Here is a 44,786-nt window from a genome sequence, read left to right as displayed (position 1 = left end):
GCGCATGTTCTGTCGCTTCAAAGACTGGCGACGCATCGCCACCCGCTTCGATCGCAACCTCAAAAACTTCATGGGAGCCATCTGCATCGCCGCTGCCGTCATCTGGTGGCTGTAGTGAGTCCGGACCCTAGACCGCGCCGACTCGCGCATCGATCGGCGATACATCGACCGAATTGAACGTCTTCTGCGACGCGCCACCGACGAACACGCCGTCGATCGGCGAAATATCCGAATAATCCCGGCCGATCGCGACCACGAGATGATCGGCATTGGCGAGAACGCCGTTGGTCGGATCGATGCCGACCCAGCCGCGCAGCGGCCCGCACCAGAGTGCGACCCAGGCATGCATGGCATCGGCGCCCACCAGCCGCGGCTGGCCCGGCGGCGGATAGGTCCGCAGATAGCCGCTCACATAGGCCGCCGGCAGCCCGACCGAGCGCAGCGCGACGATGAGCAGATGCGCGAAGTCCTGGCAGACGCCCTTGCGGATCGCGAACATCTCGGCCACCGGCGTGTCGGCCTGCGTCGCCTTGGTATCGTAAGCGAACGTCGCCTTGATCGCCTTTGCCAGTGCCAGTGCCGCCGCGAGGCAGTCGCCATCGGCGGGCAGTTGCGGCCGCGCCCAGTCCATGATCTCCGGCACCAGCGGCAGGAGCCGCGAGGGGAACAGATATTGCGCCGGCGACATCGGCCCGAAGTCCCGCGCGGCCACGGCAGCCCTGGCGACATCGGCGATGCTCATCGTCGAGGTGGCCAGGTCGAGCTCCGCTTCGGCGACGGTTGCGATGAAGGTCGAGCGGACCTCGAGCGTCGCGATCGGCTTCATGATCTCGGTGCGCGTCAGATTGAACGGATAGGCGCCGATGCGCTCCTCGCGCAGGTCCGGCCCCGGCTCGATCGCGAGCTCATAATCCTCGATGCGCTGGCCCGGCCATTCGATCGGCGCGAGGCGCAGGTTGAAATGCGCCAGCCGCACCGGCGGCTGATAATCGACCCGAATGATGTGGCTGACCTTGTACCTCATGCCAGCCGCGTCATGCCCGAGGCGCGCGGCGCGTCCTCGCCCTTGAGGAAGAAGCGGTCGTTGATCCGGTCGGAGAGGTCGAGCAGCCACGCCTCGATGGCATCGAGATCATCCGACGTCAGCGTCTCGGCTGTCGCCGCGCGCAGCCGCGCCGTGATGGCGAGGGCGAGCTGCACCGGCGGTTCGGGCATGCCATCGTCGCGCAGGGTCGGCAGATCGCGCAGATGCCCGAGGATCGCATCGGCCTGGAACGCCAGAGAGCGCGGATTGCCCGGCTCCAGCACCAGCATGTCGCGCACCGGCGCGAGCGCGACCCCGGTCAGGTAGCGCGTCCGATAGCTGATCTGGCAATCGCACAGGTCGAGCAACAGGTTGAGGTCATGCGCGCTCGCCTGATCGCCCGCGAAGGTCTTGACCAGCCGGCACAGGTGGATCGCCCGCTCCAGGCGTCGCCCCATGTCGAGGAAGCGCCAGCCGGCGCCGCGCACCATGTTCTCGGCTGCCAGACCCGAGAGCGCGGCGCACCGATCGAGCAGGCGCGCGACATGCGCCATGAGCTGTGATCGCCGATCGTCGGTAACGGCATCGATCTGACGATTGAGCAGGCGCCAGAAATCGATGGCGAGGCGCTCGCGCAAGCCCCGGCCGATCGACTCTGCCGCGGCGAACAGCGATTGCACGCTGCCCGGCCGTGTCGGATCGCGCAGGGCATCGACACACAGCGTGTTGATCCCTTCCACTAGCGCATCCTTGCGTGCCGAACCCCACGCGACCAGCGTGTCCGCCACGCGATGCAAGGTCGTCTGGTCGAGGTTGGACGCCGCCTCCGCCTCGATGCTGCCACCGATCAGCACGCGCACCATGCGCAGCACCATCTCACCGCGCTCGAGATAACGCGCCAACCAGAAGAAATTGTCCGCCGCCTTGCTCGGCAAGGTACCAACGACACGCCGGATCGACACCGGCGGGCCACTTTCGAGCAGGCCCGGCGAATGCTGCGATTCCTCCGCGACGATGCAGACGTCGGTGGACATGTCACCTTCGCCCATCAGCACGGCTCGCATGTCGTCATGGGCGGCGAGACGCGCAAAACCGCCGGGCATGGCCTGCCAGCGGCCCTCGGCATCGCGGGCGAGGAAGGCGCGCAGGATGAACGGCCGTGGCAGCAGTTCGCCATTGACGAGCGCGGGCGTGGTCGAGAGCTGCACCAGCTCCTGACCGATATAGTCCATCGCGCGCTGATCAAGTTCGGCGAGAAACGCGGCGCGCTCCATCGTGCTGAGCCGGGCGGCGAGACGCGCGCGGCCATGCGGGATGGCGGGCACGGGCAGCATGAAAGCCGACCCGACCGCCAGCGTATCGACATGCTCGCGCACATAGGCACGCTCGCTCTCCTGCCCGCACCACCAGGTCGCGACATTGGGGATGAGCAGCGGTTCGCCGAGCAGTTTTTTGGCGAGGCGTGGCAGGAACGCCGAGAGCGCGGGCGTCTCCACGACGCCAGCGCCCGGCCAATTGGCCATGGCCAGAGTGCCACGCCGGATCGCCTCGAACAGATCCGGCACGCCGATCGTCGAGCGCGCATCGAAGGCGAGCGGGTCGAGCAGATCAGTGCCCATGCGCCGCCACAATCCATCGACGCGCTTCACACCCTCGATCGTGCGCACGTAAAGCTGCCCGTCCCGGACGGTCAGATCCTCACCTTCGACCAGCAGGATACCGAGATAGCGCGCCAGATGGGCCTGCTCGGGATAGCTCTGGTTGAAACGCCCCTGCGTGAGCAGGGCAATGCGCGGGTCCGTGCGCTTGCAGATCGCCGCCATGCCTTGACGGAAATCGGCGAAGAAAGGCGCCAGTCGCGCAAAGTTGAGCGCGCCGAGCGCATCATCCGTCGCGCGGGTCATCGCCAGCCGGTTTTCCAGCGCATAGCCCGAACCGACCGGCGCGCGCACATAATCGGCCAGGATGCGCCAGTCGCCGTCCGGGCCGCGCGCCAGATCGGCCGCATAGAATTGCAGTCGATGCCCGCCGGGTGGCTCGACATTGTTCATTTGCCGCCAGTAATCGGGACTGCCGGTCACGATCGCTGCGGGAAGCTCACCCTGCGCCACAAGAGTCGCCGGGCCATAGATATCGGCCAGCAGCCGTTCCATCAGCTCCGCGCGCTGCGTGAGGCCCTGCTCGATCGTGCGCCATTGATTGGCGTGCAGCAGCATCGGGATCGGGCTGAGCGGCCAGACGCGCTCCTCCACCTCGCCCGTGAGGCGGAACGCCATGCCGAGATCGAGCACCTGCTGCGCTGCCCGCTCGGCGAGTCCGCCAAGGCCGCCACGCTCCGGCGCAGCAAGCGCCGAGAGCATCGAAGACCAGCGCTGGGCCATGCCGGGCTCTCCGCCTGCGCTCAACATGAGGTCGCTATGGCTTGCCTCGCGGCCGTAGCGCCGCAGAGCGAGGTCGAGCTTGTCCGTCGCCACCGTCGAGTCGGGGCGGCTGCTCACAAGGTGGCGGGCCTGCGCAGATCGAGCGTCAACGGAAACTCCCCGCTTTTCTCCTCGGGGGGTAGCGCCATCGATCCGGGTGTGTGGCCATGATCCTGGAACCTCGCCTTGCGCCGCGCCTCCGCTTCATAGGCATTGACCGGCACGTCATCATAGTTCCGGCCACCGGGATGCGCCACATGATAGACGCAGCCGCCCAACGAACGCCCGCTCCACACGTCGAACACGTCGAACGTGAGCGGGGCGTTCACGGGGAGTCGGGGATGCAGGCAGTCGGCCGGCGCCCAGGCCTTGTAACGCACACCGCCGACCGCCTCGCCCACCACACCGGTGGGCATGAGCGGAATGCGCCGTCCGTTGCAGGCGGCGACATGACGCCCCTCGACCAGGCCGGAAACACACACCTGCAGCCGCTCCGTGGAGCTATCGACATAGCGCACCGTCCCGCCGATCGCGCCGGTTTCGCCCAGCACATGCCAGGGCTCGAGCGCGTGGCTGATTTCCAGATTCACACCACCCGCGCGCACTTCGCCATGCACCGGGAAGCGGAACTGCCGCTGCGCCTCGAACCAGCTGGGGTCGAAATCATAGCCCGCGCGCCGCAAGTCGCCGAGCACGTCGAGGAAATCCTCCCAGACGAAATGCGGTAGCATGAAGCGATCGTGGAGGCGCGTGCCCCAGCGCACCAGGGCGCCGTCCTGCGGCTCGCGCCAGAACCAGGCGGTGAGTGCGCGCAGCAGCAATTGCTGGGCAAGGCTCATCCGCGCTTCCGGCGGCATCTCGAACCCGCGAAACTCGACCAGCCCGAGACGCCCCGTCGGGCCATCCGGCGAGAAGAGTTTGTCGATGCAGATCTCGGTCCGGTGGGTATTGCCCGTCACATCGACCAGCAGATTGCGGAACAGTCGATCGACCAGCCAGGGCGGCGGCGCTTCGCCCTCACCCGGCTTGGGCACTTGCGCCAGCGCCACTTCCAGCTCGTAGAGCCCGTCATGCCGCGCCTCGTCGATGCGCGGCGCCTGGCTCGTCGGGCCGATGAACATGCCGGAAAACAGGTAGCTCAGCGCCGGATGCCGCTGCCAGTAGAGAACGAAGCTCTTGAGCAGGTCCGGCCTCCGGATGAACGGACTGTCGCCGATGCTGGCGCCGCCAAGCACGAGGTGATTGCCGCCACCCGTGCCGACCGCGCGCCCGTCCACCATGAACTTGTCGGCGGTCAGCTTCTGCTGACGCGCAATATCGTAGAGCGATTCGGTCAGATCCACCGTCTCCGCCCAGGTCGAGACAGGCTGGACGTTGACTTCGATGACACCAGGGTCGGGCGTGATCTTGAGCACTTGCAGGCGCGGGTCCGGCGGCGGCGCATAGCCCTCGATCCGCACCTCGACCTGCAGGGCGGCGGCGGCGGCTTCGACCTCGGCGACCAGCTCCAGATAATCCTCAAGCGCCTCGACCGGCGGCAGGAAGACCGAGAGATAATGCGCCTTGGGCTCCACCGTGATCGCCGTGCGCACCGCGCCTTCGATGATCTCCTGCTCAACACGCTCCTGTCGGACTGACTGATCCGCTTCGCCGCGCGCTAAAATCCGCTGCTCATGCGGCTCGGCCGGCGCGCGCTCCTCCCGCTGCACGGCGAAATCCGCCAGCGGCTCGCGCGACTCGCTGGTATCGCGCGGATGGATATAGGGGAAGGCGGCGGGGGGCACGAACGGCAAGGCGCCGAGCGGCAAGCGATAGCCGATCGAGCTGTCGCCTGGCACGGCATGGAGCCGGCCGCGCCGCACTTGCCAGACTTCGCTCATCCAGCGCGGCCTCGCCTGCGCCGCCTGCCAGCGCTGGATCGGCAGGGCAAAGCCGATGGGATCGACGAGGCCATGCTCGAAGGCCTTCTTCATCCGCTCGCGCGCCTCGATATCGGCCAGCTTGCTGTCTTCGGGCGTCACATTGACCGGGAGATCATTCTCCTTGCGCGCCCATTCGATATCGTCCTCGTACACCGGAGCGATATAGCTCGGCCCGACCCCCAGGCCGGACGCCAGCGCCGCAAGGAAGCGTTCGGCCATCGCACCGGTCGCGGGCGGCTTGCCCTCGCCATCTTCCTTCGCGATCAACCCGGCATCGCGCCAGACCGGCACGCCATCCTTGCGCCAGTAGATCGCATAGGCCCAGCGCGGCAGGCTCTCGCCGGGATACCATTTGCCCTGACCATGATGCAGCATCCCGCCAGGCGCGAATTTCTCACGCAGGGCGCGGGTCAGCTTGTCGGCATAGCCCTGTTTGGTCGGTCCGACGGCGCCGCCGTTCCACTCATCCTCCTGGCCGCCATTCTCCGCCACGAAGGTCGGCTCGCCGCCAGTGGTCAGCCGCACGTCCTGCGCGCGCAGATCGGCATCCACCTTCTCGCCCAGCGCCTGCACCGCATCCCAGCGCTCGTCCGTGAATGGCTTGGTGATGCGCACCGCCTCGGCTATGCGCGAGACCCGCATCTCGAACTGGAAATCCACTTCCGCCGGCTCGGCCATGCCCTCGATCGGAGAGGCGGAGCGGAAATGCGGCGTCGCGCAGAGCGGGATATGCCCCTCACCCGCAAACATGCCCGATGTCGCATCGAGTGCGATCCAGCCGGCGCCGGGCACATAGACCTCGGCCCAGGCATGGAGATCGACCACGTCCTGCGTGACGCCCTTTGGCCCGTCGACGGGCTCCACGTCCGCGACGAGCTGGATCGAGTAACCCGAAACGAAGCGCGCCGCGAAGCCGAGCCGACGCACCAGCTGGACCAGCAGCCAGGCGCTGTCACGGCAAGAGCCGATACCGACCTGCAGCGTTTCCTCGGGCGTCTGCACGCCCGTCTCCATGCGGATCACATAGCCGATGCGCTGCTGGAGCTGCCGATTCACCTCGACCAGAAAGTCGATCGTGCGCCCCTCATGGCTGATATGCTGCGCCACCAGCGCGTCGAAGAGCGGGCCTTGCAGCTCGGTTTCGAAATAGGCGGCGAGGTCGCGCGCCAGTGTCTCGTCATAAGTGAACGGATAGGTCTCGGCATAAGGCTCGACGAAGAAGTCGAACGGATTGATGACGTCGAGATCGGCCAGCAGATCGACCTCGACCACGAAGCGATCGACCGGATCGGGAAAGACCAGCCGCGCCTGCCAATTGCCGTGCGGGTCCTGCTGCCAGTTGATGAAATGCCCCTCCGGCTCGATGCGCAGGGCATAATTGGGGATCTTCGTCCGGCTATGCGGCGCGGGGCGGAGGCGCACGACCTGCGGGCCGAGGCGCACTGGCCGGCTGTAATGATAGGCGGTGCGGTGGTAGACAGCGGCCTTCAACATCGGGCCAGTCAACGGGAATATTGTGCAATGCGCAATAGCCAATCCGGCGATTTCCGCGCCGTCATCGCCTTTTGCGCCGGAAACCATGGCGGCGCGATGCGTGACCGGACTATCGCTGCGCAGGAGAATCTTGAGCCTTGTCATGAAATTAAGGAAAATACGGCACAGAAGGCGCCGAACAGGGCCCAAATTGGGGGAAGGCATGGCTGAAGAGCAGACGGCCCGCGGGTCGAGACTCTCAGGTGCATTGATTGGCTGGGAGCGGCGGCGTTCGCGTCACGGCGTCGTTATGACGCTGCAGATCGTCGAAAATGCCGTGCAATATCAGGATCACCGCTATCATCATGTGACGATGGCGCTCAATGATCGCCAGCTCCGCTCGCTGGCCCGCGACCTCGCTCGTGCCGCGCGCTCGCGCGGCCTCGACCTGCGCGCCCGCCCGCCGATCCACAAGCGACTCTGGCAGGGACTCAAGTCGCTGGTGAAGTGAGCGCGCCTCAGCGCACGAGATTGTCACGCCCGATGTCCGCGATCCTCGCGGCCCCGCCCAAAGTCATGGACGCGCATGTCCGCATCGATCAGCTTCAGGGGGATGTTGGCGGAGACGGAGGGATTCGAACCCTCGGTAACCCCTTAAAGGCTACGACGGTTTAGCAAACCGCTGGTTTCAGCCACTCACCCACGTCTCCGCGCTTCACCGTGGGGCAAGTGGCGGCCCCTTCGGCTGAACTCGGCCTATAACCGGGCAATGGGACCGTGGCAACGCTCGCGTTGACGCCATTTCCCGTGCCCCCGATCACGCACTCCCGCACAGTGTGCGGCGGCACCGAGGGAGCAAAACAGGCACAAAAGCTGGCGAAAACCCTATGGCGCGCACCGCCGGGCGGCCGCGACTCGGACTCGCGGCGCTTTACGGCGAGTCGCGTGAACCAAGGCGGAACATCCGTTCGTCCGCCAGAGCACATATTCGATTCGTCGTGAGTTGCGTTCGACTCATCGCTGCGTCCGGCCGCGCGATTCGCGTGCTCCTCCCCCCTCTGATAGCGCCGCGACCTTAAACAAACATAATAGAACAGAGCATTCGGGTGGCATCAAACAAGACAACTCCCGGAGGGGTCATCGCATATCTGCTGTCTCTCGCGCCTGAGCGGGAGATTTTCCTCCGCACCGGCGGGCAGGTTCGATTCCTTCGTATTTCCACACGCTTCCAGCTGACCGTCGCCGCGATCATCGCAGCGGTCGTGTTGCTGTGGGCGGCCGGCACGCTCGCCATGGCCTGGAGCCAGGCCAGCCTCCTCCTCGAACGCAGCCACGTTGCCCAGGATCGCGCGGCGGTCACATCGCGCGAGGCGCAGGTGAATGCCTATAAGCGCACCGTCGATGACATTGCCCGCGATATCGAGCAACGCCAGAAGGCGCTCGAAGAGATTGTGCGCGCCAGCGGCGGGGTCCCTGTGACGCAGGATGCGGGCAAGAGGGATACCACGGGCAAACCGCTCAGCGCCGCCTCGCCCGAGGCCCTGCGCCTCGACACGCTGCGCCGACATCAGCTTGCCCTTGAGACCCAACTCGCCACGGTCGCGCAAAGCCGCCTTGCCCGCGTCGAAAAGGCGATCCGCAGCTTCGGGCTCAATCCCGCGACGCTCGCGGGTGGCGCGAATGGACAGGGCGGTCCCTTCATCCCCGTGCGCAGCGCGATCGCTGTCGAGCCGGAACTGCGCGATCTCGCGGTCCTGCTGACGCGCCTCAACGCAATGGAGACCGCGCTTGCCGCCATTCCCTCCGCGCGTCCGACGACCGCGCCGATGGAGACCAGTTCCTACGGCTATCGGCGTGACCCGTTCAACGGCGCGCTGGCTTTCCACAGCGGCGTCGATTTTCCGGGCGGCTACGGCCAGCCGATCCTCGCCGCTGCGCCGGGCACGGTGAGCTATGTCGGCCCGCGTCAGGGCTATGGCAATGTGGTCGAAGTGGATCATGGCAAGGGCCTGATGACGCGCTATGCGCATCTGTCCGGCTATGGTGTGCGTGCGGGGCAGGGGGTCAAGCGCGGCGAGGCGATCGCACGCATGGGATCGACCGGCCGCTCGACAGGCACGCATCTGCATTTCGAAGTGCGGGTCAACGGCGCGGCAGTCAATCCGCGCCCCTTTCTGGAGGCACGGCAGGATGTTCTCGAAGTCCAGCAACTCGCCAAAAGGCGCATCGCCGGTGGCCGCAACCGGGGCTAGGCACACACCGTTCTCGATCATCGGCGGCGATGTCGTCATATCGGGCAATGTCGAGGCCAGCGTCGATCTCCATGTCGACGGCAAGGTGGATGGCGACATCAGCTGCGCCGCGCTGGTGCAGGGGCCGGACAGCCGCATCAAGGGTCATGTAAGCGCGAAAAGCGCGCGCATCGGCGGGCTCATCGAGGGCTCGATCAGTGCCGATGAACTCATCATCGAAAGCACTGCGCGCATCACCGGCGATGTCAGCTATGACGTCGTCAGCATCGCCACCGGTGGCCAGATCGACGGCCGCATGAGCCATATGAGCAGCGCCCGCGCCGCGGAACTGAAGCTTGTGAAGAACGACGCCAGCTAGACGTTGGGGCGCGCGGAGGCGCAGTCCACCGGAACGAACGGAAAGGCCTTGTCACACTCGGGAGGCAGCTCGGCAGTGTCGATGCGAAAACATCCGCCTTGTCGTCGGCTTCTCCAAGTCTGCCTTGAGCAGGCGACTGGTACCATTGCGTTGCGGACAGAGACGCGAAGATAATCGTGCGCGCTGCGCGGTCGCGCCCTTCAGGGTAATACAGACATCGTCCAGTGCAAGCCGTGCCGGCATGCGCAGCGACACTGTTCCTTCGACTCCAGCGGCGTGTCTTCGACCGACTGCGGATGCCGCCATTTCAGGGCAGTCTTGTCGTTCCCCGGACGCCCTTCGTGATGCTCCAGACCGAAGGGCGCTATCGCCGAAGGCGCGCGTGATCTCGGCGCTGCCGCTCGCAGTGCGATGGCGAAATCTGCGCCGTCGCATGCCAGGACCAAACACCCAGAGGTAACCTCTATCAAGAAAGATTGACGCCGCGCGGCTTCTTTTACGGTGGCTTAACCATGCTGGCTTAGCGGCAGAACTTCCGATGGGAGCCCGAATGAGCCTAACGCGATCCTTGGACAAGTTGCTTGCCAATCAATGGTTTTGGGCTTGCTGTGTGACCGCCGTCATCACGCTTCAGACGCTTTTGACGATACAGCATCAGCCATGGCTGGACGAATGGCAAGCACTTCAAATCGCGCTTCAGTCGCCCAGCACGGCCCATCTGTTCGAGAATCTGAGATATGAAGGACATCCACCTCTTTGGTATTTCATGTTGCGTATCGTGGCGATATTTGTCCCCGTCGCCTGGGTTCTACCGACCGTGCAGTTACCCATCGCCTTGGCCATTCAAGGCATTCTGCTATTCAGATTGTCACTGACTCGTTTCGAACGCCTTTTAATTGCATGCAGCTTCTATGTGCTGATCGACTACGGCACAATCGCTCGGAGTTTGGGACTCGGCGTTCTTTTACTTTTGATTGCCATTTTGTTCAGACGCCACAAACTTGCGTGGGTCGCCTTGGCTTTGCTCCCGATGGCAGATTTTCTCTTCGGGATATTGTCGCTCGTCTGCCTCGCAATCTACGGTGCCGAGAAGCGTCTTTCGCGGCCCGGTCTTGCGCTTTGGTTCGCTATGGGGCTCGCGGCCGCATGGAGCGTGCGGCCGGCCCCGGACTTGATTCCAGCATTCTGGTTGAACGGGATCGTTCTCGATAGTGTCGTGGAGCTAATGCGTTTCGGCACTATACTCCTTCCTTTACAAATGGATGGTCTCCAGCTGGTCTGGAACAATTCCCCTCCCCCTTTGATCGCGCTTCCAGCGGGTATAGTGTTCCTCTATCTCGGGACGACCTTATTGCGTCGCGAGATACTGGCACAGGCCTTGTTCCTTGGGTTCTGCGCGCTAATCTTCATATTTTCTGTCGCTGTTTACCCGCTCGCCATTCGTCATGCCTCTTTGGCCGGTCTGCTACTGATATTGCTGGTCGCGCGGCAACGCGAGCGAGGAGGCAGTCGGACGGTTCCTTTTCTGCTGTGGCTCGCCGCGAGTGCTGCTTGTGGGCTGACGGCGACGGCGATCAATTTCATGAGACCCTTCGACACGGCTCGACAGACCGCACATTTTATCGAGCGCCATGGCCTTCAAGACGCGCATTGGGTGAGCTTCCCTGACAGCAGAGCACAGGGCGTGAGCGCCCTGTTGGGCATCGAGTTCGAAAGGCTGGAACGAAACTGCACGCAGAGCTTCATTCGCTGGAACTACCGTAGCACCGTCAAGAGGCGCATCGACCTCGAACGTGAACTCAACCGCATCGCAGCTCGGGCAGGCGGCTTCCACCTGCTCTCCGACTTAGAACTACCAATCAAACGCATGCAAAATCCTCAAGGATATCGACTTCTGACGCATATTCCGGCGGGCTACGACGGGCAGGACTTCTACCTTTACCATATCCGCCCGGATCTGCCGGAACGTGGTCCCCGACCGCCGAAATGCGAGCCGGCACGATTGCCGCTGAGAGTGTTGCCGGCATCTTAGGCTTTTTTCAAAGCTTGTTTGGTACGCCTGAAATAATAGCCTGGCGTTGGCCCGATGGCCGGTGGAAAGACGACGAAAACGATGAGCGCATTTGGACGGAAAAATGGTTTAGGCGGCAAGTCGTCCTTCGGCGTAGCTCGCCCCATGCACGCGCCCGGCGCCTCGCCACATGCCGGAGCGCCCGGTGCGGCGGCGCCCGCCGGTGGCGTGCAGTTCCCGCCGCTTCCGGCCGAGTCCGTACCTGCCGTCACCGGCCCGACGCCACCGCTGGACCGCAATGCCGATGCGATGGCGCGCCTCACGGAGCGGATGAACACCGATCACAGCTCCTCCGGCGACAATACGCAGGGCTTCGAGGCGTCGGTCCACAAGATCAAGGAGCAGGTGCTGCCGCGCCTGCTGGAGCGCGTCGATCCGGAAGCGGCCGCGACTCTGAGCAAGGATGAGCTGGCCGAGGAATTCCGGCCGATTATCATGGAAGTGCTGGCCGAGCTCAAGCTGACACTCAATCGCCGCGAGCAGTTCGCGCTCGAGAAAGTGCTGGTCGACGAGCTGCTCGGTTTCGGCCCGCTGGAGGAATTGCTGTCCGATCCGGACATCAGCGACATCATGGTCAACGGTCCCGACCAGACCTATGTCGAAAAGAAGGGCAAGCTGCAGCTTGCCCAGATCCATTTCCGCGACGAGGAACATCTTTTCCAGATCGCCCAGCGCATCGTGAACCAGGTCGGCCGCCGCGTCGATCAGACTACGCCGCTGGCCGACGCCCGCCTGCCGGACGGCAGCCGCGTCAACGTCATCGTGCCGCCGCTCTCGCTGCGTGGCACGGCGATCTCCATTCGTAAGTTTTCCGCCAAACCGATCACGCTGGACATGCTCTCCCAATGGGGGGCACTCAGCCAGAAGATGTGCGTGGCGCTCAAGATCGCAGGCGCCTGTCGCTTCAACATCGTCATTTCGGGCGGTACCGGCTCGGGCAAGACGACGATGCTCAATGCCCTCTCGAAGATGATCGACCCGGGCGAGCGCGTGCTGACCATCGAGGATGCGGCCGAGCTTCGCCTGCAACAGCCGCACTGGCTGCCGCTCGAAACCCGCCCGGCGAACCTGGAAGGCAATGGCGCCATCACCATCGGCGATCTCGTGAAGAACGCCCTGCGTATGCGCCCGGACCGCATCATCCTGGGCGAAATTCGTGGCGCCGAATGCTTCGATCTGCTCGCCGCCATGAACACCGGCCATGACGGCTCCATGTGTACGCTCCACGCCAACTCGCCGCGCGAGTGCCTCGGCCGTATGGAGAACATGATCCTGATGGGCGACATCAAGATCCCCAAGGAAGCCATTTCCAAGCAGATCGCCGACTCGGTCGATCTCATCGTCCAGATCAAGCGCCTGCGCGACGGTTCGCGCCGCGTCACCAACATCACCGAAGTGATCGGCATGGAAGGCGAAGTGATCGTCACGCAGGAGCTGTTCAAGTTCGAGTATCTGGACGAGGACGCCGACGGCAAGATCATCGGCGAATATCGCTCCATGGGCCTGCGCCCCTATACGCTCGACAAGGCGCGTGGTTTCGGCTTCGATCAAGCCCTGCTCGAAGCTTGCCTCTGATCGGCTGATCCGGCCCGGACGAGCGGCCCGCCGCCGCGCCGGACAACTCTCGCCGCCGAACCAATGACTTGCTCTCGTCATGGCATTGCGACATGCTTGCATGTGCAACGCCACTCCAGAAACGAGAGCCTGCCATGCCCCCCCGCATATCCCGATACACGATCGCCGGCGCGCTCCTGCTCGCCGGACTGCCCCTCGCCGCGCCCGTACCAGCAGTGGCGCAGAAGATCGCCGTCAGCGCCGAGATCGCCGCTGCCGTCGCCGCCTCGACGCGCACGCCGGCCAACGCGGCGCGCGACCAATATCGCCACCCGGCCGAGACTCTGTCCTTCTTCGGCGTGAAGCCGACCGACACGGTGGTGGAGATCTGGCCGGCCGGCGGCTGGTACACGGAGATCCTGGCGCCCTATCTCAAGGGCAAGGGAACGCTCTGGGCCGTCGATTTCTGGCCGGACAGCCTCAAGGGCATCCAGAATCTGCAAGCGAAGGATGCGGCCCTGTATGGCGGCATCAAGCTCGCGGCCTTCCCGGCCAGCGCCGGCCAGCCGACCGTGCCGGCGGGCAGTGCCGACATGGTGCTGACCTTCCGCAACGTCCATAATTTCCAGATGGGCTACAAAAGGGAAGGCAAGGATTATGGCCTGGAAGCCTTCCAGCAGATGTTCGCCATGCTGAAGCCAGGCGGCGTGCTGGGCATCGTCGATCACCGGCTGCCCGAGGCGGACGATGTCGCGCGCGAGAAGACCAGCGGCTACGTCAAGGTCTCGACCGTGCGCAAGCTCGCCGAACAGGCCGGCTTCGTTTTCGAAGGCGCTTCAGAGATCAACGCCAATCCCAAAGACACGACCAAGTGGGCAAAGGGCGTCTGGACCCTGCCACCGCGCTACGCAGAAGGAGATGTCGACCGCGCGAAATATCAGGCGATCGGCGAAAGCGACCGCATGACGCTCAAGTTCCGCAAGCCGCAGAGCTGATTGCCCGAAAAAGCCCGGGCCGGGAAATCGGTCCGGGCTGCGCCTGAAAGTGGCCCGTCTCGAAAAGGAATGCTCATGTTTCGTCCGAACCTGCTGACTTTCCCCGCCGCAGCCCTGCTCCTGGCGGGCGTCACGGCTGGCACCCTGATTGGCGCGCCTGCCGCTTCGGCCGAGACCGGCACGGTCAGCGCGCCGATCGCCGCCGCCCTCGCCGCACCGACGCGCACGCCGGCCAATACGGCCCGGGACAAATACCGTCATCCCGGCGAGACCTTGAGCTTCTTCGGCGTCACACCGGGCCAGACGGTACTCGAATATTCCCCGGCCGGCGGCTGGTACACCGAAATCCTGGCACCGCTGCTCAAGGACAAGGGCACTTTCTACGCCGCGCAGGGCGCGGGCCGCGCCTATGACACGTTGCGGGCAAAACTCGATGCCGATCCAGCGACCTATGGGAAGGTCAAGCTCATTGCGTGGCCTACGGGCGAAGCGCTGGCGCCGGGGTCGGTCGATGCGCTCCTCACCTTCCGCAATGTCCACAACATGGTGATGCGCGGCACCGAAGCGGAGACGTTCAAGCAGTTCTTCGCGCTGGTGAAGCCGGGCGGCACGCTCGGCATCGTCGATCATCGATTGCCCGAGAGCCGCGACAGCGCAGTCGAGAAGAGCAGCGGCTATCTCAAGGTATCGACCGTTCGCAAGCTGGCCGAGGATGCCGGCTTCGTGTTCGAGGCCGCCTCGGAGATCAACGCCAACCCCAGGGACACGGCCGATTGGGAAAAGGGCGTCTGGACTCTCCCGCCGACCCTGCGCAACGGCGAGATCGACAAGGAGAAGTATCTCGCGATCGGCGAGAGCGACCGGATGACCCTGCGCTTCCGCAAGCCGAAGAACTGAGCGCGGCGGCGCGTCAAATCGGAACAGCTCCATCCGTTCGGGCTGAGCGAAGTCGAAGGGCGAACCGGTTCGATTTGGAGCGCGATGCTCTGGAGTGATCCCGAGGCAGGCGGAAACACCTGCCGACTCGGAAAGGCACGAAAAAGACGGCTCCAGGCGCGACGGCGCAGCGCAACAGCGTTCGCCGAGGCCGCTTCCACTATCGCCACGAAAAAGGGCGGCCCGCTTGTGCGGGCCGCCCCATTTCTGTCCGAACGGACGGATCAGGCGAAGCTGACGACCGTCTTGCGGCGGCGCATCGACGCGCCGACCAAGGCAAAGCCACCGATCAGCATGAGCCAGGTTGCCGGCTCCGGCACGGCCGGCGGCGGAGCGACCATGTTCCGGTTGATCCAGTCGGCATGCAGCCAGACCGGCACATAGCCCGAGAACTCGCCCCAGCTGCTGTTCAGGCCCGAGCGGAAGTCGCCGAAGCCGGTGCCGAAGGTCAGGCCATAGCTGTTCACCGAGGCCACCTGGCCGTTGATGAAGGAGCCACCGCCCGAGTCGCCGCCGGCAACGCCGACTTCGCGGGTGCCGGTGCCCAGATCGCAGAACCCTGCGCCGGCGGCGCCGATGATGGCGATCGAGACGACGCAGGTCGCATCGTTCGCGGCCAGACCGTTATCGAAGTCCGAGATATAGCTATACTCGATCTGCGAGAAGGGCTCGCCGAGAATGTCCGCCCAATCGGTGCCGAACGCAGCGTTGCCGAGTGCATAGTCATACTCGTTCAGGCCCTGACGGAACCAGCCGAGACGGTTCGGATTGACGGTATCGACACCCATTGCGCCGCCAGCGATCGAGGTCGAGCCATAGCCGGTGATGTTGCTGACCAGGCCGGTCAGTTCGCCGGTGTAGAGTTCATAGCTCTCCGCGAAGTCCGGAGCCGCTTCCGAAAGGCGAACCAGCGCGATGTCGTTATGGTCGATGACGTCGCCGGTATAGCCCCCGTTCACGATGACATCGCTGGACTGGATGGTCGTGTAGCCGGGGCCGCCATAATAGAGCTGGACGTCCGGGCCGCTGGCGGGATCACGGAAGAAAACCGTGACGCCGTTGTCCGGGGTCTCGTTGACACCGAAGCCGTCGCTGACGCAGTGACCGGCCGTGAGGATCGTCTGACGATCCGACAGCAGCGTGCCCGAGCAGACGAAACCGCCCATCAGCAAGCCGACCGTGCCGGAATAAGCCGGCATCGAGCCCGTATAAGGCGTCTCGCCAATGCCGCCCTGCGTGCGGGTCGCGCCGACGAGCGTGCTCGTGGCACTCCAGTTCAGTTCACCATAGGATCCCGACACGGTGTTCTTGCCGGCCATGGCAGGGCTGATCGCCATCGGTACCGCAAATGCCGCCGTAGCCACGAGCATCGCCCGCGTAATCGTAGTTTTCATGAGTGCCTCCCACAAATTCCCACAACACCCCCAAGCCCCACATAGACTCGCGGATGTTCTGATGCATGTTGCGCCGTAATGTGGGCGGCAGTCAAGTTGTGGTTAACAAAGCATTCATCTTCTGCGACAGACGGACGGAATTCGTAAGACGTTACGAAAAAAGCCCGTTTGGGCATTTATTGCGGCGGCTGGGATGTCCTTTTCTGGTACAGCCGCCAGAGCGCGGCGATGCCGATGCCGCTCCAGATGATATTGACGAACATCGAGGGAATAGCGCCATGCCACCAGGTGTTGAGCACGAAGAACGCCGCGCCGATGGCATTCATCCACTGGAACGCGCGTGAGGTGCCAGTGAGCTTTCCGGCCGAGACGAGGATATAGGCGCCAAGCACCAGCACGGCGCCCGCCCAGCCGACGATCTCGACGAAGATGTCTGTGATAGTCAAAGAGGCTCTTCTGCGGAATTATGGACCTTCGCCTCCAGCAGCGACGACACTTGCGCCCCTAGCGAAGTCCACGGAACGGCGGATGCAAGCTTCGCAACTTGGGCCAGACCAAGTGATTTCTGCTTGGGCAGAGCCTGTTCCTCCACGACATAGAAGGCCCATTGGCTCACATCCGCATGGTCGCAATGCTCGTCAGAGACAGGATGCCACGCGAAAACATAGAACTCCGCATTTCGGCCAACACCAGGTACCCAGCGCGAACCGTCCCACCGGCCGGCAGTCTCCGCAATGGAGAAGCGCGGACTCGGGGCGGGATCGCCGTCCTTGGTCCAAGATTGCCGCGCGGCAGATTGTTTTACCTGCATCCTCGCGCCGCTTGCGACGTGGAGAAGATCGCAAGCCGCCCAATCGCCGCCGCACAACTGCCAATCCGGCTCAAGCGCGAGAGCCACTATTTCCTCGACCAGCTCTCCACGCAGATCATTCCTGACGGTCGGTTCCCCGTAGAGACGTTGAAACAGGCGCGTCAGAACGTGCTGACGGCCCGCCTCGCTCACGCAGCCAGCTTCCTCAGCACATACTGAAGGATGCCGCCGTTCAGGAAGTAATCCAGCTCATTGACCGTATCGATGCGGCAGAGCGCCTCGAAGGTGAAGCTCGTGCCGTCGGCGCGGGTGACCTGCACGCTCACCATCTGGCGCGGCTTGAGTCCGGCAACGCCGTGGATCGTGAAGGTTTCGTCACCGGTGAGGCCGAGCGTATCGCGCGTGACGCCCTCGGGGAACTGCAGCGGAAGCACGCCCATGCCGACGAGGTTGGAGCGGTGGATGCGCTCGAAGCTCTCGACGATGACGGCGCGCACGCCGAGCAGGCGCGTGCCCTTGGCCGCCCAGTCGCGCGAGGAGCCGGTGCCATATTCCTTGCCGCCGATGACGACGAGCGGCGTGCCGTCCGCCTGATGCGCCATGGCCGCATCATAGATCGGCATGGTCTCGCCCTTGTAGCTGGTCATGCCGCCCTCGACGCCGTCCAGCATCAGGTTCTTGATGCGGATGTTGGCGAAGGTGCCGCGCATCATCACTTCATGATGGCCACGACGCGCGCCGTAGCTGTTGAAGTCGGCCTGCGTCACCTGACGCTCCAGCAGCCACTTGCCGGCCGGGCTGGTCGCCTTGATCGAACCGGCGGGCGAGATATGATCGGTGGTAATCGAGTCCGCGAAGATGGCGAGCGGCTTGGCCTCGATGATGTCGGCGACCGGCGCCGGCGTCATGCCCATGCCCTCGAAATAGGGCGGGTTCGCGACATAGGTGCTGCCGGCGCGCCACGTATAGGTGTCGGAGCCGGCGACATCGATCGCCTGCCAGCGCGCGTCGCCGGTGAAGACCGCGGCATAGCGGCTCTGGAACATGTCGCGGGTCAGCGCGCCGTCCATGACCGTGCGGACTTCGTCGTTGGTGGGCCAGATGTCCTTGAGGAAGACGTCCTTGCCGTCCGTGCCCTGGCCGATCGGCGTCTCGACGAAATCGGTCGTGACCGTGCCCTTGAGCGCATAGGCGACGACGAGCGGCGGCGAGGCGAGGAAGTTCGCGCGCACGTCGGCGCTGACGCGGCCCTCGAAGTTGCGGTTGCCCGAGAGGACCGAGGCCGCGACGATGTCGTTGCCGTTGATCGCCTTGGAAATGGGTTCTGCGAGCGGGCCGCTATTGCCGATGCAGGTGGTGCAGCCATAGCCGACGAGGTTGAAGCCGACGTCGTTGAGGTAGGTCTGGAGACCCGCCTTTTCGAGATAGTCGGTAACGACCTGCGAGCCGGGCGCCAGCGAGGTCTTGACCCAGGGCTTGGGCTTGAGACCATGCTCGACCGCCTTCTTGGCGACCAGGCCGGCGGCGATCAGCACGCTCGGATTGGAGGTGTTGGTGCAGCTCGTAATGGCAGCGATCACGACGTCGCCGTCGCCAATGTCATGGTCCTTGCCGTCGACCGCGACGCGGGCTGCGGTATCCTTCTTGTAGACCTTGGCGAGATCGGCGTTGAACACGTCGTCGACCTGGCCGAGCAGCACCTTGTCCTGCGGGCGCTTGGGGCCGGCGAGGCTGGGCTGCACGGCGCCCATGTCGAGCTCCAGCGTGTCGGTGAAGATCGGGTCGGCGGCGTCGACGTCCAGCCAGAAGCCCTGCGCCTTGGCATAGGCCTCGACCAGCGCGATGTTCTCCTCATCGCGGCCGGTGAGGCGCATATAGTCGAGCGTCTTGCCGTCGATCGGGAAGAAGCCGCAGGTCGCGCCATATTCCGGGGCCATATTGGCAATGGTCGCGCGGTCGGCGAGGCTGAGCGCGCTGACGCCCGGGCCGTAGAATTCCACGAAGCGGCCGACCACGCCCTTGGCGCGCAGCATCTGCGTGACGGTGAGCACCAGATCGGTGGCAGTGATGCCCTCGGCGAGGCTGCCGGTCAGCTTGAAGCCGACGACCTCGGGGATGAGCATGGAGACCGGTTGGCCGAGCATGGCCGCCTCGGCCTCGATGCCGCCCACGCCCCAGCCGAGCACGCCGAGGCCGTTGACCATGGTCGTGTGGCTGTCCGTGCCGACGCAGGTGTCGGGATAGGCGATCGTGCTGCCGTCCGGCGCGGTGCTGGTCCAGATCGCCTGCGCGATATGCTCCAGATTGACCTGGTGGCAGATGCCGGTGCCCGGGGGCACGACCTTGAAATTGTCTAGCGACTTGGAACCCCACTTCAGGAAGTCGTAGCGCTCGGCATTGCGCTGATATTCGAGCGCGACATTGTCCTCGAAGGCCTTGGGCGTGCCGAACTCGTCGACCATGACCGAGTGGTCGATGACGAGATGGACGGGGACCTGCGGGTTGATCTTGCTGGCGTCGGCGCCGAGCGCGTTCATCGCGTCGCGCATCGCGGCGAGGTCGACGACGCAGGGAACGCCCGTGAAATCCTGCATCAGCACGCGCGCGGGGCGATACTGGATCTCATTGTCGGAGGCGACCGGGTTCTTCTGCCAGTCGATGACGGCCTTCACATCGTCGGTCGTGACCGTCACGCCATCTTCGAACCGGAGCATATTCTCCAGCAGGACTTTCATCGAGAACGGCAGGCGGGAGACGTCGCCGAACTTCGCGGCGGCCTTGGCCAGCGAATAATAGCCGTAGCTCTTGCCGCCCACTTCCAGCGTTTCGCGGGTGCCGAGCGTGTCCTGTCCGATAGCGGTCATCAGAGAAGTCTCCTTATTGTCTCTTGTCCGGCGCTCGGCAGGGGGCGGGCTGAGCGTTTTCGGGGCCGGTGCCGCGCTGCACCGCCCAACGCGATGGGCCATAGCGCGTAAAGGAAGTGTGTCAACGGGCGCTGAGGGCGCCAACGTGGCGCCTGGTTGTCAGGCGCGCTGATGATGGCGCCCCATGCCGTTCTCTCCGAAATGGAGGGTGTCGGCCCCTTGGCGACCCTCGCCAACCCACGTTCCGCCATTTTGGAACAAAAAGGGTTCAAAATGACCTCCGAATCGCGCATAACGCGGAACAAAGGTGGTACGGGGGCGAAACCAATGGCAATGCTCGAAAATCGGACTGGTGTGGAAGTGGCTTTCGGCTCCCCCGAGTTGACGGGCGAGGCAGAAACGGGCTGGCTTGAACGGCCGGCGCACCAGATCGAGAGTGACAACCGCCCCGTGATGCTTGCCATCGGTTGCGCCGATCGGGCGGATGTTCTGGGCCGCTGGGGCGAGCGGGCTGGCCTGCGTTGCATCGGGCGAGTCGGCCTCGATCATGCCGTGGATCGACTGGCACAGATGGCAGCCCTCGACCTCATCCTGCTCGACCTGCGCGGGCTGGACGTCGCCGACGCGCTGGATCCGGCAACCGCACGGACGCTCGCGGCGCGCCATGGCTTTGCGGGCGCTCGGCTCGCGGTGATCGTGGACATGGGCGGCCTCGATTGCGCGCTGGCCATGCTCGATGCGCCGAAGACGGATTTTTTGTGCGATCCGGATGACAGCGAAATCGTCTCGCTGCTGATCATGGCTGGCCTGCGCGCGCCGGCGCCCGGCCGCGTGCTGTTCGACGATGCCTCGCGGGACAGTGAGACGATGCGGCTGGAACAGCTGAGCGCGGAAGTGCGCCGTCTGGCAGTGACAATCGAGCGCATGTCGCAGGGCGTCGCGCCCGCGCCGGGTGTTGCCGACGGCATGCAGGAGGCGAGGGAAGAGCGCGGCGGCTATCGTGCGGCGCCGGGAGTCGAGAATGCCGGCAATCCGGCGCAACTGTTTCAGCCCCGCGCGCCACATCGCGGCCCGGAGCCCGGCGGCCTCCCGACCCACAGGGAGATTCGTGCGATCATCCGGGCCCGGCGACTGCGCGATCAGTTCCTGCCCGCCGATCTCTTCGCCGATCCGGCCTGGGACATGCTGCTGGACCTGCTGGCGGCCCGCCTGGCCGGTCAGCGTGTCTCGGTCTCGAGCCTGTGCATTGCCGCCGCTGTGCCGCCGACGACGGCGCTGCGCTGGATCCGCCAGCTCACCGATCGCGCCGTCTTCGCGCGGATCGATGATCCGGCGGACGGACGCCGGGTGTTCATCGAGCTCACGGACGCGGCGGCGCAGGCAGTGCTGAGCTGGGCGCAGGGCGTGCGGCGCAATGGCGGCCTGCTGGCGAGCACGGCGCGCTGAATGGAGCGCAGGCGGGCCAAGCATCGCTTGACCTGCCTCGGATCGTCCAGATATGGCGACCCGGCCTGACCGCGCGGCCTCATCCGGCCGGGCCAAGGGGCGATTAGCTCAGTTGGTAGAGCGTCTCGCTTACACCGAGAATGTCGGCGGTTCGAGCCCGTCATCGCCCACCATATTCCTGTCCTACGTTGTCCAAATTCGTCTTTGCACATTCAGGAAATCTGCGATAAAATCTCCTGAACCGGCTGATGTCGTCCAATGTTGTTCGCCAGCAGCTTACCCGGACTGGGGGCCTTATTGGGGACCCACTTGATCCGGGGCTTTCAGAAGGCCCCCAGAGTGGCGTTGACGGATACTGCGATCAGGAATGCGAAGGGACGTGAGCGGGAGTACAAGCTTGCGGATAGCGCTGGGCTATATCTTCTTGTCACGCCCGCTGGCGGAAAACACTGGCGTCTCAAATTTCGAATAGACGGTCGTGAGAAGAAGCTCGCGATTGGCAGCTATCCTGAGATCGGCTTGAGCGAAGCGCGCCGTCGCCGTGACGATGCGCGCGAACAGCTCGCGTCCGGGCTCGATCCCGCCCGAGAAAAGCAAAAGGCTAAGCATCGCGCCCGAGTGGCTGCGGCCAACAGCTTCGGCGAGGTTGCGCAGGAGCTGAACGACAAGCGGCGACGTGAAGGTATGTCGCCGTCCACTGCCGACAAGAACGAATACTATATCGGGCGCATGGGCCCGGTTATCGCGCGCATGCCCATTTCGGAAATCGGGCCTGCCGATTTGCTGGCTGTGCTTCGCCGGATCGAGGCCAAGGGCAATTACGAGACGGCACGGCGGGTGCTTCAGTTGTCGGGACGAGTCTTCCGGTACGCCGTCGCGACAGCAAGGCTCGCGTCCGACCCAAGCAGGGATCTGAGGGGCGCCCTGACTGCACCCAAACCGCAACATTACGGTGCGATCATCGAAGCGAAGCGAGCTGGGGATCTTCTCCGTGCGATCGATGGCTATGACGGTCAGACTCTGACGAAGATCGCGATGCTTCTGTCGGCAAACGTTTTCGTGCGCCCTGGCGAACTACGCCATGCTGAGTGGGCGGAGATTGATTTGGACGGGGGTTTGTGGACGCTACCCGCTGAGAAGATGAAGATGCGCCGGCCGCATCATGTTCCCCTGTCGCGACAATCAGTGGCGCTTTTTCGCGAGGCTCAAGAGATCAGTGGGCCAGACGGCTATGTATTTCCGTCGATTCGCACTCGCACTCGGCCCATGAGCGAGAACACGGTTAATGCTGGCCTGCGACGGCTGGGCTTCAGCGGCGATGAGATGACCGCGCACGGCTTCCGGGCCATGGCGAGCACATTGCTGAATGAAAGCGGAAAGTGGTCCCCTGACGCTATTGAGCGCGCCCTTGCCCACGGAGACGAGGACCGCGTGCGCGCGGCCTATCATCGCGGGATGCATTGGAAAGAGCGCGTGGAAATGGCGCAATGGTGGAGCGATTATCTCGATCAGCTGCGTCGCGGCGCGGAGATTGTTCAAATGAAGGGGCGCGGGCGATGATCTGCCGGACGCTCATACGAAGTTCGGGGCCTTAAGAACGGCGCCGGATAGCGGCTTGGCGGGGTGCTGGTACCACCTCGCCAAGCCTCATCATCACTCGAAAGGAACTCGAGCTATGACTATTGCTGACCTATCAGGGCACGCGCCATCGCGTCCATATGAAGCGTGCAATTTCGATCCGAGAGCGTGGCTCACTGCATTCAGCGAAGAGGGAGGCGGCTGGCATGTTGTGGGCGCACAAGCCTACGTGACATTTCCCGAGTTCGATCGACCCGCTTTGCAGGCTATGATTGCAGCGCTCTCCTCGGATCAAGCTGCAGCGGTGCGGGCCGAGATGGTCGCCAATCAGCCCGTGCTGGAGGATTGAGCGATGTCCACCGCCCCAAATCTGCCCAGCGAGGCCATGTCGGCGTCTTTCACCGCAATCCTGCTCACGCAGTCCCGCGAACGCCTAGAGGCACTCAGCGAGGCTGTGATTGCCATTCTCGACCTGATGGACGGTGATCCAGATGCCGAAGCGGATGACAGTGAGGACTCGTTCGAATTGTCGCCCACCGCTCGCGCTAAAGCCGACAAAGGCCCTGGCTGCCCCATCGCAGATCCGGATTACCATGATGAGAGGGAGCCAGAGGAAGCCTACGAAGAGCTATTCACTGACCCGGAGGCATATCGTTTCAACGTCAAACGGATCCAGAAAGCTCGATGCTTCCCAATTCTCGAGCGCTGCCGTGACCGGTATTCCGGTCGGCTCGAAGCCAAACCCCGGAGGTATCAGCTCTATGAGAGGCCGGTAATTCCGACCCGGCGCCAGCTGCTTCGAAGAAAGCGCGGTTTGCCGAAACGCCCGAGAGCCTAACTCTCGCGATGCATTTTCAGCCACAACTTCCGTTTCCCAGCGCCCCGGCTCTACCGCCGGGGCGTTTTGCGCCGGGTGGCGTTAACCATGATTTCCGAACGAGCCTTGCGCTGTCACAAGCATATTCGGAGGCGCCTTGGTGGGAAGCGATCTACCGCCAGGCCTTCCCGTCGCTCATTAGCATGGTCAGCGTGCAAGACGATGGGTGGGCTCAGCGCGGCGGCATCGATCGCGTGCTGACCCTCGCCAGTGGAAGAAGCTACACGGTCGACGAGAAGGTCAGAATGAATGACTGGCCCGATATTCTGCTGGAGCAATGGTCAGATGAGCAGCGGCGTGTTCCTGGCTGGATCCAGAAGCCACTGGCTTGCGACTTCATTGCCTATGCGTTCGCACCCTCGCATCGGTGCTATCTACTCCCCGTCATGCCGCTGCAGCGCGCCTGGAGACTGTGTGGCAGGCAATGGGTGGACGACTTCGGGCAAAGGCGAGCCATCAATCCCGGGTATGTTTCGACCAGCGTGCCTGTACCCGTTGAAACCCTTCTTGGCGCTATGACATCGGCAATGCTGGTGAGAGGTTACTGACGAGCGTGCGGCCCCTTCCGGTGCCGCGCGCTGATGATATACTCCCCGCGGGGGCTAGTCCGGCCAGACGAACGCTCGTTGCCCACGAGTTGCCCCCGTCCATCAGGGCGCCCGAGGGCTGGGCACATGTTCAATCTTATGGATATTCTGACGTTTCCGGAAGATCCGAGCAATTTGAAGATAGCTCGGAATGCCGCACGCGCCATCGGCGCGGATTTGGGCGAATATCAAGACATAGTGGCGGCTCATATACTGCAAGCAGCCCTTGAATTCCGAACGGCCGCGCATGTTCAGGCGCCAGGTGGTCCTGCCGTGATGGAGGCGATCGAGAACGCGGCGAAAGCGGCGGCGATGATGGCGAACTCCTTGGACACCATTCTCGCGGCCGGCATCACGACAGCTGCCAATGATGAAGAGCGGGGGCAAAATCGTCGCATCCTTGCCCAACAGGTGATCGTGACCGTGGCAGCAGAATTCGGCATCACCGCGCCCCAATGGGTGGAGGATGGTTTAAATTGGCCATTGGCCGGCCGTTTCCGAAAATTGGCTCATCGGCTGGTCGATGTTCGTTCGAAGCTCGAGACCGATGATATCCGCTTGCCAACCCGTTTCATTGATGGACGTGAGCTGCGTCTTATTGATCGGCTCGCCACGATCTATGCTGACGTCGTCGGCAAAAGTGCGTCCGTTTGGGGTGGCGGCAACACTGCATATCGCCAGCCATTCGGCAAATTTGTCGATCTGACCTGGTCGCTCACTGGCGAGACTTCGCCGCCGGCCAACGATGCATTGGAAGATCGGTTGAGAGCAATCCAAGCCATTAGCTCAAAATCCGAGGACTAATAGGCTGGATATTGCCGGCATCTGATTTCCATCATCGTCCGCACCCGTCCACCAATGAACGAGGTGCAATCATGCAAACCAAGACCCTCAATCCCATCGCCTACAGCATCCGCGAGGCCGTGCAGGTCTCAAGCTTGTCGCGTTCGACCCTCTACAACGCAATCTCGGCGGGCCAGCTCAAGGCACGCAAAGTCGGCGGGAGAACGCTGATCCCGCGCGACGCACTGCTGCGGTTTGTGGGCGAGGAATGAGCAGATGCCCCGCCGCATTGTCATCGAGCGTGAAGCCCCATTTCTCCGGCGCTTCGTCGTGCGGTTCGAACCGGCGCTGATCGGCGATAAACCGCAAGCCTTCTGTAAGCGCGCTGATGCCTTCGCGCATGGGCTCGAACTGCAGAAGCGGCTGGCACTTCCGCTGACCGACCTGACCTCATGAGCAACGTCATCGCATTCCCACCGCGAGCCAAGTGCCGGCGGTTTGTTGCCATCACTCCGGTCGGCTCCGGCTTTGACGTTGACGTTGCGCCTGGCCGCTCGGATTTGGCCGCTTGGTTCGCGACCTACGCAGAAGCTGAGGCTTACGCTCTCGGGTTGTCCCGAACGACCACGGCGAAGATCGTGGATGTGCCGAGCGATGGGCAGGTCGCCTGAGGATGGCGAAAAATGTGAACGCTAAAGGCCGCAATAGCGAGCCCCGACATATCCGCCTTTATCACCGCATGACGGGCAGCTCTGCATGGCAGGACTTGTCTGGCAATGCGGTGAAACTTCTCATCGCGATCATGCGGCTGGACAATGGCGAATCCAACGGTGAGCTGTTCTTGTCCGTCCGCAAGGGAGCTGAGGCGATCGGTGTCGCGGTCAAGACCGCAGGGAAGGCTTTCGAGGAGCTTCAGACGCACGGGTTCATCGAGGCGACCGAGGTTGGGAGCTATCGGCAATACAACCGTCAGGCAACCAAGTGGAGGCTGACGTGGCTGCCAATGAAAGGACGAGGCCCGACCAATGATTTCGAGCGTTGGCACTCGATTGAAGCTTCGAGAGGCGTTGCAGGCTGCAATTCTTTGCAGGGTCAAAATTTACCCGTCACGGTGGTAGATTCTGCCAAACCGCTGCAACGTCGCAGCCTGACGATGGTAGAAACTACCACGCTGCAACGTGCAAGCCCTTCTAATCCCTCAAAACGGCAAAAGGGAAAAACTACCACACAAGTAGTATACCATGGGGATAGCACTGCACCGGTTACGATGTCCGCAATGCAATGCAATGAGCTTCGGCTAGCTGCACGGGCCTGGCTCGCCAGCGCCGGCATACCGCAACGCCACCTCGCTCGGCTCTCCGGCCTTTCGGAATCGAAGTTGAGCCGGTTTCTAGACCCGCGCGGCGGAAAGCTGCTGATCTCCTCAGATTTCGGCCGGCTCGCGTCGGTAGTCGATTTCGAAAAAGCTTCTCCGCGCAAGCTGGCATCGGGACGATGACCTTTGCCCGCTCTCTCACGACATCACCACATCTGACAGAAAGGAAGATCGACATGACAAGTTATGCATCCCGACTTCAGGCCGAGGGGCCGCGTTTTGCGCATCTCAAGGCGCGATTGCTCGATGCATCCAGCGCGAGGCTCCAGCGGCATCGTGCAGCGCAAGCCAGCGAACATGATGAGCCTAGCGCAAAATCGGGCCAAAACTCGATTGCGCCAGTCGCTTCGCCGATTGCCCCGCCAGCCCCCTCGAAGCGCGTCGTCGTGCCTTCCGCGGCTGAGATCGAAGCGCGGCTGGTGCTCAGTCCCCGCGAGCAAGCGGCTGTTGACAAGGTCATGGCGCGCAAGGCTGTCGCTCAGGTCTGGGAAAATGCTCGCCGCAGTAACGCCTCCGAGAGCGAAAAAGCATACATGGAGACTGTCGAAGCGGCGGAAGCCGAAGATCGCCTACATACCGGCGCCGACGCGGTCTGGGCTCGTGCGAGGCGTGCAAATAGCGGTGTCGCCGCCGGCGCGCTGGATGAGAACGCCAAAATGTCAAACGAGAGAGAAGCGCGCCATAGCCCGGGTGGCATCTGGGCCCGAGCCCGTGAAGCGAACGGAGGTGGGAGATGACCGCCGTGCTGCAGCAAGCGCTCGACGCAATCGACGTGGAGGGTCTCGGGGCAGCGGTGTCAGCCATCGAAGATAGGATCGTCCAGGTCGACGAATCCATCTCCGAGACTGAGGGACGGATCGCCGTGATCAGGGATCAGCTGGCGTCTCAACCGGATGCCGTCGACGACGAAACCAACGCCCTAGCAATCCTCCAGGGCAAGCCGCTCCTCGACGACAAAGTGACTCTTGAAGCTGAGAAAGAGCAGTTGATCAGTGCGCTCAAGGGGCTGCGCCGGATGCGTGCCGATCTGGACTCGCAGCATCACAGCTCTCGTCGGGCAAAGGTGTCGGCTCTGTCCGAAGCTATGACGCCCCTTGTGGAGCAAATTGAAGACGAGCTCCGCACGGTCCTCGACGCGGTGTCGCGTCTTGGCGCAACCGCGTTGGCAATCGGGCCGATTGATGGCCGGGCCGCTCGCATTGGCAATTTGGTTCGTGCGATCGAGGCGGAGTTGCAGGGATCACCGTTGCAGACGAGCGGATCAGGCTTCGCCTTCGGGGAGGATCTTCGGATGGTCCTGAGGCATAAGACGACCCGCGCGCTTGCCCCTCAATATTTCGGATTGGATCGTCTGCTGGCCAACCTAGCGGCCACTGAGCGAGCGCAAGAGGCAGCCTAGATCGGTTTGCGCGGCGTGCTCTTCTCGTGACGCCAGCGCAGGCGGCGGCCCGTTTCGTCCGCGGGTCGCCGCCATAAATTTCAGATCGATCTACGCCGCGTGGGCAGAATATATTCTGACGTGCGGTATCGGGCGATGCCGAACGCGGCTCAAAGGGCGGCGACGGGTGGCCTTCTGCTTGTCAGCCTTCGAAAGGGATTGTGGAGATTGCTGTCGTGGTCGACCCATACCGCAGCGGCAGCTCGCGACGACCTTGCAGACATTCAAGCACTATGCTCATGGTTGCACATGAGCCGTCAGAGATCACGACGCACGACGATGCTCCTGTGGCTCACAGCCTATCTGTGGTCCGTTCCGCTCGCCCTATTTCTGAGTAGCGCCCTGCACTGGCAATATGATGGCGATCTAGGCTGGTGGATTGTAGCGGCTTACACTGCCCCCATCCTTTTCTTGACCGAGCCGCTCGGCCGTTCCATTCCGAACACGATGCTGGCGGTCATATATTTCACGTCTTTGATCATCTTGACGTTGGCAGTCGCCCGCAGCGCCAGCTCAAATGCGCCTCGACCAAATCGCAGCTAACCACCCCAATGACGCCATTCCGGCCAGTCGACTAACGCCAAGTCGCGGACATTCCGGCAGGCAATTACGTTGAGCGTTTCTCAGTTGAACTGGTGAATCAGACCTGCCGAGGGGAAAAGCTGGAGCTTTGCTAGAGGTAGCGGAGTTTCCACCGCTCTCGCCGCACCAGCGGCGGCTATCGCAACCATCATCGGCCAGTGCCAGCGTCTCCCGGCGCGGCTTCGAGCGCGATGGCGCCCAACTCCTCCGGCGCCCCAAGGTATCGCTGGAGGAGTGGGATTGACTTTCTATCCATGCAGGCCCGGAAGCGCCTGGAGGGTGACCAGCGCGTCTTCGTAGATTGGGTCGAGATGTAGCAGCCGCTGCGCGATGGAGCACATCCGCTTGGCGATTTAGAACCGGCGCTTCATGTTCTCTTCATGCTCGTATTTCATCACAATAAGCTCAACCGAAAAACGGCCAGGTTCAGGGCAGACACTTTTCGCATTTGCATGGTTTTCGCATTTCCCCCATTAATGCAACAGGATCGTTCGGCACGGATCGATCGTCAGGGGACCGCGCACGTTGGCGCTGAGGGAGGAGCGATTGGGGGCAGTCCGGGGAGACCTCACCGACGGGAAGGGACGCCCGCAGATTACATGCCACCTCCATGCGACGGAGCGAGCGGCTTTCGCGGACTATTCGCACAGCTTTGGGCTCGACCCGCCGAGCCTCATGCTTCTACTATTCGCACGCGAGCGGCGAGTCGGAAGGCTTCAGGCGCTTATTCGGGACGACAAACCGCATCCGGGACCCCGCAAAGGTGCCCTCACAGTGCATAAGAAGGATCCGGCGATGCGGAAGGCCGTTGTGACCATGGCGGCGCAACACGGAACCACCGCATCCGGCCTGTTCGGCGTGCTCATACGCGCGGAACTCGCGGAGCGCTGGCTCGATGTGTCGCTTGAGACTCGTTTCGAGTCGCGTTGATATTGGAAGCGTGATATGACGACGGTAGTCAGAAACGGAGGCGTGGCAATGCAAGCAGTCGAAGACGTCCGTCTTGTCACGTCCGAGGAATTCGTCACCGACCTCGTATGCCAGCTCAAGCTGAGCCACGTTGAAGAGGTCAAGCTGGCCGATACGTTCGAGGACAAGCGCTTCGCGCGCGCCTACGAAATGCTCGTCGAGAACCAGGATCGCTTCGGACTCGCCGTCGACTTCTCGCTGGCGACCAATCCCTATCACGGCGATTCTAGCACGCTGCGCGAAGCGATCTATGCGCTGCGCGACCGGCGCATCGTGGCGATCAACAATCCGCGCCTCAAGACGGTAGAATTCAAAGTCGACGAGGACGACGCGAACTATTATCTCGACCACTCCTCGATCCCTCGCTCCCTCATGGCGCAGATCGTCGAAGAAACTTTCGGGGCGGGCACAGCGCGGGATGACAAACGATGAAATATTGGACGGCATTAAAGCCTTCGTAGAGGCCTTCGCCGAGCAACGCCTTCGAAACTACATTACCCGCATCGGCAAGCCCGGCGCGATCGGCAAGAACCCCAAGGAAATTAACGACGCAATCTGGGGAACCATCAAGGTCTCCCCGCTTGAGATCGTCATACTCGATTGCCCACTGGTCCAGCGGCTCCGGTTCGTGCGGCAGCTCGGCGTCGTTCACTGGGTATATCCTGGCGCCACGCATTCGCGCTTCGAGCATACGCTGGGCGTCCTCCATCAAGCGCAGCAGCTGGCCAACGCAATAAACCAAGCATCGACCGAAGGGCCGTCGATGGCGCCAATCGATGGCGCTAAGTCAGCTCTCATCCGCTTGTGCGCCATCCTCCACGATATCGGGCACGGCGTGTTCTCGCACGTCTCTGAACACGCTATCTCGCGGCGCGTGGAGTTGAGGCTCGCTCTCCAGGCGTTCTCAACATGCCATGAGCTCGGCGGCAAGATCCAGCTGAGTGAACTCGTAGCTTACCACCTCGTCGAGGCGCCCGCCTTTCTCGAGATGTTGGCCATCGCGTTTGACCAACTGGGTAACGGCGGCATGGCCACGGGCGGATCTAAAGAAGCAGCCGCCCAAGTGGCTAAACGCATCCAGCGCGCGATCATAGGACGCCACATCGACGAGGACGTACCGCTCCTCCACGAGATCATCACCGGGCCTTTCGATGCCGACAAGCTCGATTACTACGCCCGCGACGCCAAGCACGCGGGGATACCATCCACGCTCGACATCTCGAGACTGCTTCAGAAGATCACCACCAAGCGCATTCCATCGAAGGAGATGCCGGAAGACATCCTGAACGCACTGAACGAGCACCGCGACGCGCGCGTGCTCTTCGGTCTAAAATGGTCGGGTAAGGCGATCCTAGATGAACTGCATCTCGCCCGCGTTTTGCTCTATTCGAAGATTTACAACCACAAGAAGGTCGTAGCAATCGAGGCGATGATCGAGGCGCTGTTCGAAGCTCTCGCCTTCCATCCCGAAGCCGATGTACTGAAGCTAATCCGGCTCTCCTACGAGCTGTCCGACGACCAGCTCCTGGTGGCTGACGCCGATGTGCTGTTCCGCGCAATGGATGTCGAGGAACGACCGCCGGCGCTCCTCTCCTTCATCAACACGCTACTCGCGAAGCTCCGCGACCGCGACCTCTATATCTCCTCGCTTTCGCTCATGGCGTCCTACCCGGCAGATCCGTGGGGGGATGACCGGCAACAGCGGCGCGGACTCGACCAAGTTGTTAGCATCCTCACCAACGAGCAGAAGCTGGCAAAGCTTCGTCGCGACGTCGCAACGGAGCTGCGCTCGATCGCGGACGTGCTGCCGCAGGCGATGGGCGGCATCGAAGCCGAGGCCCTGGGATACGCTGTCGTCATCTCGGCGAAGCCACCGCTCGGCAGTGGCACCGAGATCGACCGGGCGCTCATCTCGATGGGCGAAAAATTTGTCCGAGGGCGCGAACTGGAGATCAACCAGACGGCTTGGGCGGACATGTATGGGCTCGGCAAGCCGCAGGGTGTGCTATTCGCGCCTCGGGAATGCGCGGCAGCCGTGTTCATCGCCGCCGAGCGACTGCTGCGACGAGACTTCGACGTCGTCCTGCCTGCCAGCGCACTCGAAATCAGCAAGCAGGACCGAGACGAGGTCGATAAGGTCAAGCGCCAACTGGAGGAGGTCGGCTGGTATAAGGGCGTGCCGCACGACATCCGACCGGTACCCGAGCGCCTTCGGCGCCAAGACGTTGAAGTCAAGGTTGAGCGGATCGCCGCGAAGCTTGAGCAGATCGATGAGCCGCAGAGCGAGACGCCGCAGCGGCGTGCCCAGGCGATGCGCGAACGCGTCGTGAGCTGGCTCGCGCAATTCCGCGATAACGACGCAATCGAATGCGCCCTGGCTGCCCTCGATGCGATGAAGGTCCTCGGCCGAGAGGACAATTATGCGGCCTTGACGCAGTTCGCCGAGCTCAACCCGAAGTTCGCCGGCGCGACGATCTGCCCGCTTGGGGCGGTTAAGGACAGTTCCGCCGTCCAGACCTACCTGTCGCGCGACCTCGAAAAGATCTTTCCGCGTGCTTCTCTCATCGAAGAGGCGGCCTCAGCTGGCGGCGACAAGCCGATTGTCTTCTTGGACGACATCGTCGGCAGCGGATCGCAGACCCTCGACATCCTCGGCAACTGGTTCGAGGACGACGAGCTCAAGCAGGATCAACTTGAGGAAATCCGTCTGCCGTTCGGCCGACAGGAAAGGGAATTTCTCCGCTCCCGCCCCGTGGCATTCGTGTTCATTGCCGGTTGGGAGGAGGGGCTTGAACGGATCCGCGAGGCCGCCACCAAGCTGAAGCTCGACGCCACCGTTTACGCTCACCTCACGGACAACGACCTAGCGTTCGCTTTCGAAGGGGCGCTCAAGGGCATGGACCCTGAAAAGGTCGGGAAGTTCCGCGAACGCTGCCAAAGCATCGGCGCCGACCTGCTCGCCTCTAACGGCAAGGATGAGACAAAGCAGGCGGCGCGCGCGCTGGGATACGGTGGGCGCGCGATGCTGCTGGCTAGCCGCTTCAACGTACCGACCCAGACACTGACCTGTCTATGGATGGGCGGTAAGCACGACGACGTCGACTGGCACGCGCTTATCAAGCGCCGAGCGAAGAGCTGACGCAGCTCACAGTTGCGCCGAATTCAACTGATCGTCCTGGCGGTGGCAGGCGCTGGCCTACAGGACGGCTACGGCTGTAACCGCCGAATGTCGTTTCCTGACAAGAGCTGCCGTTCGACCTATGATTCTGGAACGGCAGAGCTGACCCAAATCTACCCTGTCCAGCCTAATTCAGCTGGGTGAACCATTGTTCGATCATGAAAAGCTATCGGCAGTCAATGAATGTTCGGCGCTTCTTCGTTTCCCACCATCCATCCTCTGCAACATGTCGAGGACAGCGGCCATTCCTGCTTCTTTTTGAGATAGCCTAGTTCGATGACAGCACGCGAAATAAGAACATGAAACAATCCGCGGTCCCGGCGTGGCCGTCAGGTGACAAAAAAGCGGTCCCTGGCCGCTTATCCCTTCAATTCGCCGAGGTAGGACCCGCCAATATTGCTGGGTTGATTGACAGATTGCGACACTCGCCCAGAGCGCATAGCTTCGAGCGCGAACGCTGACGGAGGGGGCGATGCTCGAATATCTCAGGCAACTATTGGACGCGGGCGAGGTCGAGGCAACGATCATGGCCGTCGGGGGGAGCACTCAGGTGTCCCTTAAGGTCAAGATCGAAGCGATCGACGAGGTAGGGATGGTGTGTCGGGTCAAGGGAATGTTGGGCGGCTGGAGCGAGCCTCAGCTTCGTCCTTGGGCTTGTGTTTCGCACATTTCCTTTCAGTAAGCCGAGCCCGAACTGGAAACGCGAAGAATAATCGGCTCGCCCTGCGTCCCGTTCTCTCGGGACGTTTAGCCCTCTCTAGCGATAATTTTTCCGGGTCGTCGAAAACGACCGGTAGCCTCAGTCACACCGTTTGGGGGCCTCATTGGGGGCCTTGATCGCGAACTGTCGTGCATCAGGATAGGAAATTAGCCATTCCTAAGCTGTAATGTGAGCCCGTCATCGACCATGGCCCCGTCATGATCCCATGTCCCTGATGCAATTCGTGCCGACCTGTCCCATATGGGCGCGACAGCCGCACGAAAGGACAGGACGATGGCCCGCACGCTCAAGATCGATTTCGTCTCGGACGTTGTCTGCCCCTGGTGCGTCATCGGCCTGCACGGTCTGGAACAGGCGCTGGCACGCACCAGTGACGAGATCGAGACCGCGCTGCATTTCCAGCCGTTCGAGCTCAATCCCGACATGGCGCCCGAGGGCGAAAACATGGTCGAGCATATCACCGGCAAATATGGCTCGTCGCCCGAGCAATTCGCCGCCAATCGCGAGATGATCCGAGAGCGCGCCGCCACGCTCGGCTTCACCATGGCGATGTCCGACGAGAGCCGGATGTACAACACGTTCGATGCGCACCGCCTGCTCCACTGGGCTGGACTAGAAGGCAAGCAGCAGGCGCTGAAGCACGCGCTGTTCGAGACCTACTTCACCCACGGCCGGAGCACGTCGGATCATGAGGTGCTTGTCGCGGCAGCGGAAAAGGCCGGCCTCGATGGCGCCGCCGCACGCGACGTTCTGGCGTCGGATCGCTCCGCCGACGATGTTCGTCAGGCCGAGCATCTCTGGCGCACGCGCGGCATCAACGGCGTGCCCGCGGTCATCATCGACGAACGCTATCTCGTCTCCGGCGCGCAGTCGCCCGAAGCCTATGAGCAAGTGCTGCGCCAGATCGCGGCGCAGCCGGCCTGACGATTACGGCTGTTTTCATATGTTCAAGCCGTTCGCCCTGAGCTTGTCGACGGGCTGTTCTTCTGCTTTTCCGATCGCAAAAGAGCACGACCCTTCGACAAGCTCAGGGCGAACGGTGCTGTAACGTCAGCGCGCCACATCACGCGCTTTCCGCCGCCCGATCCGGCGTCCCATCCCGCCGCGCAATGCCGCAGGTGACGGCGACGTCCATCATCGCGTTGCCGAGCGTGCGCACAATGTCGGGCACCGTCTCGACCGCAACCAGCAGCGCGAGCGCCTCCACCGGCGCGCCAAGCACGAGGCAGATCGGCGCTATCGCCGTGATGAAGCTGACCTGCCCCGGCAGGCTGACCGAGCTCATCGAGGTCAGCACGCAGACGATGAGCGCGACGGCAATCTGCGCGGGCGTCAGCGCGATGCCGAACCAGTTGGCGACATAGAGCGCGACCGCGAGGTTCATCGCCGGGCCCGTCGCCCGCATCAGCGCAACGGCCATGGGCAGAACGACATCGGCGGTCGAGCTGTGGACACCAAGCTCCTGCGATTTCTTGAGCATGATCGGCAGGCAGGCGAGCGAGGATTGCGTGCTGACCGCCAGCGCCTGCACCGGCACGATGGCGCGCGCATAGTCGCGCAGGCGCAGCTTCCCGCCGATCACCGCCACCAGATAGCAGCACAGGCTGATCACGACGCCGACCGAGGTCACGACGATCACATAGTGCAGCAAGGCGCCGAACGCCGCCGCGCCCGAGCGTACCCCGACGCCGAAGGCCAGCGCGAACACGCCGATCGGCGCGATCCGCAGCACCCAGGCGATGACGATGATCATCGCGTCGGCGATGCCCGAGAAGAAAGCCGCCAGCTGGTCTCGGGGCTGCGGGGGCAATCTGGTGAGCGCGAAGCCGAACGCGCCGGTGAAGATGAGCAATGGCAGCACGGCATCGGTCGCGGCAGCCGTGACCGGGTTGGTCGGCACGATGCTGCTCAGAAATTGCGCGAAAGGCGGCGGCGCCTCGACCGCGGGCACGCCGCCGAGGGCGGTGCGCAATGCCCCTGCCGCTTCCGCCGGCATCGGCCAGAGATGCAGAAACAGCGGCGTCAGCACCGCGCCGAAGACCGCCGACGCACACATCACCGCCACGATCCAGCCCAGCGTCAGCGTCGCCAGCCGCCCGGCCCGTGCCGCCTGCGCCGTCTGCGCGATCCCGGTGATGAGCAGCGCGACGACCAGCGGGATGACCGTCATGCGCAGCCCGTTGAGCCACATCGTGCCGACCGGATCGGTCCCGATCAGGATGGCGGCCGAGACATCGGCGGCATAGGCAGCGCCCAGCAGGCCGAGCAACAGGCCTGCGACCAGCGCGACAAGAATAGAACCGGCATTGGACATCCGCGCATTCCCCGATCGCGAGTGATGGCCCCCATGGCCCTGAATCGACAAACTCTGCCGTCGGCGCGCGGGAAAGGCGACTGAAAAACAAACAGTCGCCAGCCCGCCCCATGTCCGGGCGTGCCGGTAGGGTGATCCTCAAGCAAATAATGGCCCGACGCAGGCGCGAGTTCCGGGAAAGGTCATCCCCGAGGCGATTTCATGGACTGGCGGAGCGGGAGGGATTCGAACCCTCGATACGCTTTTGACGTATACTCACTTTCCAGGCGAGCGCCTTCGACCACTCGGCCACCGCTCCGCATGCCTTGGAGATTGCGCGCCCTAGCCGCCTCTGCCGACTTTCGCAAGCCGTGCCGCTGTGGCATGGCTTGTCCATGAAAAAGGCCCGGCTTCTCCCGTCGCTGCTCGCGCTCGCGAGTCTTCCTGCTCCGGGCTTCGCACAGCCCGCCGCGCCTGCGGCCCTGCCCTCTCCCGGCGAGATCGTTGCGGCGGCTCCGGCGGCGGACTGGATCGACATTTCGTCGGACGACCTTCTGGTCATGACGCTGGCCAATGACGCGCAGGGCAAGCCGCGCCGCGTGATCATCCAGCTCGCGCCCGCGCCGCTTGCGCAGGGCTGGGTTGGCAACATCCGGACGCTGACCAAAGCGCACTGGTATGACGGCATCTCGGTGGTGCGCGTGCAGGACAATTATGTGACGCAATGGGGCGATCCGGACGGAGAGGATGCCGCCAAGGCGAAGAAACTGCCGGACGGGCTGAGGACCGTGACCGAGGCGCATTATGACGTCGAGCTGGACCACAAGGGTGTCGCCGCCGCATTGGCTGCTAACGACGTGGATGTGGCCACAAAATCGGCTCTCCGAGTGGCCGAAGCCAGCGCGGCAGGTAAGTCAGCGCCGCCTGACAGACGGCCGCGAGGCGACAATTATGCCGACCGAGTGACGTTTTATGCCGGCTGGCCAATTGGATCGGACGACGAAAGTCACAAGGCCTGGCCCGTGCATTGCTACGGCTATGTCGGGGTCGGGCGCGGCATGTCGCCGGACACAGGCACCGGCGCCGAGCTGTATGCGGTGATCGGGCATGCGCCGCGTCATCTCGATCGCAACATCGCCGTGGTCGGACGTGTCGTCGAAGGCATCGAATATCTCTCCAGCCTGCCACGCGGAACCGGTCCGCTGGGTTTCTATGAGACCGCTGGGGAGCGCACCGCCATCCCGTCGATCAGGCTCGCCAGCAGCCTGCCCACGGCCGAGCAGCCGAAATTCCAGTTCCTCGGGACCGACAGCAAGGCTTTCGCCGCCTATGCCGATGCGAGGGCCAATCGGCGCGACCCATTCTTCATCGTGCCGGCGGGCGGGGCGGACATCTGCAACGTGCCCGTGCCTGTTCGCCGCAAGCCCTGAAGCATCGGCGATGGAGCGGATCGCGGTCGAGGCGCCGCTGCGAGTCTGGACCAGCGCAACCAGCAACACCTCTTCCGCCTATATCGTGATTGCGGGCGAGAAAGCCGGTGCCCTTCGGCTCGCGGCGCTCACCGGGCAGTGGCTTGATGGCGGCAAGCGCGGCTTCGGCTCGGCCAGGGTCACCGTCACGATCGGCGAAACCGTCTGGCAGACCTCGATCTTTCCCGAGAAGCAGAGCGGCGGCTGGTTCTTGCCGGTGAAGAAGGCGGTTCGGGACGCCGAGGAGTTGGACGAAGGCGCGCTCGTCCGGGCCGAGATCGCGCTTTAGACTATCCGGGAAAGGCCGAGTCGCGGGGAACCCACGACCTGCGCGAGACGTTTCCGGTCCAATCCATCAAGGAGTTTGCCTCATGATCCGTCTCGCCATCATCTCGCTGATCATCGCGGCCGTCGCCGCGCTGCTCGGCTTTGGCGGCGTTGCCGGCACGTTCGTCGGCATTGCCAAGATCCTGTTTTTCGCGGCGATTGCGCTGTTCGCCATCTTCCTCGTGCTCGGCCTGTTGGCCGGCAAGAGCGTCTCCAAGGCCATCGACTAACCGCGTGCGGGGTTAATGTTCCCGCAACTGGCGCGTTGCCCGTCCGCCCCCCGTGCAGCCTTTGCAACTATATCTGGTTAACGAAGGTTAACGGTGCTATTTAGCGTGCGTCGCCGGGTCCGGATCTAATCCGGGCGAGCGGTGGCGATGTGGGAGGCGGGAGCGTTTTTTTGAAGCGCTTCCGCATCCACGGATTGGTGGGGACCAATCATGAACAGTCAGGCTTGGCTTTTGCTTGCCGTCGCGATTGAGCGCGGCCCGCTTCATGCGGGATCGTCAGCGCGCATCCCTGCTATCTGATCGACTTTTTTTTCGACGACTCAATCTCGGGGCTGCCAACAGGCGGCCCCGCTTTTTTTGTCGGCGGGCTCCTCCGCGCACGACAGCTGAGCGCGCCTCAGCGCATCATTGCCTTCTGCCGCCGCCGCTGCACAGAGGAGCCGAGGCCGATCGCCTCACGATATTTGGCGACTGTCCGCCGGGCGATGTCGAAGCCCTTTTCGCGCAGCAGATCGACGAGCGTGTCGTCGCTGAGGATTGCATCCGCCTTTTCCTCGGCGATGAGCGCGCGGATATGGCTCTTCACGGCCTCGGCCGATGCCGCTTCCCCGCCATCGGCGGACTGGATGGCGGACGTGAAGAAATATTTGAGCTCGAAGGTGCCGCGCGGGCAGGCGAGATATTTGTTGCTGGTGACGCGGCTGATCGTGGACTCGTGCAGGTCCACCTCGTCGGCGATCGCCTTCAGGGTCAGCGGCCGCAAATGCGTCACGCCATGGCGGAAGAAGCCTTCCTGCCGGCGCACGATCTCTTCGGTCACCTTGAGGATGGTGCGCTGGCGCTGGTCGAGCGCCTTGATCAGCCAGTTGGCGCTGGCGAGGCTGTCGGAGAGCCAGGCCTTGGCCGCCTTGTCCCGCGCTCCGGCCGCAAGCTGGGCATGATAGCGGCGATTGACGAGCAGGCGCGGCAGGGTCGCGCCGTTGATCTCGATCGCCCAGCTCTTGCCCGAGGGAGTAACGAACACGTCCGGCACCACGGCCGCAGCGCCCTCGCCGCCATATTGCAGGCCGGGCTTGGGATCGTAGGTGCGCAACTCCCGGATCATGTCGGCCATGTCCTCCTCGTCCACGCCGCAAATGCGTCGCAGATGGGGGATTTGGCCCCGCGCCAGCAGGTCGAGATTGTCGATGAGCGTCGCCATGGCGGGATCGTAGCGATCCGCCTCGCGCGCCTGGATGGCGATGCATTCGGAAAGGCTGCGCGCGCCGACGCCGGACGGGTCGAAGCCGTGAATGACCGCCAGCACCTCCTCGACCTCGGCCAGCGCCACGCCGAGCCGATAGGCAGTCTCCAGCAGATTTGCCTCGAGATAGCCGGCATCGTCGATCTGGCCGACGAGCTGCCCCGCGATGAGCAGCGCAGTGCCGGAGAGCATGGCGCCGGCCTGCTGCATCAGATGCTCGTGCAGGCCGATGTCCGGCGCGGCGAAGCTGTCGAAATCCGGTCCGTCCTCGGACCCGCCGGTCGCGCTGCCCATGCTCATGAGATCGCTGCCGGACTGGCGCTGCGCGCTGACGCCGTCATTTGGGCCGTCGTCGATGAACGTCTCGGCGCCATAATCGACGTCGAGCGGAGAATCCGCACCACCCGCGCCGCGATCGATCAGCGTATCAGCGCCGGCATCGGGGCCGGAGACCGGCTCGGCACCGTCGACCGGTTCGACCGTTTCGCGTGCCGGCTGGGCAATAATCTCGCCCGCTTCGAGCAGCGGATTGCGCTCCAGCTCGCCGCCGATGAACGCTTCAAGTTCCAGATTGGAGAGCGCCAGCAGCTTGATCGCCTGCTGGAGCTGCGGCGTCATCACCAGCGACTGGCTTTGTCGCAGGTCTAGGCGAGGCGCCAGGGACATGGGTCAGCCGGCCCTCAGACGGTCCGGGTCACAGCGAGAAGCTTTCACCCAGATAGAGCCGGCGGACCTCGCTGTTCGAGACCAGCTCCTCCGGACTGCCGGCGAACAGCACCTTGCCATCATAGATGATGCAGGCGCGATCGACGATTTCCAGCGTCTCGCGGACATTGTGATCGGTGATGAGCACGCCGATGCCGCGGTTCTTGAGATCCTTCACCAGATCGCGAATGTCGGCGATCGAGAGCGGGTCGATGCCCGCGAACGGCTCGTCGAGCAGCACGATGGAAGGATTGGCTGCGAGCGCACGAGCGATTTCCGCACGGCGCCGCTCGCCGCCCGAGAGCGCCATGGCCGAGCTGGCGCGCAGGCGGGCAAGGCCGAACTCGTCGAGCAGTCGCTCCAGCTTGACGCCGCGTGCATCCTTGTCCGGCTCAGCCAGTTCCAGCACGGAGAGGATGTTCTGCTCCACGGTCATGCCGCGAAAGATCGATGTTTCCTGCGGCAGGTAGCCGAGGCCGAGGATGGCGCGCCGGTACATGGGTAGGCCGGTGATATCGAGACCTTCGAGCAGGATGCGCCCGCTGTCCGGCTTCACCAGGCCCATGATCGAGTAGAAGCAGGTCGTCTTGCCCGCGCCATTGGGACCGAGCAGGCCGACCACCTCGCCATGCCCCACTTCGAGGCTGACATCGGTCAGGACCGCGCGCTTGTCATAGCTCTTGGCGATCGAGATGACCTGAAGCCGGTGCTCGCCGGGCTCCTCGCCGCCGGCTCCGTTCGGGCGGCCAAGCGGGGCCGCAAGGTCGTTCATGAGCACTTCCTTGTCATTGCACGTCCATCGTCATGCCCTGCGAGGCGTTGCTGACACGTTACAACGCGCACTGCAATCTCGGTCTGGCAGGAAATTTGCATGGAAAGCCGCATTCAATCAAAAACACTGCACTTTCAGCGCCAAGACGCCGGGTCTCAGGGATTTGTCCGCTGGCGAACCTTGAACGTGCCGGAAACGCGACCGCCCGAGGTGGTGGTGCCTGGCGCCCCTCCGGCGGCCGAGCCATCGACGGTCGAGCGGCCGCTGGTCAGGTCGATCACCAGTCGCGAGCCGGCTAGGCGATTGGCGCCCTGGTTGAGCTGCACATTGCCGATCAGCGTGATGAGCTTGCGGTTGAGATCGTAGATCGCGACCGATCCGCTCGCCCGCTCGTCGCCGCGCGTCACGGTGACGCCGCCCGAGGCGTCCAGCCGGTCGATCTCGACGCCGCCGGCATTATGATAGGCGACGGTCAGCCGCTGCGCCGTCATGGTGAGTCCGGCCTGCGTCACCTGCACGTTTCCGGTGACAACGACGCGATCGGCGCGGTCCTGCACCTCGATGCGGTCGGCGGAGAAATCGACTGGGGCGCTCGTGTTATGGCCGCGCAACACCTGCGCGTCGGCCGTGCCCGCGATCGTGAGCGCGACGGCAAGGCCAAACCCGGCGCCAACAGCGGTAAGGATCAGCGACTTGCGGAGCATCAGCGCCCTTTGCGTTCAATTTGATCCATACGCAAGCGGGCATTGCCCTCGAGCGTAACCGTCCGCGCTTCCAGATCGGCGCTGAGATGATCGGCGCGGAAGGTGCCGCTCGGCATGCGCCCTTCCACACTGCCCCGGCTTCGCAGGCTGCGCTGTTCGAGCTGGATATCGACATCGCGCGTGGTCAGGCGATAGCCGTCCGCGCTCTCGAACTGGATCGGCCCCTCGACCGCGACCGTTTCCTTGTCGAGATTGTAATTGCCGCGCCGCGCGGTCACCAGGGCGCCGCCATTTTCCATCTGCAGCCGGGCTTCCAGCTCGTTCAATTCCACGATCGGATCACGCGAGCTGCGCTGCAGCGCCGATCCGGCACGCAGCGAGAAGGGCCGCCCGCGCGCATCCTCGCCGCGATACAGCGCCTCCACGACCTTCATCCGCTCGCTCGCCATATCGACCTTGTTCTTGTCGAGCACGAAGCTGACTTCCGACTGGTGCGTGAAGGGCGCGGTGAACAGGAACACGAACAATATGGTGACCACCACCGGCAGGCTGCGCTTGAGGACGGTGATCAGCTTGTCGTGACTGCCGCCCGGCGTCGCCCAGTGCTGGCGCTTGCTCCGCTCGGCATTGCCCAGCGCGGAGAGCGCCATTTCGCCGCCATGATCGGGCGAGGCTGCGAGATCAGGCATGAGCGAAAATATCGATCTCCGGCCATCCGGCGAGATCGAGCAGGGCGCGATGCGGCAGGAAATCGAAACAGGCCTTGGCCAGCGCCGTGCGCCCCTCGCGCGCCAGCCGGAGGTCCAGCTCGGCCATCAGCGCATGCAGATAGCGCACGTCGGACGCCGCATAATCGCGCTGCGCATCGCTCAGCACCGCGCTGCCCCAGTCGGAACTCTGCTGCTGCTTGCTGATGTCGAAGCCGAGCAACTCGCGCACGATCTCCTTGAGACCGTGCCGGTCCGTATAGGTCCGCGTGAGGCGCGAGGCGATCTTGGTGCAATAGACCGGCGCCGCCAGCACGCCCAGATAATGCTGGAGCGCGGCAATATCGAAACGGCCGAAATGGAAGAGCTTGAGCCGGGTGGGATCGGCGATGATCGCGCGCAGATTGGGCGCGGCATAGCTGCTGCCCGGGGCGAACCGCACCAGATGCTCGTCACCCTTGCCGTCGCTGATCTGGACCAGGCAGAGCCGGTCGCGCGGCGTGATCAGGCCCATCGTCTCCGTGTCGATGGCGACCGGCCCGTCGGCAAGGACGCCCTCGGGCAGGTCTTCTTCATGCAGATAAACACTCATGCCGCTTCCTTAGACGCATGTTGCGCGAGAGGAAACCCGCCTGAGAAACGGGTGAATCGGTAATCACATCCCATGGAAGACGCGCAGAATTTCGAGCGTCCGAACAATCAAACGCGATCCGGCACCGAGTCTCATCAAAATCATTCGCGCTTGTGGATAAATAGCGTTATAGCGAAACTCGGTTGAATTTGGCATTCGGCCGAGTCTCTCGTGCGCGTCGTCCGGCATGGGGAGGATGAGTGGTTGGACGAGCGAAAGTGACTAACAGGGCATGAGTTTCGACAGAGGGCGCCGCGGGCGCGGCAAGGACAAGCGGGACGGCTTCGGTGAGCCGGGTTTCGAGGGCGGATATTCCGATTTCGGTGGAAGCAGCTACGGCGCACCCCGCGGCGGGTTCGGCGGCGGCGGTGGCGGCGGCGGCTATGGTGATCGCGGCGGTTTCGGCGGCGGCGGCGGCTTCGGTGATCGCGGCGGTGGCGGCGGTGGCTTCCGCGGCGGCGGCGGCGGTGGCGGCTTCCGTGGTGGCGGTGGCGGCGGTGGTCGCGGCGGAATGCCGGCCCAGGTCGTCGGCGAAGGCTCCGGCGTGGTCAAGTTCTTCAACGGCCAGAAGGGTTTCGGCTTCATTGTCCGTGACGATGGCGGTGAGGACGTGTTCGTCCACATCAGCGCCGTCGAGCAGGCCGGCCTGACCGGTCTTGCCGAAGGACAGCAGCTCAAGTTCACGCTGGTCGATCGTGGCGGCAAGATCTCCGCGACCGATCTGGTGATCGACGGCGAGCCGCTTCCGGTGCCCGAGCGCGCTGGTGGCGCTGCCCCCGGCGGCGATCGCGGCGGCGGCGAGCGTGGCCCGATGCGCCAGCTCACGGGCGAGCGCGCCAGCGGCACGGTCAAGTTCTTCAATGCCATGAAGGGCTTCGGCTTCATTCAGCGCGACGATGGCCAGCCCGATGCGTTCGTACATATCAGCGCCGTTGAGCGGGCAGGCATGTCCTCGCTGCAGGAAGGCGACCGGCTCGACTTCGAGCTGGAGGTCGATCGGCGCGGCAAATATGCGGCGGTCAATCTGGCGTCCAAGGCTGACTGAGTCAGTTACCGAATCACCGAAATGAAAAGGGCCGGGAGTGATCTCCCGGCCCTTTCTCTTTGTGCGATGGAGCGCGTGGAGCGCGTCCCATTCAAATTGACCTCTTATGTTCCTGCGAAGGCAGGAACCCATGGCACAGCCGAAGCGTCCTGCCGCCCTGGGCTCCTGCTTTCGCAGGAGCACTGTGTCGGCTTGAAAGGGACAAGGCCCACATCGCGCCAGATGGACCCACTCGACGGCCCGAATCAGGCGCCGCGGCCGGCCTCGAACAGAAACCAGGCGCGCTGCTCGGCCTGATCGGTCCAGTCGTCGATGATCCCGTCGGTCGCGTTGTCGTTGGCGGCGCCGGTCAGTTCCTTGGCGGCGCGCAGCGCTTCCACGAGCGCGAGGTTGTCGGCGCGCAATTCCTCCAGCATATCGGCGGGCGACACGAACTCGGCAACATTGTCCTTCAGGCTCTGGCGGCGCGCAATGTCGCCGATCGAGCGGAGCGTCGTGTTGCCGGTCTTGCGCACCCGCTCGGCGATCAGGTCCGTGGTCGCCAGAATCTCGGTCGCCTGCTCGTCGAACATCAGATGATAGTCGCGGAAATGCGGGCCGGAGACGTGCCAGTGGAAATTCTTGGTCTTGAGGTAAAGCGCATAATAGTCGGCCAGCAGGCCGTTCAGCGCATCAGCCACGGCCTTGACGGCATTTGACTTGAGGTCGGTCGGCGTCTTGAGCGCAGCGTCGGTCATGTCGGTCTCCATCGGTTCATTCGGCGTCTGTGTAATATGCCGCATATGGCATGCCGATCCCGATTTTGCGAATGGATACCGATGGATAGTCTGATCGATCTTCCCGATTAATTTGTCCGCAGGGGCGCTTGCAGCGGGTGCATGTCATGGTTGTCGAAGGTCGGGATCTGGTTCGGCGCGAGACTTTGGGGACTGTCAGATATTTTGTGCGCGAGGCCATAGAGATGGATAGGAAGGACCATCGATATGGCGATCGACAAGGCCATGCTGGACCAGCTTCTGGCTGGTCGTGATCCGCAGGATTTGTTCGCGAAG

The 44,786-nt window shown here is 63.5% G+C and carries 42 protein-coding genes, 3 tRNA genes and 3 pseudogenes; 31 read left to right on the top strand and 17 right to left on the bottom strand.

All coding sequences use genetic code 11. The annotated features are described in order from the left end of the window. Positions 1 to 115 (top strand): annotated as a pseudogene (locus KM135_RS19945) (IS5/IS1182 family transposase); the annotation flags it as partial. A 12-nt stretch (positions 116 to 127) separates the two neighbouring features. Here the strand turns inward: KM135_RS19945 and KM135_RS19510 are convergent. Genes KM135_RS19510 through KM135_RS19500 form a run of 3 tightly spaced genes read right to left on the bottom strand, consistent with a single transcriptional unit; the run spans position 128 to position 6,860 of the window. After that, positions 128 to 1,024, bottom strand: coding sequence for a transglutaminase family protein (locus tag KM135_RS19510; protein WP_221715748.1), 897 nt, complete (start codon positions 1,022 to 1,024; stop codon positions 128 to 130). After that, positions 1,021 to 3,522 (bottom strand): circularly permuted type 2 ATP-grasp protein, encoded by a 2,502-nt coding sequence (locus KM135_RS19505; protein WP_221715747.1) that lies wholly within the window; start codon positions 3,520 to 3,522, stop codon positions 1,021 to 1,023. Before KM135_RS19505 ends, KM135_RS19510 begins: the two co-directional genes overlap by 4 nt. Then, entirely contained in the window at positions 3,519 to 6,860 is a 3,342-nt protein-coding gene (locus tag KM135_RS19500) for a transglutaminase family protein (protein WP_221715746.1), read from the bottom strand. Before KM135_RS19500 ends, KM135_RS19505 begins: the two co-directional genes overlap by 4 nt. Positions 6,861 to 6,887: 27 nt before the next feature. Here KM135_RS19500 and KM135_RS19495 point away from each other — a divergent pair, with 27 nt between their 5' ends. Beyond that, the gene (locus tag KM135_RS19495) at positions 6,888 to 7,070 is read left to right on the top strand and encodes a hypothetical protein (RefSeq protein ID WP_221715745.1); all 183 of its coding nucleotides are present in this window, start codon (positions 6,888 to 6,890) and stop codon (positions 7,068 to 7,070) included. A 79-nt stretch (positions 7,071 to 7,149) separates the two neighbouring features. Next, positions 7,150 to 7,350: a hypothetical protein gene (locus KM135_RS19490; protein WP_221715744.1), complete on the top strand. Its 201-nt coding sequence runs from the start codon at positions 7,150 to 7,152 to the stop codon at positions 7,348 to 7,350. A gap of 106 nt (positions 7,351 to 7,456) precedes the next feature. On the opposite strand, the gene KM135_RS19485 is transcribed toward KM135_RS19490, so the two are convergent. Next, positions 7,457 to 7,549: transfer RNA gene (locus KM135_RS19485), tRNA-Ser, on the bottom strand. Positions 7,550 to 7,945: 396 nt separating this feature from the next. Here KM135_RS19485 and KM135_RS19480 point away from each other — a divergent pair. From KM135_RS19480 to KM135_RS19455, 6 genes are all read left to right on the top strand, one after another. Then, a complete protein-coding gene (locus KM135_RS19480) occupies positions 7,946 to 9,091 on the top strand; it encodes a M23 family metallopeptidase (RefSeq protein ID WP_221715743.1) in 1,146 nt (381 codons plus the stop codon). Then, positions 9,072 to 9,449: a bactofilin family protein gene (locus KM135_RS19475; protein ID WP_343228234.1), complete on the top strand. Its 378-nt coding sequence runs from the start codon at positions 9,072 to 9,074 to the stop codon at positions 9,447 to 9,449. The genes KM135_RS19480 and KM135_RS19475 overlap by 20 nt, the downstream gene beginning before the upstream one ends. 568 nt (positions 9,450 to 10,017) lie before the next feature. Further along, positions 10,018 to 11,481: a hypothetical protein gene (locus tag KM135_RS19470; protein WP_221715741.1), complete on the top strand. Its 1,464-nt coding sequence runs from the start codon at positions 10,018 to 10,020 to the stop codon at positions 11,479 to 11,481. 81 nt (positions 11,482 to 11,562) lie between these two features. Further along, the gene (locus KM135_RS19465) at positions 11,563 to 13,095 is read left to right on the top strand and encodes a TadA family conjugal transfer-associated ATPase (protein WP_221715740.1); all 1,533 of its coding nucleotides are present in this window, start codon (positions 11,563 to 11,565) and stop codon (positions 13,093 to 13,095) included. Positions 13,096 to 13,229: 134 nt separating this feature from the next. Next, a complete protein-coding gene (locus KM135_RS19460; RefSeq protein ID WP_246606377.1) occupies positions 13,230 to 14,069 on the top strand; it encodes a class I SAM-dependent methyltransferase in 840 nt (279 codons plus the stop codon). Between the two features lie 75 nt (positions 14,070 to 14,144). Then, a complete protein-coding gene (locus tag KM135_RS19455; protein WP_246606376.1) occupies positions 14,145 to 14,966 on the top strand; it encodes a class I SAM-dependent methyltransferase in 822 nt (273 codons plus the stop codon). Positions 14,967 to 15,229: 263 nt separating this feature from the next. Here the strand turns inward: KM135_RS19455 and KM135_RS20240 are convergent. The 5 genes and pseudogenes from KM135_RS20240 to acnA form a co-directional block, all read right to left on the bottom strand. Then, positions 15,230 to 15,328, bottom strand: a pseudogene (locus KM135_RS20240) (PEPxxWA-CTERM sorting domain-containing protein); the annotation flags it as partial. 483 nt (positions 15,329 to 15,811) lie between these two features. Beyond that, a pseudogene (locus KM135_RS20235) lies at positions 15,812 to 16,204 on the bottom strand (trypsin-like serine protease); the annotation flags it as partial. 371 nt (positions 16,205 to 16,575) lie between these two features. After that, on the bottom strand, positions 16,576 to 16,839 hold the full coding sequence (locus tag KM135_RS19445) for a CBU_0592 family membrane protein (protein ID WP_221715751.1): 264 nt from the start codon (positions 16,837 to 16,839) through the stop codon (positions 16,576 to 16,578). 2 nt (positions 16,840 to 16,841) lie between these two features. Beyond that, positions 16,842 to 17,402 (bottom strand): hypothetical protein, encoded by a 561-nt coding sequence (locus tag KM135_RS19440; protein WP_221715739.1) that lies wholly within the window; start codon positions 17,400 to 17,402, stop codon positions 16,842 to 16,844. Continuing rightward, entirely contained in the window at positions 17,399 to 20,074 is a 2,676-nt protein-coding gene (gene acnA / locus KM135_RS19435; RefSeq protein ID WP_221715738.1) for an aconitate hydratase AcnA, read from the bottom strand. The genes KM135_RS19440 and acnA overlap by 4 nt, the downstream gene beginning before the upstream one ends. Positions 20,075 to 20,401: 327 nt before the next feature. On the opposite strand from acnA, the gene KM135_RS19430 reads away from it, so the two are divergent. From KM135_RS19430 to KM135_RS19350, 18 genes are all read left to right on the top strand, one after another. Next, the gene (locus KM135_RS19430) at positions 20,402 to 21,520 is read left to right on the top strand and encodes a helix-turn-helix domain-containing protein (protein WP_221715737.1); all 1,119 of its coding nucleotides are present in this window, start codon (positions 20,402 to 20,404) and stop codon (positions 21,518 to 21,520) included. A gap of 97 nt (positions 21,521 to 21,617) precedes the next feature. Next, positions 21,618 to 21,693, top strand: a tRNA-Val gene (locus KM135_RS19425). A gap of 166 nt (positions 21,694 to 21,859) precedes the next feature. Continuing rightward, the gene (locus tag KM135_RS19420; protein WP_221715736.1) at positions 21,860 to 23,080 is read left to right on the top strand and encodes a tyrosine-type recombinase/integrase; all 1,221 of its coding nucleotides are present in this window, start codon (positions 21,860 to 21,862) and stop codon (positions 23,078 to 23,080) included. 115 nt (positions 23,081 to 23,195) lie between these two features. Then, on the top strand, positions 23,196 to 23,447 hold the full coding sequence (locus tag KM135_RS19415) for a hypothetical protein (protein WP_221715735.1): 252 nt from the start codon (positions 23,196 to 23,198) through the stop codon (positions 23,445 to 23,447). Positions 23,448 to 23,450: 3 nt separating this feature from the next. Then, positions 23,451 to 23,936: a hypothetical protein gene (locus KM135_RS19410; protein ID WP_221715734.1), complete on the top strand. Its 486-nt coding sequence runs from the start codon at positions 23,451 to 23,453 to the stop codon at positions 23,934 to 23,936. Positions 23,937 to 23,944: 8 nt separating this feature from the next. Beyond that, the gene (locus KM135_RS19405; RefSeq protein ID WP_246606372.1) at positions 23,945 to 24,523 is read left to right on the top strand and encodes a hypothetical protein; all 579 of its coding nucleotides are present in this window, start codon (positions 23,945 to 23,947) and stop codon (positions 24,521 to 24,523) included. Positions 24,524 to 24,649: 126 nt separating this feature from the next. Next, a complete protein-coding gene (locus KM135_RS19400; RefSeq protein WP_221715733.1) occupies positions 24,650 to 25,366 on the top strand; it encodes a hypothetical protein in 717 nt (238 codons plus the stop codon). A 71-nt stretch (positions 25,367 to 25,437) separates the two neighbouring features. Continuing rightward, positions 25,438 to 25,617: a helix-turn-helix domain-containing protein gene (locus KM135_RS19395; RefSeq protein WP_221715732.1), complete on the top strand. Its 180-nt coding sequence runs from the start codon at positions 25,438 to 25,440 to the stop codon at positions 25,615 to 25,617. A gap of 4 nt (positions 25,618 to 25,621) precedes the next feature. Continuing rightward, a complete protein-coding gene (locus KM135_RS19390; protein WP_221715731.1) occupies positions 25,622 to 25,801 on the top strand; it encodes a hypothetical protein in 180 nt (59 codons plus the stop codon). After that, a complete protein-coding gene (locus tag KM135_RS19385) occupies positions 25,798 to 26,016 on the top strand; it encodes a hypothetical protein (RefSeq protein WP_221715730.1) in 219 nt (72 codons plus the stop codon). Before KM135_RS19390 ends, KM135_RS19385 begins: the two co-directional genes overlap by 4 nt. A gap of 2 nt (positions 26,017 to 26,018) precedes the next feature. Beyond that, complete coding sequence (locus tag KM135_RS19380) at positions 26,019 to 26,843, top strand: helix-turn-helix domain-containing protein (RefSeq protein ID WP_221715729.1); 825 nt, start codon at positions 26,019 to 26,021, stop codon at positions 26,841 to 26,843. Beyond that, positions 26,840 to 27,457, top strand: a complete 618-nt coding sequence (locus KM135_RS19375; RefSeq protein WP_221715728.1) for a hypothetical protein — start codon at positions 26,840 to 26,842, stop codon at positions 27,455 to 27,457. The genes KM135_RS19380 and KM135_RS19375 overlap by 4 nt, the downstream gene beginning before the upstream one ends. After that, entirely contained in the window at positions 27,454 to 28,119 is a 666-nt protein-coding gene (locus KM135_RS19370) for a hypothetical protein (protein WP_221715727.1), read from the top strand. Before KM135_RS19375 ends, KM135_RS19370 begins: the two co-directional genes overlap by 4 nt. A gap of 1,416 nt (positions 28,120 to 29,535) precedes the next feature. Further along, a complete protein-coding gene (locus KM135_RS20110) occupies positions 29,536 to 29,670 on the top strand; it encodes a hypothetical protein (RefSeq protein ID WP_281422216.1) in 135 nt (44 codons plus the stop codon). Positions 29,671 to 29,685: 15 nt separating this feature from the next. Further along, positions 29,686 to 30,141 carry a hypothetical protein gene (locus KM135_RS19365; RefSeq protein WP_221715726.1) on the top strand — a complete coding sequence of 152 codons (456 nt, stop codon included), beginning with the start codon at positions 29,686 to 29,688 and terminating at the stop codon, positions 30,139 to 30,141. Continuing rightward, entirely contained in the window at positions 30,128 to 32,848 is a 2,721-nt protein-coding gene (locus tag KM135_RS19360; RefSeq protein ID WP_221715725.1) for a phosphoribosyltransferase-like protein, read from the top strand. The genes KM135_RS19365 and KM135_RS19360 overlap by 14 nt, the downstream gene beginning before the upstream one ends. A 511-nt stretch (positions 32,849 to 33,359) precedes the next feature. Next, positions 33,360 to 33,569 (top strand): hypothetical protein, encoded by a 210-nt coding sequence (locus tag KM135_RS19355; protein ID WP_221715724.1) that lies wholly within the window; start codon positions 33,360 to 33,362, stop codon positions 33,567 to 33,569. Between the two features lie 312 nt (positions 33,570 to 33,881). Further along, complete coding sequence (locus KM135_RS19350; RefSeq protein ID WP_221715723.1) at positions 33,882 to 34,532, top strand: DsbA family oxidoreductase; 651 nt, start codon at positions 33,882 to 33,884, stop codon at positions 34,530 to 34,532. 139 nt (positions 34,533 to 34,671) lie between these two features. Here the strand turns inward: KM135_RS19350 and KM135_RS19345 are convergent, their stop codons facing one another. Together KM135_RS19345 and KM135_RS19340 are read right to left on the bottom strand one after the other, a co-directional pair. Further along, positions 34,672 to 35,922 carry a dicarboxylate/amino acid:cation symporter gene (locus tag KM135_RS19345; RefSeq protein WP_221715722.1) on the bottom strand — a complete coding sequence of 417 codons (1,251 nt, stop codon included), beginning with the start codon at positions 35,920 to 35,922 and terminating at the stop codon, positions 34,672 to 34,674. 207 nt (positions 35,923 to 36,129) lie between these two features. Next, a tRNA-Ser gene (locus KM135_RS19340) sits at positions 36,130 to 36,220 on the bottom strand. 76 nt (positions 36,221 to 36,296) lie between these two features. Here KM135_RS19340 and KM135_RS19335 point away from each other — a divergent pair. The 3 genes from KM135_RS19335 (at position 36,297) to KM135_RS19325 (ending at position 37,927) form a co-directional block, all read left to right on the top strand. Continuing rightward, positions 36,297 to 37,331, top strand: coding sequence for a peptidylprolyl isomerase (locus KM135_RS19335; protein WP_221715721.1), 1,035 nt, complete (start codon positions 36,297 to 36,299; stop codon positions 37,329 to 37,331). Positions 37,332 to 37,341: 10 nt separating this feature from the next. Beyond that, positions 37,342 to 37,659 carry a DUF1905 domain-containing protein gene (locus KM135_RS19330; protein WP_221715720.1) on the top strand — a complete coding sequence of 106 codons (318 nt, stop codon included), beginning with the start codon at positions 37,342 to 37,344 and terminating at the stop codon, positions 37,657 to 37,659. 82 nt (positions 37,660 to 37,741) lie between these two features. Beyond that, positions 37,742 to 37,927 carry a DUF1328 domain-containing protein gene (locus KM135_RS19325; protein ID WP_221715719.1) on the top strand — a complete coding sequence of 62 codons (186 nt, stop codon included), beginning with the start codon at positions 37,742 to 37,744 and terminating at the stop codon, positions 37,925 to 37,927. 397 nt (positions 37,928 to 38,324) lie between these two features. Here the strand turns inward: KM135_RS19325 and rpoN are convergent, their stop codons facing one another. The 5 genes from rpoN to KM135_RS19300 form a co-directional block, all read right to left on the bottom strand. Continuing rightward, positions 38,325 to 39,836 carry an RNA polymerase factor sigma-54 gene (rpoN, locus tag KM135_RS19320; RefSeq protein ID WP_221715718.1) on the bottom strand — a complete coding sequence of 504 codons (1,512 nt, stop codon included), beginning with the start codon at positions 39,834 to 39,836 and terminating at the stop codon, positions 38,325 to 38,327. 28 nt (positions 39,837 to 39,864) lie between these two features. After that, a complete protein-coding gene (lptB, locus tag KM135_RS19315) occupies positions 39,865 to 40,647 on the bottom strand; it encodes an LPS export ABC transporter ATP-binding protein (RefSeq protein WP_221715717.1) in 783 nt (260 codons plus the stop codon). Positions 40,648 to 40,802: 155 nt separating this feature from the next. After that, the gene (locus KM135_RS19310) at positions 40,803 to 41,351 is read right to left on the bottom strand and encodes an LptA/OstA family protein (protein WP_221715716.1); all 549 of its coding nucleotides are present in this window, start codon (positions 41,349 to 41,351) and stop codon (positions 40,803 to 40,805) included. Then, positions 41,351 to 42,040, bottom strand: coding sequence for an LPS export ABC transporter periplasmic protein LptC (gene lptC / locus KM135_RS19305; RefSeq protein WP_246606371.1), 690 nt, complete (start codon positions 42,038 to 42,040; stop codon positions 41,351 to 41,353). Before lptC ends, KM135_RS19310 begins: the two co-directional genes overlap by 1 nt. After that, positions 42,033 to 42,650, bottom strand: a complete 618-nt coding sequence (locus KM135_RS19300) for a ribonuclease D (RefSeq protein ID WP_221715715.1) — start codon at positions 42,648 to 42,650, stop codon at positions 42,033 to 42,035. The genes lptC and KM135_RS19300 overlap by 8 nt, the downstream gene beginning before the upstream one ends. 271 nt (positions 42,651 to 42,921) lie before the next feature. Between KM135_RS19300 and KM135_RS20105 the strand changes: the two genes are divergently transcribed. Next, positions 42,922 to 43,734, top strand: coding sequence for a cold-shock protein (locus KM135_RS20105; RefSeq protein ID WP_221715714.1), 813 nt, complete (start codon positions 42,922 to 42,924; stop codon positions 43,732 to 43,734). 245 nt (positions 43,735 to 43,979) lie between these two features. Here KM135_RS20105 and KM135_RS19290 read toward each other — a convergent pair whose 3' ends face one another. Then, positions 43,980 to 44,471 (bottom strand): Dps family protein, encoded by a 492-nt coding sequence (locus tag KM135_RS19290; protein WP_221715713.1) that lies wholly within the window; start codon positions 44,469 to 44,471, stop codon positions 43,980 to 43,982. Between the last annotated feature and the right edge of the window lie 315 nt (positions 44,472 to 44,786).

The organism is Sphingobium xanthum, assembly GCF_019737615.1.
GTDB lineage: Bacteria > Pseudomonadota > Alphaproteobacteria > Sphingomonadales > Sphingomonadaceae > Sphingobium > Sphingobium xanthum.
The sequence above is the reverse complement of the archived record's forward strand: the minus strand, read 5'-3'. Positions and strand labels throughout refer to the sequence as shown.

What these genes read in the sequence shown, in the direction of transcription:
- KM135_RS19370 (WP_221715727.1), top strand. Translation starts at nt 27,454, where the DNA reads ATGACCGCCGTGCTGCAGCAAGCGCTCGACGCAATCGACGTGGAGGGT.
- KM135_RS19460 (WP_246606377.1), top strand. Translation starts at nt 13,230, where the DNA reads ATGCCCCCCCGCATATCCCGATACACGATCGCCGGCGCGCTCCTGCTC.
- KM135_RS19385 (WP_221715730.1), top strand. Translation starts at nt 25,798, where the DNA reads ATGAGCAACGTCATCGCATTCCCACCGCGAGCCAAGTGCCGGCGGTTT.
- KM135_RS19495 (WP_221715745.1), top strand. Translation starts at nt 6,888, where the DNA reads ATGCGCAATAGCCAATCCGGCGATTTCCGCGCCGTCATCGCCTTTTGC.
- KM135_RS19355 (WP_221715724.1), top strand. Translation starts at nt 33,360, where the DNA reads ATGCTCGAATATCTCAGGCAACTATTGGACGCGGGCGAGGTCGAGGCA.
- KM135_RS19365 (WP_221715726.1), top strand. Translation starts at nt 29,686, where the DNA reads ATGACGACGGTAGTCAGAAACGGAGGCGTGGCAATGCAAGCAGTCGAA.
- KM135_RS19490 (WP_221715744.1), top strand. Translation starts at nt 7,150, where the DNA reads ATGACGCTGCAGATCGTCGAAAATGCCGTGCAATATCAGGATCACCGC.
- lptC (WP_246606371.1), bottom strand. Translation starts at nt 42,040, where the DNA reads ATGCCTGATCTCGCAGCCTCGCCCGATCATGGCGGCGAAATGGCGCTC.
- KM135_RS19325 (WP_221715719.1), top strand. Translation starts at nt 37,742, where the DNA reads ATGATCCGTCTCGCCATCATCTCGCTGATCATCGCGGCCGTCGCCGCG.
- KM135_RS19335 (WP_221715721.1), top strand. Translation starts at nt 36,297, where the DNA reads ATGAAAAAGGCCCGGCTTCTCCCGTCGCTGCTCGCGCTCGCGAGTCTT.
- KM135_RS19350 (WP_221715723.1), top strand. Translation starts at nt 33,882, where the DNA reads ATGGCCCGCACGCTCAAGATCGATTTCGTCTCGGACGTTGTCTGCCCC.
- KM135_RS19290 (WP_221715713.1), bottom strand. Translation starts at nt 44,471, where the DNA reads ATGACCGACGCTGCGCTCAAGACGCCGACCGACCTCAAGTCAAATGCC.
- KM135_RS19390 (WP_221715731.1), top strand. Translation starts at nt 25,622, where the DNA reads ATGCCCCGCCGCATTGTCATCGAGCGTGAAGCCCCATTTCTCCGGCGC.
- KM135_RS19500 (WP_221715746.1), bottom strand. Translation starts at nt 6,860, where the DNA reads ATGTTGAAGGCCGCTGTCTACCACCGCACCGCCTATCATTACAGCCGG.
- KM135_RS19310 (WP_221715716.1), bottom strand. Translation starts at nt 41,351, where the DNA reads ATGCTCCGCAAGTCGCTGATCCTTACCGCTGTTGGCGCCGGGTTTGGC.
- KM135_RS19300 (WP_221715715.1), bottom strand. Translation starts at nt 42,650, where the DNA reads ATGAGTGTTTATCTGCATGAAGAAGACCTGCCCGAGGGCGTCCTTGCC.
- KM135_RS19395 (WP_221715732.1), top strand. Translation starts at nt 25,438, where the DNA reads ATGCAAACCAAGACCCTCAATCCCATCGCCTACAGCATCCGCGAGGCC.
- rpoN (WP_221715718.1), bottom strand. Translation starts at nt 39,836, where the DNA reads ATGTCCCTGGCGCCTCGCCTAGACCTGCGACAAAGCCAGTCGCTGGTG.
- KM135_RS20105 (WP_221715714.1), top strand. Translation starts at nt 42,922, where the DNA reads ATGAGTTTCGACAGAGGGCGCCGCGGGCGCGGCAAGGACAAGCGGGAC.
- KM135_RS19510 (WP_221715748.1), bottom strand. Translation starts at nt 1,024, where the DNA reads ATGAGGTACAAGGTCAGCCACATCATTCGGGTCGATTATCAGCCGCCG.
- KM135_RS19410 (WP_221715734.1), top strand. Translation starts at nt 23,451, where the DNA reads ATGTCCACCGCCCCAAATCTGCCCAGCGAGGCCATGTCGGCGTCTTTC.
- KM135_RS19375 (WP_221715728.1), top strand. Translation starts at nt 26,840, where the DNA reads ATGACCTTTGCCCGCTCTCTCACGACATCACCACATCTGACAGAAAGG.
- KM135_RS19345 (WP_221715722.1), bottom strand. Translation starts at nt 35,922, where the DNA reads ATGTCCAATGCCGGTTCTATTCTTGTCGCGCTGGTCGCAGGCCTGTTG.
- KM135_RS19360 (WP_221715725.1), top strand. Translation starts at nt 30,128, where the DNA reads ATGACAAACGATGAAATATTGGACGGCATTAAAGCCTTCGTAGAGGCC.
- KM135_RS19380 (WP_221715729.1), top strand. Translation starts at nt 26,019, where the DNA reads ATGGCGAAAAATGTGAACGCTAAAGGCCGCAATAGCGAGCCCCGACAT.
- KM135_RS19415 (WP_221715735.1), top strand. Translation starts at nt 23,196, where the DNA reads ATGACTATTGCTGACCTATCAGGGCACGCGCCATCGCGTCCATATGAA.
- acnA (WP_221715738.1), bottom strand. Translation starts at nt 20,074, where the DNA reads ATGACCGCTATCGGACAGGACACGCTCGGCACCCGCGAAACGCTGGAA.
- lptB (WP_221715717.1), bottom strand. Translation starts at nt 40,647, where the DNA reads ATGAACGACCTTGCGGCCCCGCTTGGCCGCCCGAACGGAGCCGGCGGC.
- KM135_RS19430 (WP_221715737.1), top strand. Translation starts at nt 20,402, where the DNA reads ATGGCAATGCTCGAAAATCGGACTGGTGTGGAAGTGGCTTTCGGCTCC.
- KM135_RS19405 (WP_246606372.1), top strand. Translation starts at nt 23,945, where the DNA reads ATGCATTTTCAGCCACAACTTCCGTTTCCCAGCGCCCCGGCTCTACCG.
- KM135_RS19400 (WP_221715733.1), top strand. Translation starts at nt 24,650, where the DNA reads ATGTTCAATCTTATGGATATTCTGACGTTTCCGGAAGATCCGAGCAAT.
- KM135_RS19455 (WP_246606376.1), top strand. Translation starts at nt 14,145, where the DNA reads ATGTTTCGTCCGAACCTGCTGACTTTCCCCGCCGCAGCCCTGCTCCTG.
- KM135_RS19330 (WP_221715720.1), top strand. Translation starts at nt 37,342, where the DNA reads ATGGAGCGGATCGCGGTCGAGGCGCCGCTGCGAGTCTGGACCAGCGCA.
- KM135_RS19465 (WP_221715740.1), top strand. Translation starts at nt 11,563, where the DNA reads ATGAGCGCATTTGGACGGAAAAATGGTTTAGGCGGCAAGTCGTCCTTC.
- KM135_RS20110 (WP_281422216.1), top strand. Translation starts at nt 29,536, where the DNA reads ATGCGGAAGGCCGTTGTGACCATGGCGGCGCAACACGGAACCACCGCA.